Genomic DNA, 57,671 nt, shown 5'->3' on the forward strand with positions numbered 1-57,671 from the left:
GGGTCCGACGCGAACAGCTCGCGCAGCCCGACGCCGTCGAGTTCCTTGCGGTGCTTGGCCAGTGCGGTCCACTCGGGCAGTTCGGTGAGCCGGGGGGTGCCGGCGGGGGAGTCAGACATGGGCGGGGGTCTCCTCGGTTGCCTCGCCGTTCAGGGCGATGGCGTACATCTCGTCCGCGTCGAGGCGCCGCAGCTCCTCGGCGATGAGTTCGGAGGTGGCACGGACCTTCAGGGCGAGGGTCCGGGACGGCTGGCCGGGCAGCGACAGGGTGGCCAGCGGCCCTTCGGGGCGGTCGATGACGATCTCGCCGTTCTCGGTGCCCAGGCGTACGGCCGTGACGACCGGCCCGGCGGTGACCACGCGGTCGACCCGGACGTGCAGCCGGGCCTCCAGCCAGCGGGCCAGCAGTTCGGCGGCCGGGTTCTCGGCCTCGGCCTCCACCGCCGCCGAGATCACCTTCGCCCGGGCCTGGTCCAGCGCCGCCGCCAGCATCGACCGCCAGGGCGTCAGCCGGGTCCAGGCGAGGTCGGTGTCGCCGGGAGCGTAGGAGCGGACCCGGCTCCGAAGAACCTCCAGGGGGTTCGCGACGGCGTACAGGTCCGTGATGCGCCGCTGGGCCAGCGCCCCGAGCGGGTCCTTCGAGGGCACCTCGGGGGCGTCCATCGGCCACCACACGACCACGGGCGCGTCCGGCAGCAGCAGCGGCAGGACGACGGAGTCGGCGTGCTCGGACACCTCGCCGTAGGTCCGCAGGATCACCGTCTCCCCGGTGCCGGCGTCGGCGCCCACCCGGACCTCCGCGTCCAGCCGGGAGGACTGGCGGTCGCGCGGGGTGCGGGCGTGCCGCTTGATGACGACCAGGGTGCGCGAGGGGTGCTCGTGCGAAGCCTCCTCGGCGGCCTTGATCGCGTCGTAGGCGTTCTCCTCGTCGGTGACGATCACCATCGTCAGGACCATGCCCACCGCGGGTGTGCCGATGGCGCGGCGGCCCTGTACCAGCGCCTTGTTGATCTTGCTTGCCGTGGTGTCGGTCAGGTCGATCTTCATGGCCTGCGCCAGCTCCGTCCGTCTCGTGCGAGCATCTCGTCGGCTTCCTCGGGTCCCCAGCTCCCCGAGGCGTACTGCGCGGGCCGGCCGTGCGTGGCCCAGTACTGCTCGATCGGGTCGAGGATCTTCCAGGACTCTTCCACTTCCTGGTGACGGGGGAACAGGTTGGCGTCGCCCAGGAGGACGTCCAGGATCAGCCGTTCGTACGCCTCGGGGCTGGATTCGGTGAAGGACTCGCCGTAGGCGAAGTCCATGGTCACGTCCCGGATCTCCATGGACGTGCCGGGCACCTTCGAGCCGAAGCGGACCGTCATGCCCTCGTCCGGCTGGACGCGGATGACGATGGCGTTGGAGCCGAGCTCCTCGGTCGCGGTGGAGTCGAAGGGGGAGTGCGGGGCCCGCTGGAAGACGACCGCGATCTCCGTCACCCGGCGTCCGAGCCGCTTGCCCGTGCGCAGGTAGAACGGCACACCGGCCCAGCGGCGGTTGTCCACCTGGAGCTTGATCGCGGCGTAGGTGTCGGTGGTGGAGGCGGGGTCGATGCCGTCCTCCTCCAAATAGCCGCGCACCTTGGCGCCGCCCTGCCAGGCCGCCGCGTACTGCCCGCGCACGGTGGCGGTCCCGAGGTCCTGCGGGAGCCGTACCGCCTTGAGGACCTTCAGCTTCTCGGTGAGCAGCGAGGGGGCGTCGAACGCGGCCGGCTCCTCCATCGCGGTGAGCGCCATGAGCTGCAGCAGGTGGTTCTGGATGACGTCCCGGGCGGCGCCGATGCCGTCGTAGTAGCCGGCCCGGCCGCCGATGCCGATGTCCTCGGCCATGGTGATCTGCACGTGGTCCACGAAGGACCGGTTCCAGATCGGCTCGAACATCTGGTTCGCGAAGCGCAGCGCCAGCAGGTTCTGGACGGTCTCCTTGCCCAGGTAGTGGTCGATGCGGAAGACCTGCTCCGGGTCGAACACCTCGTGCACGATGCGGTTGAGCTCCTCGGCCGACCTCAGGTCGTGCCCGAACGGCTTCTCGATGACCGCGCGCCGCCAGGAGCCCTCGGGTGCGTCGGCCAGCTTGTGCTTCTTCAGCTGCTCGACGACCTTGGGGAAGAACTTCGGCGGCACCGAGAGGTAGAACGCGTAGTTGCCGCTGGTGCCCCGGGAGGCGTCCAGCTCCTCCACGGCGGAGCGCAACTGCTCGAACGCCGAGTCGTCGTCGAAGTCGCCCGGAATGAACCGCATGCCCTCGGCGAGCTGCTGCCAGACCTCCTCGCGGAACGGGGTGCGCGCGTGCTCCTTGACCGCGTCGTGCACCACCTGCGCGAAGTCCTGGTCCTCCCAGTCCCGGCGGGCGAAGCCCACCAGGGAGAAGCCCGGTGGCAGCAGGCCGCGGTTGGCCAGGTCGTACACGGCCGGCATCAGCTTCTTGCGGGACAGGTCGCCCGTGACACCGAAGATGACCAGCCCCGAAGGGCCCGCGATCCTGGGCAGGCGGCGGTCCTGGGCGTCGCGCAGGGGGTTGTCGAAGTCCGCGTCGGCGTGCCGGGCCGGCGGGGCGGCCCGCTCCTGGCCGCTCACCCCCGTCGCCTCGGCGCCCGCCGCCTCCTGGGCGGCCGGCGCCTGCTTCTCCTCCTTGGTCCCCTTGGTCTCCTGCTCGGCCGTCCGGTGGATGTCCTCGCTCATTCCGCGTCAACTCCCTCGCTGTTCAAGGACTTGGTGACCGCGTCCAGCAGCTCCTGCCAGGCCACCTCGAACTTGGCCACTCCCTCGTCCTCCAGTTGCCGCACCACCTCGTCGTATGCGATGCCGAGCCGTTCGAGAGCCGCCAGGTCCGCGCGGGCCCGGTCGTAACCGCCGGTGACGGTGTCGCCCCGGACGTCGCCGTGGTCGGCGACGGCGTTCAGCGTGGCCTCCGGCATGGTGTTGACCGTGCCGGGGGCGACGAGTCCGTCCACGTACAGGGTGTCCTCGTACGCGGGGTCCTTCACACCGGTGGAGGCCCAAAGGGGGCGCTGCCGGTTGGCTCCGGCGCGCTCCAGGTCCCGCCAGCGCTCCCCGTCGAAGGTCTGTTCGTACGCCGCGTAGGCGAGCCGGGCGTTGGCCAGGGCCGCCCGGCCCCTCAGGCCGAGGGCCTCGGCGGTGCCCAGCAGCGTCAGCCGCTTGTCGATCTCGGCGTCGACCCGCGAGACGAGGAAGGACGCGACCGAGTGGACGGCCGACAGGTCGATCCCGGCCGCCCGGGCCCGCTCCAGCCCCGCGAGGTAGGCCTCCATGACCTCGCGGTGGCGCTCCAGGGAGAAGATCAGCGTCACGTTGACACTGATACCCGCTCCGATCACTTCTGTGATCGCGGGCAGGCCCGCCTTCGTCGCCGGAATCTTGATCATCACGTTGGGGCGGTCCACCAGCCAGGCCAGTTGCCGGGCCTCGGCGACGGTGGCCGCCGTGTCGTGGGCCAGCCGGGGGTCGACCTCGATGGAGACGCGGCCGTCCCGCCCGCCGGTGGCGTCGTACACCGGCCGCAGGACGTCGGCGGCGGCCCGGACGTCGGTGGTCGTCAGCATCCGGACGGCCTCGTCCACGCCCACGCCCCGCACCGCCAGGTCGGCGAGCTGCTCCTCGTAACCGGCGCCGGAGCCGATGGCGGCCTGGAAGATCGAGGGGTTGGTGGTGACGCCGACGACGTTCCGCCTCGCCACGAGTGCGGCGAGGCCGCCGGACTCGATCCGCCGGCGCGACAGGTCGTCGAGCCAGATCGACACGCCCTCGTCGGACAGGCGCTGCAGTGCTCCCGCGGGTGCGGTCGCTTCGGTCACTGTGATCATCTTCTTTCGTACGGCCGGATCAACCGCGTGCGGCGGCCAGGGATTCCCGCGCGGCGGCGACGACGTTCTCGGGGGTGAAGCCGTACTCGGCGAACAGCGTCCCGGCGTCGGCGGAGGCGCCGAAGTGCTCCAGGGAGACGATGCGCCCGGCGTCGCCCGTGAACCGGTGCCAGGTCAGGCCGATGCCGGCCTCCACGGCCACCCGGGCCTTCACGGACGGCGGCAGGACGCTCTCGCGGTAGGCGCGGGGCTGCTCCTCGAACCACTCCACGGACGGCATCGACACCACGCGGGTGGGCACGCCGGCCGCCTGGAGACGCTCGCGGGCCTGCGCGGCGAGCTGCACCTCGGAGCCGGTGGCGATCAGGATCACCTGGGGCGTGCCGCCCTCCGCCTCGAACCTCACGTAGCCGCCGCGCGCCACGTCCGGGTCGGGCTCGTACGTCGGCACCCCCTGCCGGGTCAGGGCCAGGCCGTGCGGCGCCGGGGCGGTGGTGTGCCGGCGCAGGATCTCGGCCCAGGCGAGGGCGGTCTCGTTGGCGTCGGCCGGGCGGACGACGTTCAGGCCGGGAATCGCGCGCAGCGAGGCGAGGTGCTCGACCGGCTGGTGCGTCGGGCCGTCCTCGCCCAGACCGATGGAGTCGTGCGTCCACACGTACGTCACCGGCAGCTGCATCAGCGCCGACATGCGCACCGCGTTGCGCATGTAGTCGGAGAACACCAGGAAGGTGCCGCCGTAGATGCGGGTGTTGCCGTGCAGGGCGATGCCGTTCATCTCCGCGGCCATGGAGAACTCGCGGATGCCGAAGTGGACGGTGCGCCCGTACGGGTCGGCGCCGGGCAGCGGGTTGCCCTCCGGGAGGAAGGAGCTGGTGCTGTCGATGGTGGTGTTGTTGGAGCCCGCCAGGTCGGCCGAGCCGCCCCACAGCTCGGGCAGCACCCCGCCGAGGGCCTGCAGGACCTTGCCGGACGCGGCCCGGGTGGCGACGGCCCGGCCGGCCTCGAACACCGGCAGGGCGTCCTCCCAGCCCTCGGGCAGCTCGCCCTTGCTGACACGGTCGTACGTGGTGGCCCGCTCCGGGTTGCCGTCGCGCCAGGCGGCGAGCCGCTTGTCCCAGTCCGCGTGCGCCTCGGCGCCCCGGTCCAGGGCCCCGCGAGTGTGGGCCAGCACCTCGTCGGCGACCTCGAAGGACCGCTCCGGGTCGAAGCCGAGCAGGCGCTTGGTGGCGGCGACCTCCTCCTCGCCGAGCGCCGAGCCGTGGGAGGCCTCGGTGTCCCGGGCGTTCGGCGCGGGCCAGGCGATGATCGTGCGCAGCGCGATGATCGAGGGACGTCCGGTCTCCGCCTGCGCCGCCCTCAGCGCCGCGTACAGCGCGGGCACGTCGATGTCGCCGTCCTCCCGCGGCGCGATCCGCTGCACGTGCCAGCCGTAGGCCTCGTACCGCTTCAGCACGTCTTCGGAGAAGGCGGTCGCGGTGTCGCCCTCGATGGAGATGTGGTTGTCGTCGTAGAGGAAGACCAGGTTGCCGAGCCGCTGATGGCCGGCGAGGGAGGAGGCCTCCGCCGAGACGCCCTCCTGGAGGTCGCCGTCGGAGACGATCGCCCAGACGGTGTGGTCGAAGGGCGACTCCCCCTCGGGCGCGTCCGGGTCGAACAGGCCGCGCTCGTAGCGGGCGGCCATCGCCATGCCGACGGCGTTCGCGACGCCCTGGCCGAGCGGGCCGGTGGTGGTCTCCACGCCCGCGGTGTGCCCGTACTCGGGGTGGCCCGGCGTCCGCGAACCCTGGGTGCGGAAGGCCTTCAGGTCCTCCAGCTCCAGCTCGTAGCCCGCCAGGTAGAGCTGCGTGTACAGGGTCAGTGAGGTGTGGCCGGGGGACAGGACGAAGCGGTCACGGCCCGCCCACTCGGGGTCGGCGGGATCGTGACGCATCACCTTCTGAAAGATCGTGTAGGCGGCCGGGGCCAGGCTCATCGCGGTGCCCGGGTGCCCGTTGCCGACCCGCTGCACGGCATCCGCCGCCAGGAGACGGGCGGTGTCGACGGCACGCCGGTCGAGTTCGGTCCATTCGAAGCTGTCCGCTGGGTGCGTGCTCATCTTCAAGAGTTCCTCGGTGGGGGCGGAGATGTGCTCTGACGTGTTCAAAGTTAAAAGTCTGACTTTTTCCAGGGAAGGTCGCGGTGTGTCAGCCTGTGGTGAAAGTGGGACACCGGGCGGCGGCACGCCGTTCGAACAGGGCGGCACGAGGCGGACATGGCGGACAGAACCCACCAAGGCGGCGACGGGATCGCAACGTTCCCCTTCCCGGTCGAACTGAGCGTCGGCGGTGTCGGCGTGCAGGTCGCGTCGATGGGGTCGATGGGGGATGCCTGGGCATCCGGCGTGCCGCTGGAACGCGTGCACCGCATCGACTTCCACGTCGTCCTGCTCTTCGGCGAGGGCCCGGTCCGGCACATGGTCGACTTCACCGAGTACGAGGCCGGCGCCGGGGACCTGCTGTGGATCCGCCCGGGGCAGGTCCACCGCTTCTCGCCGGGCAGCGAGTACCGCGGAACGGTGCTGACCATGCAACCCGGCTTCCTGCCGCGCTCCACCGTCGAGGCCACGGGCCTGTACCGCTACGACCTGCCGCCGCTGCTGCACCCCGACCCGGGGCAACTCGCCGGTCTGCGGGCCGCGCTGGACCAGCTGCGGCGCGAGTACGAGGACACCGCCACGCTGCCGCTCGGCCTGCACACCGCCGTGCTGCGCCACTGCCTGACGGCGTTCCTGCTGCGGCTCGCGCACCTCGCGGCCAGTTCGGCCGAGGCGCTGCGGCAGCGCTCCGACTCCACGTTCACCCTCTTCCGGGACGCCGTGGAGCGGGACTTCGCGTCCAACCACAGCGTCAGCGCCTACGCCGACGCGCTCGGTTACTCCCGGCGCACCCTGGTCCGCGCGGTGAGGGCCGCCACCGGCGAGACCCCCAAGTCGTTCATCGACAAGCGCGTCGTCCTGGAGGCCAAGCGGCTCCTGGCCCACACCGACCTGCCCATCGGCCGGGTCGGCGCGGCGGTCGGCTTCCCCGACGCGGCGAACTTCTCCAAGTTCTTCCACCAGCACACCGACCGGACCCCGGCGGCGTTCCGGGCGGAACTGCGCTGAGAACGGCCGTGAGGGCTGCCGCGCACGTGAGGGCGAAGAGGGGCCCTGCACGCGATAGGGCCCCACGCACGCGTGGGGCCCCTCGCGGGTTGGCTCAGCGGGCGAAGGTGAACCAGTTGACGTTCACGAAGTCCGCGGGCTGGCCGCTGGAGAAGGTCAGATAGACGTCGTGCGTCCCGGTCACGCCGCTGATGTTCGCCGGGATCGTCCGCCACGACTGCCAGCCGCCCGTGTTGCCCACCGCGAAGCTGCCGACCGGCGCGTTGCTCCGGCTGTCCAGCCGCACCTCCACCAGTCCGCTGACCCCGTTCGCCCCGCCGCCGGCCACCCGGGCGCTGAACTGCCGGGCCGCCGTGGAGCCGAAGTTCACGCCCTTGAACTGCACCCAGTCCCCGTTGGCGACCGCGCCGATGTTCCGGCCGCCGCCGGAGTCCGAGGTGGTCTCGGTGATCACGCCGGACTGGCCGTCGAACGACTCGGCCTGGATGGTGCCGTAGGCGTCGCGGTTGCCGGTCGGCGGAGGGGTGGTGCCCCCGCCGGACGACAGCACCTGCACGTAGTCGACGACCATGGCGTGCCCGGGCTGCGTGCCGCCGTCGGGCCCGCCGCCGAACGCGTCGGGGAAGCCGCCGCCCATCGCCACGTTGAGGATGATGAAGTAGCCGTGGTCCGTGGCGTTGCGCCAGGTCGTGGCGTCGACCTGGTTGGCGCGCACCGTGTGGAAGTTGACGCCGTCGAGGTAGAAGCGGATCTCCTCCACGCTCGTCGAGCGGTCCCACTCCATGCGGTAGGTGTGGAACCCGGCCTGACAGGTCGTGCCCTGACACGTGGTCGAACCGCCGATCCCGCTGGTCTCGTTGCAGGGACCGCCCGGTGAGGTGCCGCAGTGCATCGTGGCGAACACCGTGTTCATGCCCTGGGTGTTCTCCATGATGTCCAGCTCGCCGACGGCCGGCCAGTTCCAGTAGTTGCCGCGGTAGGGCGCGCCCAGCATCCAGAACGCCGGCCAGTAGCCCTTGGCGGCGGCTCCGGTGACGTTGGGCACCTGGAGGCGCGACTCCACGCGGAGCTTGCCGCCGGAGGGAGGCTGGAAGTCGGTGCGCCTGGTCTCGATGCGGCCGGAGGTCCAGTTGCCGGAGGCGTCCCTGCGGGGCGTGATGCGCAGGTTGCCGCTGCCGTCGAGGGAGACGTTGTCGGTGCTGCTCGTCATCGTCTCGATCTCGCCGGTGCCCCAGTTGGCGGGGCCGCCCGGGTAGCCCTTGCCGGTGGCGTACTGCCAGTCGGAGGTGTTGACGCCGCTGCCGGCGGGGCCGTTGAAGTCGTCCACGAACACCTGCGTCCAGCCGGACGGGGGAGGCGGGGCGGAGGCGCTCGCGGACGGCGCGCCGACGCCGGCGGCGGCCGCCGCGAGGCCGAGGGTGCCGGCGACGGCGACGAGCGCCCGCCGCAGGCGCCGGGGTCTGGGGGAGGTGCCGGAGGTTTCGCTCATGGGGGCCTCTCGGTACGGGGAGGGAGAGCGCCTGGGGAGGATGGATGAGAGCGCTCTCAAAGTGCCGCCAATGTGCTCCGCCGTGCGCGGGCCGTCAAGAGGTGAAGCCAGGAAAGTGCGCAACCGTTTTCCGGCTGCACGGCGCGAACGGGGGCCGGTGTGGGCGGTGCCTGGAGGCCGCAGTGAGTCACCCGGCCGCGGGGCCCGGCCGGCGGTCGGCCGGAACTCTTGGCGCTCGATTCGTCCGGGCCGAGGACCACTTGTTCACGTACCAGCCCGCCACGTCGTCGACGATCCGGCACACGGCAGCCCCGCCCAGGCGGCGCCCAGCCCCGTGACCTCCGCGAGCAGGGCCAGGAGCGGCAGCCGCAGCCCGTGCTGATGCCAGGGGTGTGCACCGAGCCGTCGAGCCCACCTCCGGGCCCGGCCCGTCCCTGCCGTCACCGGTCTCTCCCCCGTCACGGGTGCCGTCGGTGTCCTGTCTGGTCGGACAGCCGGCGGGCCGGGACGGTTGCCCGGACGGCGAGGCGGGGACGAAGCGGCGCTGTTGAACCGGGCGCGCCGGGGAACCCGTGGTGGACGACGGACATACCGGTCCAGGCAGCAGGAGGTCTCCGTGGCCGTTCGCCATCATCTGATCCGAGTCCCGCCCAGCGCGGTGTGGGAGGTCCTCGCCGACGGCAACCGATACGCGGAGTGGGTGGTGGGCACCTCCGAGTCCCACCCCGTGCGCGGGCAGTGGCCGCACAAGGACGCGGCCATCGAGTACCAGGTCCGGCTCGGGCCGGTGCAACTGGACAACGAGACGGTGGTCCGCTTCTGCGAGGAGGGCAGCCGGCTCGAGCTGGAGGCCAAGGCCGGCGTCCTCGGCACCGCGCGCATCGCCATCGAGTTGCGGCCCTGGGGTGAGAACTGCCTCGTCATCGTGGACGAACACCCCCTGCGCGGCGCGGGCGGCCGACTGCACAACGTCGGCTTCGAAGCCCTGATCCAGCTGCGCCACCGCGCCATGCTGGCCCGGCTGGCCCGCCTGTGCGAGGGCACGGACGAGGCCGAGGACGAGCACGAGGCCCGGCGCCCGCTCGGCCAGGTGACCGCGGCCCACGGGGCGGACGGAGCCGGCCGTGCCTGATGCCGTGGTGATCGGCGCGGGCCCCAACGGCCTGGTGGCGGCCAACGTCCTGGCGGACGCCGGATGGAGCGTCGAGGTCCTGGAGGAACAGCCCGAACCCGGCGGCGCGGTGCGCCACGACCGAGGGGTCCATCCCGACTACGTCAATGACATGTTCAGCTCCTTCTACCCGCTCGCCGCGGCCTCGCCCATCGTGGCGGGGCTGCGCCTGGAGGAGCACGGACTGCGGTGGAGCCATGCGCCCAGCGTGGTCGCGCACCCGCTCTCCGACGGCGGCTGCGCCCTGCTGGACCGCGACCCGGAGGTCACCGCCGCGTCCCTCGAAGCCTTCGCACCGGGCGACGGCGAAGCCTGGCAGCGGCTGCACGACGTGTGGGAGAGCCTGCGCGGCGACATCGTCGACGCCCTGTTCACCCCGTTCCCGCCGGTGCGCGCCGCGACACGGCTGGGGGTGCGGCTGCGCGCGGCGGGGGGGCTGCGCATGGCCCGCTCGCTGGTGCTGCCGGTGCGGCGGCTGGGTGAGGAGGAGTTCCGCGGCGAGGGCGGCCGGCTGCTGCTCGCGGGCAACGCGCTGCACGCCGACCTCGCCCCCGAGTCGGCGGGCAGCGGCGGCTTCGGCTGGCTCATGGCCATGCTGGGACAGACCTACGGCTTCCCCGTCCCGGCCGGCGGCTCGGGCGCGCTGACCGCGGCCCTGGTGCGGCGCCTGGAGAGCCGGGGCGGCCGGGTGCGGTGCGGACAGCGCGTCGAGCGGATCGTCGTGCGCGGCGGCCGGGCCCTCGGGGTGCTGACGGCGGCCGGTGACGCCGTGCGGGCCCGGCGTGCCGTGCTGGCGGACGTGTCGGTGCCCGCGCTGTTCGGCGAACTCGTCGAACCCGAGCACCTGCCCGCGCAACTGCTCGAGGACCTGCGGCGCTTCCAGTGGGACTTCGCCACCTTCAAGGTCGACTGGGCCCTGGACGGCCCGGTGCCCTGGCAGGCCGAGCAGGCGGCCCGGGCCGGGACCGTGCACCTCGCCGACGGCATGGACGAGCTGACCCGGTTCGCCGCGCAAATCGCCATGCGGCAGGTCCCGGACCGCCCGTTCCTGATCTTCGGGCAGATGACCACCTCCGACGCCTCCCGCTCCCCGCACGGCACCGAGTCGGCCTGGGCCTACACCCACATCCCGCACGACATCCGGGCCGACGCCGCCGACGAGGGCATCACCGGCAGCTGGGACGCCAAGGACCGGGAGCTGATGGCCGACCGCATGGAACGCCAGGTGGAGCGCTTCGCGCCGGGTTTCCGCGCGCTGATCCGCAACCGCCGCATCCTCGCGCCCCCGACCCTGCAGTCGCTCGACGCCAACCTGGCCGGCGGCGCCATCAACGGCGGCACGACCGCCATGCACCAGCAGCTCTTCTTCCGTCCCCTGCCGGGCACCGGCCGCCCGGAGACCCCCGTGCCCGGCCTGTACCTCGCCTCCTCCGGGGCCCACCCGGGCGGCGGCGTGCACGGCGCGCCCGGCGCCAACGCGGCCCGGGCAGCGCTGCGCCGCCACCGCGCCCCGGGGATGGCCGGCGTGCAGCGGCTCCTGGCCCGCCGCGACCGCACCGGAACCAGACGCTGATCCGGCCTGCGGCAGCAGGCCGGGAGAGAAGGCACCCATGCACAGCAGCCCACTGGCCGGTCGCACGGTCGTCATCACCGGCGCCGCCCGCGGCGTGGGCGCCGCGCTGGCGCGTGAGACCGCCCGGCGCGGCGCCCGGCTGGCGCTCGTCGGACACGAGAAGGACTCCCTGGAGGCGGTCGCCGCGTCCCTGCCGGGACCGTCGCTGGCCGTCGAGGCGGACGTGACCGACCTCGACGCGCTGCACGCGGCAGCGGACACCGTACGGTCCGCCCTCGGCCGCCCCTCGGCCGTGGTGGCCAACGCCGGGATCGCCGAGGGCGGCGCGTTCCTCGCCTCCGACCCGGCCGCCTGGCGCCGCGTGATCGACGTGAACATCACGGGCAGCTCGCACACGGCCCGCGCCTTCCTGCCGGACCTGATCGAGACGGCCGGCTACCACCTGCAGGTCGCCTCCCTCGCCTCGATCGGCGCCGCACCGCTGATGAGCGCCTACTGCGCCTCCAAGGCGGGCGTCGAGGCCTTCGCGCACGCCCTGCGGGCGGAGGTGGCGCACCGGGGCGTCGCCGTGGGCGTCGCCTACATCAACTGGACCGACACGGACATGATCCGCGACTTCGACCAGTACGACGTGCTGCGGGAACTGCGCGCCCTCATGCCCGCGCCGGCCCGGCGGGTGCACCCGGCGGACGTGGTGGCCGCCCGGCTGGTGCGGGCCGTGGAGCGCCGCCGCACGGCCGTCTACGCGCCGGCCTGGCTGCGGCTGACGCAGCCGGTGCGCTCGGCGCTGCCGCCGGTGGTGCTGCGGGTGGCCCGCCGCGCGCTGCCCCGGCTCGAGGCCCGGGGACCGGCCCGGTACTCCGGGCCCCTCGGGGCCGGGGGCGAGGCCGACCGCCTGGCGGCACACCGCCGTTCCTGAACGCCGGTGGCCCGCCCCTCCCGGACAGGCGGGCCCATGCCGGACACTGGGAACGGGAGAAGGGAGGCCGGTCGTGCTGACCGAGGTCCGCGAGCAACTGGGCCAGGCCCTGTTCCGCCGGGTCGCCGGACCGGGCGGGCCGCAGACGCGTGCCCGCATCCACGACACGCCGGGGCCGCGCTGGTTCGGCCCCGACCGGCCGATCCGCACGGTCCACGGCGACGCCTCCATGTTCATCGGCGGCCTGACCGCGCTGCTCCTGCAGTCCCTGCACCCGCTGGCGATGGCGGCCGTCGCCGGGCACTCCGGCTACCGCGGCGACCCGTGGGGCCGGCTGCAGCGCACCAGCACCTTCCTGGCCGTGACGACCTACGGCACCGCCGAGGACGCGCAGCAGGCGGTCGACCAGGTACGCGCCATCCACGAGCGGATCCGCGGGACGACGGCCGACGGCGAGCCGTACCACGCGGCCGACCCGCACCTGCTCGGCTGGGTGCACGCCGCCGAGGCGTACAGCTTCCTGCGCGCCCACGCGCGCTACGGCGCCCGGCCCCTGGACGCGGCGGGCCAGGACGCCTACGTCGCCGACACCGCGCGGGTCGCCGAGGCGCTGGGGGCCGTCGACCCGCCGCGCGACCGCCGCGAGCTGGCCGAGCGCCTGGCCGCCTACCGGCCCGAGCTGCGGGCCACGCCCGAAGCCCGGGCGGCCGCCCGTTTCCTGCTGTTCCGGCCGCCCCTGCCGCTGGCCGTACGGCCCTTCTACGGCGGGCTGGTCGCCAACGCGGTCACCGCGCTGCCGCCCTGGGCCCGCACCCTGCTGTGGCTGCCCCGGGTCCCGGTCGTCGAGGACCTCGCCGTACGCCCCGCCGGACTCGCCCTGACCCGGACCATCCGCTGGGCGATGACCCCGCCCCGGACGACCTGACCCCACAGCCGCCGCCCGCCTCGGAGCACGCCGGTGCTGCGGTGCGCGGGCGCCTCAGCCGGTGCGCAGTATCCAGCTCCAGCGGTGCACACCGGGCGGGACGAGGTAGGAGGCGAAGGTGTCGGGCCCGCACGAGGCCGTGCCCAGGCCGCGGTGCGCCGCGTCGATGTGCACCACGCACCCGGCACGCGGCACGAGTTCGTCGTGATGCGCCGCCGCGGCGAGGTCCGCCGCGCGGTACCGGGTCACGGACACCTGACGGGGCCGGTCCAGCCGCACCTGGAGCCCCGGCGCGCCCGGCGCGGACAGCCTGAAGCGCCGCACCCCGTGCCGTCCGCCGCTCTCCTGCGGCCGCAGGTACGGCGTGAACAGCTCGTCCACCGGCAGGGCGTGGTGACCCACCGGCGCGCCCCCGGCCCGGTCGGGGTAGGACTCCCAGGGGCCCTGCCCGAACCACTCCAGCAGGCTGGGCCCGGCCACCGTCTCGAACACCGACCCGACCCGGGCCACGTCGTACAGGCTTCCGGGCAGCTCGGCGCGCTCCTCGACGAGCAGCCCGTCCGCCAGCGCCGTGAACACCTGCTCGTGCCGGACGGTCCCGCCCGTGCACACGTGGTCGGCGACCACGGTCACACGGCCGGCGTCCCGCCGTACCGAGACGAGCTCGCGGACGGGAGCGTGCAGCCCCCAGTCCCGCCAGCGGGCCGCCATGCCGCCCAGTTCGTCGTTGTCGGTGGGCGCCCGCCACAGGGACAGCGTGGGTGCGGCCGTCAGCAGCGGATGCACCAGCAGGCCGTGGTCGTCGACCTCGACCGTCCGGCCGGGCGCCGGGGTGTGCCGGACCGGGGCCGCCGCCCGCAGCCGCACCTGCGGCAGGCAGACGACGGTGCCGCGCGGCGCCCACGGCTCGTCGGCCGCCGTCGTGACGCGCAGGGTCAGCCACGCCTCCCCGCCCTCCGCCGGCACCGTGAAGGGCAGCGGCACCGCCGCCGTCTGGCCGGGCCGCAGATCGGGCAGCTCGGCGGGCGCGGTGAGCGTGCCGCCGTCGGCCAGGGACAGCTCCCACTCGGCCGACAGCCGGTCCAGGCCGCGGAAGTGCTGGTGGTTGCCCAGGACGACGCCCTCGTGCCGGTAGCACTCGATGCGCACCGGCGCGGCGATCTCCCGGTGCTCGTACATCACGGGCTTGGGGGTGCGGTCGGGGAAGACGACGCCGTCGGCGATGAAGGCGCCGTCGTGGTCGCTCTCCCCGAAGTCGCCGCCGTACGCCCAGCGGTGACCGGGCGCGGCGACACCCCGGTGGTGGAGCCCGGCGCCCCCGCGCCCGGCCGGTCTGCCGTCGCTCACCCGCTGGAGGATGCCGTGGTCCCGGAACTCCCAGACGAACCCGCCCTGAAGGCCCGGCGTGGCCTCGATGGCGGCCCAGTGGTCCGCGAGCGTGCCGTTGCTGTTGCCCATGGCGTGCGAGTACTCGCACTGGATCAGCGGCTTGGTCTGCGTGCCCGACCTGGCGTGCGCCAGGCACTCCTCCAGCGGGGCGTACATCGGGCACGCGATGTCGGACGCCACGTCCGGGTCGGCCCAGCCGCGCCTGGCGGCGCCCTCGTACTGCACCGGGCGGGTCGGGTCGTGGCGGCGCACCCAGCCGGCGGCGGCGTCGTGGTTGGCCCCGTAGTCGGACTCGTTGCCCAGCGACCAGACGATGACGCACGGGTGGTTCTTGTCGCGCAGCACCATCCGGGACACGCGGTCCACGAACGCGCCCAGGTAGCGCGGGTCGTCGGCGATCTCGTGGGCGTGGTCGTGCGACTCGATGTCTGCCTCGTCGACGACGTACAGGCCCAGTTCGTCGGCCAGGTCGTACAGCGCCGGGTCGTTGGGGTAGTGCGCGGTGCGGATCGCGTTGAACCCGAACCGCTTCAGCAGCACGAGGTCGGCGCGCATGTCCTCGTACGGCACCGTCCGCCCGGTCAGCGGGTGGAAGTCGTGCCGGTTGACGCCCCGGACGAACACGCGCTCGCCGTTGACCAGCAGGTCCCGGCCGCTGATCTCGACGTCGCGGAAGCCGATCCGGTGCCGCGAGGTGTCGGCGACCGTGCCGTCGGCCCGGTGCAGGCGCACGGTCAGGCCGTACAGCTCGGGCGTCTCGGCGGTCCAGGTGCGCACGTCCGGTACGACGGCCCGCAGCCGGGCCTCGCCGAGGAAGGCGGAGACGCGCTCGTCCTCGGCGTTGGCCCGGTCGAACCCGGCGTCCTGCACGAGCGGTCGCCCGTCCAGCTCGCCGCTGACGTACCAGCCCCCGGGCAGCGCCCCGTCCGCGTCCCGCACCCGGCAGTCCACGCGCAGGTCGCCGTCCCGCCGGGCCCGCACGGTCACGTCCGCCAGATGGAGCGGCGCGGTCGCGTACAGCAGCACCGAGCGGGTGATGCCGCCGTGCCACCACTGGTCCTGGTCCTCGATGTGGGAGGCGTCCGACCACTTCACGACGGTCAGGCGCACCGTCGCGCGTTCCCCGGGGCGCACCAGGTCCGTCAGGTCGAACTCGGCGGCCAGGTGGGAGTCCTTGGAGATCCCGGCGGGCCGTCCGTCCACGTGCACCAGCAGCACGCTCTCGGCGGCCCCGACCTGCAGCACGATCCGCCGCCCGGTCCATCCGGCCGGCACGTCGACGTCCCGCTCGTACACCCCGGTCGGGTTGGCGGACGGCACGGACGGCGGGAACTCGCCGAACGGCATGCGGACATTGAGGTACTGGGGGAGGTCGCCGGTGTCCTGCAGGGTCCACACCCCCGGCACGTGCGCCGAGGTCCAGTCCCGGCCGGGCGCGGCGCCGGGAGCGGGCAGCAACTGGAACCGCCAGTCCCCGTCGAGGAGCACGGCCCCGGGACGCCGGTCGACGGCGTGCATCGGCAGCCGTCCCCAGGAGGTCACCTCGGGCGCCTCCCAGGGGCGCAGGGCGATCAGGGGGTCGCTCATCCGCGGACGGCCCCCTTGGCGAGGTCGCCGATGATCTGCCGGGCACCGATCGCGAACACGACCAGCAGGGGGATCAGGGCGAGCAGCGCGCCGGTCATCACCATGCCGTAGTCGGTCGTGCCGTGCGTGCCGTTGAGCTGGGACAGGGCGACCTGGAGGGTGACGTTGTCGGGATTCGTGAGGGCGATCAGCGGCCAGGCGTAGTCGTTCCACTGGCTCATGAAGGTGAAGATGCCGAGGAACGCCAGCCCGGGACGGACCACGGGCAGCGCCACGTGCCAGTACTGGCGCAGGAAGCCCGCCCCGTCCAGCTTGGAGGCGTCGATCAGTTCGTCGGGAACCGCGCTCCTCATGTACTGGCGCATCCAGAAGATGCCGAACGCGTTGGCCGCCGCCGGCACGATCAGCGAGGTCATCGACCCGATCCAGCCCAGCTTGGCCATGATCACGAACTGCGGGATGGCCTGGAGCTGCATCGGCACCATGAAGATGAGCATCAGCAGCGCGAACAGGGCCCGTTTGCCGGGGAAGGCGAACTTGGCGAAGACGAACGCCGCGAGCGAGTCGAGGAACAGCACCAGCACCGTCACGGAGACGGCGACGAGCAGGGAGTTGAACAGCGACCCGAAGAAGTCGACGGTGTCGAACAGGTGGCGGACGTTCTCCGTGAAGTGCGAGCCCGGCAGCAGTTTCGGAGGATAGGAGAAGATCTCCGTCGACGTGTGCGTCGACATGATGACGGCCCAGTAGAAGGGGAACGCCGACAGCAGCAGACCGAGCACGAGCACCGCGTGCAGTGCGACGCCCCGGCCGCGGGAACCCTGGATGGATGCCATGGTGTGCGTGCCTCCCTAGTCTTCGCCCCGGCGCTGCACCAGGCGCCAGTTGATGATCGAGAAGAGGACGACGACGAGGAAGATGCCCCAGGCCACGGCGGCGCCGTAGCCGAAGTCGTTGTTGTCGAACGTCTGTTGGAAGAAGTAGAGGACCATCGTCCGGCCGGCGTGACCGGGGCCGCCGGAGAACGCGGACTCGTTCGCCGTGGTCTGCAGCAGCACCTGCGGCTCGGCGAAGCTCTGCAACCCGGTGACGGTCGAGACGACGAGCACGAACAGCAGGGTGGGCCGCAGCAGCGGCAGCGTGACCCGGAAGAACGTCTGCACCGGTCCGGCACCGTCGATGCGCGCCGCCTCGTACAGGTCGCTCGGGATCGTCTGGAGTCCGGCGAGGAAGATGATCGCGTTGTAGCCGGTCCACTGCCAGGTCATCAGCGTCGCGACGGCGACCTTGATGCCCCACGGCGTGTTCAGCCACGCCACCTGGTCCAGTCCGACCGCCTGCAACAGGGCGTTCATCAGGCCGAAGTTCGTGGAGAACACCGAGCCGAAGACGATCGCGACGGCGACGACCGAGGTGACGTTGGGAAGGAAGTACGCGAACCGGTAGACGTTCTTCAGGCGGACCGCCGAATTGAGCATCACGGCCGTCACCATCGCCAGGAAGATCATGGGGAAGGTGGCCAGCCCCCAGATGATCAGGGTGTTGCCGATGGAGCTCCAGAAGCCCCCGTCGGTGAGCAGGTAGCGGAACTGCGCCAGGCCCGCCCACTCCATCTCGCCCAGGCCGTCCCAGCGGTGGAAGGACAGGTACAGCGAGAAGCCGACGGGTATCAGGCCGAAGCAGAGGAAGAGCAGGTAGAACGGGGAGATCGCGGCGTACAGCCGCCAGTGGCTCAGCACGCCCTTCCTGCGGGGGACCACCGGGGTCCCGGTGCTGACCGCGGGCGTGTCGACGACGGGTGCGGTGGTCATCCGTACGTCACCCCCAGGTGGTCCGCGATGCGCCGGCACGTGCCCATGGCGTCCCTCCAGGCCTGCTCCGGGTCCTTGCCGAGGACGCCGACGTTCTTGATCTCGTCGCGGACGGGCTGCCCGAGCGCGATGTCGTACGGGCTGTTGTAGGCCACCGGGATCCTCTCGGCCGCCGGGCCGTAGACGTCCATGGTGATCTGGCCGCCGAAGAACGGGTCCGGCTCGCGCAGCTTGCGCATCGCGTACGAGGCCGGGGTCGACGGGAAGAGGCCCGCGTCGACGAAGCCCTGGGCCTGGTTGTCCGCGTCGAGCATCCAGGTGATGATCTCGAAGGCCCGCTCGGGCTCCCGGCACGCCTTGGTGATCGCCAGGAACGAGCCGCCGACGTTGGAGGGGCCGCCCGGGCAGTCGGCGACCCGCCACCTGCCCTTGGTCCTCGGCAGACCGAGCTTGATGTCACCGGCCGCCCAGGAGGCGTTGAGCTGGCTGGGCAGCAGCCCCCGCTCGGCGGCCGAGTTCCAGTCCGGGGTGCCGCTGACGATGTCCGACACGAGCCCGCGCCGCTTGGCCTCCACGGCACGGTCCCAGCAGGCGCGGACGTGCTCGCCGTCCCCGATGAAGTGCCGGTCCCTGTCGACGAACCGGGTGGTGCCCTGCCCCAGCGACATCTCGAAGACGCTGCCGACGTCCGTCAGCAGGAACGCCCCGGGCACCCGCCTGCGCAGCCGCTCGCCCGCCGCGAAGAACTGCTCCCAGGTGCCCAGTTCCCGTGAGACGTCGGCCGGTTCGTGCGGCAGCCCGGCCCTGTCGAACACGGCCGGCTGGTAGTAGTGCACCACCGGGCCCACGTCGATGGGGAACCCGATCAGGCTGCCGTCGTCGGCGACGCCCTGCCGCCACTTCCAGTCCAGGTAGCGGCTCCTGAGCTTCTCGGCGCCCAGCGTCCTGAGGTCCACGAACTGGTCGGCGTTGGGCAGGTAGGAGGCCATGTCCTCGCCCTTGAGCCCGGCGATGTCGGGGATGTGGGCGCGGCCGGCCAGGGTGGTGATCAGCTTGGACCGGTAGTAGCCGCCGATCTGCTGGGCCTTGAGGCCGACGTCCTTGCCGTAGCGGGCCCTGGCCTCCTGCACGACGGTGTCGCTCAGACCGCCGCTCCAGTACCACAGGACCATGTTCCGGCCGGTCGAGCCGGTCGGCACGGCGCAGCCGGCCGCCAGGCCGCCCAGCGCCGTGGCGGCCGTACCGGCCAGGCCCGCGCGCAGCAGGCCTCTTCGTGAGAGCCGCACAGCTCCCACCGCCTTTCGGATCTGTTCGTGACTTCGCTTCAGAGGGGCACGTGGGGGAGGCAGTGCTGTCGTGCGGGAGGGGTGACGGGGGCGTGCGCGGGCGCGGGCCCCGGGTCCCGCGGGAGCCGGTCGGCGAGGAAGCCGTAGGCGCGCCGGAGATCCGGGTCGGTCAGCGCGCGCCACCAGCGGTCCACGCCGTACCAGCCGGGGGACGCGAGAGCCCCGCCGTGCTCGCGGACGGACAGCCCGGCCGTGAGCACCGCGAACCGCAGCCGCTCCGCCAGCGGCCAGCCGCCGAGCGAGGCGGCGACGAAGCTCGCGCCGAACACGTCCCCGGCGCCGGTGGCGTCCAGGACGTCGGTGTCCAGGGCCGGGACGTCGGCGTACTCGCCGGTGAGCTGGTCGACGGCGACGGCCCCGGCGCCGCCCCGCGTCACCACGGCGACCGGCACCAGTTCGGCGAGCGCGCCGAGGGCGGCCACCGCGCTGTCGGTGCGGGTGTAGGCCGTCGCCTCGGCCTCGTTGGGAAGGAAGGCGTGGCACAGCGCCAGCTGGTCCAGCAGGGCCGCCGGCCACCGCTGCGTGGGGTCCCAGCCGACGTCGGCGTAGATCCGCGTGCCGCTCGCCGCGGCCCGGGCGAGCCACTCGCGCGGCTCGGCCTCCAGGTGCACCAGGGCGGTCCGCGCCGCGGGCGGGTCCTCCATCAGCACGTCCTGCGAGAACGGCGGGTCCTGGCCGTGGGTGACGAGGGCCCGGTCGTGCCCGTACGCGAGGGAGACGGTGACCGGGGTCGGCCAGCCGTCGGCCGTGCGGGAGAGCGCGAGGTCGACCCCTTCCCGCGCGGCCAGGACCTCGCGGCAGTGCGCGCCGTAGAAGTCGTCGCCGAAGACCGTGGCCAGGGAGGTCCTCAGGCCGAAGCGGGAGGCGGCCACGGCCAGGTTCGCGATGCCGCCCGGGCCGCAGCCCATGCCCCTGGTCCAGATCTCCTCACCCGGTGTCGGCGGCTTGCCCAGCCCGGTGAGGACGAGGTCGTAGAAGAGCAGCCCGGTCAGCAGCACATCGGGCCGGTCGTCGTCCACGGATGCGTCCTCTCGCTCAGGGCTTTGACGGAGTTCGTCAGAACTCTTCATCTCGGTGAGCGGAATCGTGCGCCGATGAAGCGAGATTGGTCAATACCCGAGCAGAAATGAGCATGGCCATGCGCGGAGATGACGAGTAATGTGCACGGCGTGCTGGCTGAACGACGACACCAACTCATCCTGCGGGCCCTGCGCTCCGGCGGCCCCGCGGCCGTGACCGACCTCTCCGGGCAGCTGGGCGTCAGCCCCGCGACCATCAGGCGCGACCTGGTGAAGCTGGAGGAGGACGGCCTGCTCACGCGCGTCCACGGCGGCGCGGTGGTCGAGGAGGGCGACCAGCCCTTCGCGGAGGTCGCCGAGGTGCGCGTCACCGAGAAGGACGCGATAGCCGAACGCGCCGCCGCCATGATCACCGACGGCCAGTCGGTCCTGCTGGACATCGGCACGACCGCCTACCGCCTGGCCCGGCAGCTGCACGGCCGCCGGCTCACCGTGATCACCAGCAACCTGGTCGTCTACGAGGAACTCGCCGACGACGAGGGCATCGAACTGGTCCTGCTCGGCGGCATGGTCCGCCGCGAGTACCGCTCCCTGGTCGGCTTCCTCACCGAGGACAACCTGCGCCAGTTGCACGCCGACTGGCTCTTCCTCGGCACCAGCGGCGTGCGGCCCGGCGGCCAGGTCATGGACACCACGGTGGTCGAGGTCCCGGTCAAGCGCGCCATGATCAGGGCCGCCGGGAAGGTCGTGCTGCTCGCGGACGCGGCGAAGTTCCCCGGGCACGGCATGGCGAAGGTCTGCGGCCCCGAGGAACTGGACACGGTGGTGACGAACGAGCCGGTCGACCCCGTGACGCGGACCTCCCTGGAGGAGGCGGGCGCCGAGGTCGTCGTGGCGGGAAGGGCCCGGACGTGAACGCCCCCGCGGCAGCGGTCCGGGCGCCCGTCACGTGCGGTGCGCCACGGCCCCTCCGGTCCCCGGCCGGCGGGCCCGGGCGGGTCCGCGGCCGAGCAAGTCGAACGAGGCGGGGCGCACCCGGGTCTTCCGACGCGCCGCGCGCAGCCAACCGAGGCGGAGGAACCCGGTGAAACTGACGATTCTGGGCGGCGGAGGCTTCCGCGTGCCACTGGTGTACGGGGCTCTGCTGACGGACCACGCCGAGGGCCGCGTGACCCGCGTGGTCCTGCACGACCTGGACGCCGGACGGCTGTCGGCGGTGACCCGCGTCCTCACCGAACAGGCGGCGGGCGTCCCCGACGCCCCCGGGGTGAGCGCCACCACCGACCTCGACGAGGCGCTGCGCGGCGCCGACTTCGTGTTCTCCGCGATCCGCGTCGGCGGCCTGGAAGGCCGGGCGGACGACGAGCGCGTCGCCCTGGCCGAGGGCGTCCTCGGCCAGGAGACGGTCGGCGCGGGCGGTATCGCCTACGGCCTGCGCACGGTCCCGGTCGCCGAGGACATCGCGCGGCGCGTGGCCCGGCTCGCCCCCGACGCCTGGGTCATCAACTTCACCAACCCGGCCGGACTCGTCACCGAGGCCATGTCCCGCCACCTGGGCGACCGTGTCATCGGCATCTGCGACTCCCCGGTCGGCCTCGGCCGCCGCATCGCGCGCGTGCTGGGCGTGAGGAACCCGGGCGAGGCGTTCATCGACTACGTCGGCCTCAACCACCTCGGCTGGGTGCGCGGCCTGCGCGTGGCCGGCCGGGACGAACTCCCGCGCCTGCTCGAGGATCCGGCGCTGCTCGGCTCCTTCGAGGAAGGCAAGCTCTTCGGCACCGACTGGCTGCGCTCCCTCGGCGCCATCCCCAACGAGTACCTGCACTACTACTACTTCAACCGCGAGACGGTCAGCGCCTACCGGCGGGCGGACAGGACCCGCGGCGCCTTCCTGCGCGACCAGCAGGCCCGCTTCTACGCCGAGGTCGCCGACCCGCAGACCTCCGCGCTGCGGGTCTGGGACGACACCCGCGCCGAGCGCGAGGCGACCTACATGGCCGAGAACCGCGAGAGCGCCGGCGCCGGCGAGCGCGACGAGGACGACCTGTCCGGCGGCTACGAGAAGGTCGCCCTGGCCCTCATGCGGGCCATCGCCCGCGACGAGCGCACCACCCTGATCCTCAACGTCCGCAACCGGCACACCCTGTCGGTGCTCGACACCGAGGCCGTCATCGAGGTGCCCTGCCTGGTCGACGCCAACGGCGCCCACCCCGTCGCCGTCGACCCGCTGCCCGGCCACGCCACCGGGCTGGTCTGCGCGGTCAAGGCCGTCGAGCGCGAGGTCCTGGCCGCGGCCCGCACCGGGTCCCGCGCGACGGCCGTGAAGGCCTTCGCACTGCACCCCCTCGTCGACTCCGTGAACGTGGCCCGCAGGCTGGTCGAGGGCTACACCGAGGTCCATCCCGGGCTGGCGTACCTCAGGTGAAGCCCGCTCAGTAAGCGTTTTCCCCCGCTCGCCCCGCTTCCTGGAGACATCCCATGCACGACGAGAGCCGCCGCATCGAGGAGCGCGTGCAGCGCCTTCACGACCAGCGCATCAAGACCGCCGTCTACGCGGCCACCACCCCCCTGGAGGTGGAGGCGTGGCAGGCGCCGGGGGAACCGGTCCCGTTCGAGGAGGCGGCCGCCGCCTCCTACGCGCCCTTCGCGATGGGCACCCCGTGGGGCCCGCCCTGGGGCACCACCTGGTTCCGCATGCGCGGCCGGGTCCCCGAGGAGTGGGCCGGCCGCCGCGTGGAGGCCGTCATCGACCTCGGCTTCGTCGGCGACTGGCCCGGCAACCAGGCCGAGGCCCTCGTCCACCTCACCGACGGCACCCCCCTGAAGGCCGTCAACCCCCTCAACCAGTACGTGGCGATCGCCGGCCCGGCGCAGGGCGGCGAGACCGTGGACTACCTGGTCGAGGCCGCCTCCAACCCGGACATCCTCGCCGACGACTTCGCGAGGCCCACGCCCCTCGGTGACAAGCGCACCGCCGGCGACCGGCCCCTCTACACCTTCCGCAGGGCAGACATCGCCGTCCTCGACGAGGAGGTCTGGCACCTCGACCTCGACGTGCAGGTGCTGCGCGAGCTGATGGTGGAACTCGGCGCCCACGACCCGCGCCGGCACGAGATCGCCCACGCCCTCGACCGGGCCATGGACCTGCTCGACCTCGACGACGTCTCCGGCTCGGCCGCCGCGGTGCGCGAGGCGCTCAAGCCGGTGCTGTCCAAGCCCGCCCACGCCAGCGCCCACACGGTCTCCGGCGTCGGCCACGCCCACATCGACTCCGCCTGGCTGTGGCCGATCCGCGAGACCAAGCGCAAGACGTCCCGCACCTTCTCCAACGTGACGTCCCTGGCCGAGGAGTACGAGGACTTCGTCTTCGCCTGCTCCCAGGCCCAGCAGTACGAGTGGGTCCGCGACCACTACCCGAAGGTGTGGGCCCGCATCCAGGAGGCGGTGAAGAAGGGACAGTGGGTGCCGGTCGGCGGCATGTGGGTCGAGGCCGACGGCAACCTGCCCGGCGGAGAGGCCGTCGCCCGCCAGTTCGTGCACGGCAAGCGGTTCTTCATCGACCACTTCGGCATCGAGACCAAGGGCGTGTGGCTGCCGGACTCCTTCGGCTACAACGCCGCCTACCCGCAGCTCGCCAAGCTCGCCGGCAACGAGTGGTTCCTCACCCAGAAGATCTCCTGGAACCAGACCAACAGGTTCCCCCACCACACCTTCTGGTGGGAGGGCATCGACGGCACCCGCATCTTCACCCACTTCCCGCCCGTCGACACCTACAACGCCCGCTTCAGCGGCGAGGAGATGGCCCGCGCGGTCCGCAACTACGCCGAGAAGGGCGGCGCCTCCCGCTCCCTGGCCCCCTTCGGCTGGGGTGACGGCGGTGGCGGCCCCACCCGCGAGATCATGGAACGCGCCCGGCGGCTGGCCGACCTGGAGGGCTCCGCCAAGGTCGTCGTCGAACACCCCGACGACTTCTTCGCCAAGGCCCGCGCGGAGTACCCGGACGCGCCCGTGTGGGTCGGCGAGCTCTACCTGGAGCTGCACCGCGCCACCTACACCTCGCAGGCCCGCACCAAGCAGGGCAACCGCCGCTCCGAGCACCTCCTGCGCGAGGCCGAGCTGTGGGCGACCACGGCCGCGCTGCACGCGCCGGACTACGCCTACCCGTACGAGAAGCTGGACCGGCTGTGGAAGACCGTGCTGCTGCACCAGTTCCACGACATCCTGCCCGGCTCCTCCATCGCCTGGGTGCACCGCGAGGCCGAGGCCGAATACGCACGCGTCGCCCAGGAGCTGCGGGCGCTGACCGCCCACGCGGTCACGGCGCTCGGCGAGGGCGGGCCCCGCGTGTTCAACACCAGCCCCTGCGACCGGGCCGAAGTGGTCCGCACCGCCGACGGCACACCCGTGTACGTGGAGGTCCCCGCGTCCGGCTCCGCGCCCCTCATCCCGGCCGAACCCCCGCACCCCGTGACGGTGGACGGGCTGACCCTCGACAACGGACTCGTCCGCGTCCGGGTCGCCGAGGACGGCACCCTGGCGTCGGTGTACGACCTGCGCGCCGGACGCGAGGTGCTGGCCGAGCCGGGCAACCTGCTGCGCCTGCACACCGACCTGCCCAACCACTGGGACGCCTGGGACATCGACAAGCACTACAACAACCGCTACACCGACCTCCTGGACGCCTCGTCCGTCACCGTCGCCGAGCAGCACCCGCTGAGCGGCGCGATCCGCGTCGAGCGGGACTTCGGCAAAGGCTCGAGGATCACCCAGACCATCACGCTCCGAGCGGGCAGCCCCCGCATCGACTTCGAGACCGACATCGACTGGCACGAGACGGAGAAGATCCTCAAGGCCGCCTTCCCCGTCGACATCCGCGCCCCGCACTCCTCCGCCGAGATCCAGTTCGGCCACGTCCAGCGCCCCACCCACACCAACACCACCTGGGAGGCGGCCCGCTTCGAGGTGTCCGGCCACCGCTGGGTGCACATCGGCGAACCCGGGTACGGCGTCGCACTCGTCAACGACTCCACCTACGGCCACGACGTCTCCCGCACCGTCCGCGAGGACGGGGGCACCACGACCACCGTCCGCCTCAGTCTGGTCCGCGCCCCGCGCATCCCCGACCCCGAGGCGGACCAGGGCCGCCACCGCTTCGCCTACGCGCTGCTGCCCGGTGCCCGCATCGAGGACGCCGTCGCCGAGGGCTACGCCCTCAACCTGCCGCTGCTGACGGCCGATGCGGCCGGAGCACCGGAGCCGGTCGTCTCCGTCGAGGGCGAGGGCATCACCGTGGAGGCGGTCAAACTCGCCGACGACACCTCCGGCGACGTCGTCGTCCGGCTCTACGAGTCGCGCGGCGGCCGCGCCGAAGGCGTCCTGCGCACCGGATTCCCGCTGGCGGGGGCGCGGATCACCGATCTGCTCGAACGCCCCCTCGAGGACGCGGAGACCACCGACGGCGGTGTCGCTCTCGTCCTGCGGCCCTTCCAGATCCTCACCCTCCGGCTGCGCCGGGGCTGACCACGGCCGTGCAACCGTGGCGCACCGAAGCCGAGTCGGGGATCATCGTGCACGGGGGCGTCCACGCGGTGGCCGGCGCCTCCGATCACCCGATGCGACATCCCCTACGCGGCCGGCCCCGTCCGATGCGAGGCGCTCGCGGCCAGGTCCTGACGGGGCAGGGCCCCGGGCGCCCCGGTCTCGCCGGCCGGTCCGGCCGGGGCGGGAACCGCCGGGAGCGGTCCGGACACCGCCGGCCGCTGCTGCGGCAGCGACACCGGCCGCAGCGGGCGCGGCCCCGACACCACCGTGTAGTCCTGACCCAGGAACGGCGGCACGATCTCGCCCGGGTCCTCGCCCAGCGCGAGTTGCACAGCGGCCCACGGGGCGTTGACGCCGCACAGGGACAGCTGGTGCAGCCCGCCCGCCGGCCGGGTGTTGACGTCCATCAGGACGGGCCGGTCCCCGAACATCCGGAACTGGATGTTGGACAGGTGGTGCAGCCCGAAGCCCTCGGCGATCCGCCGGGCCGGCTCGAGCCACTGCTCGTGCAGGGTGAAGCCGCGACGCCGGCCGTTCTTGGTCCGGCCCACGGCCAGCCGGACGCGGTTGTCCGGGCCGGTCAGGCAGTCCACCGACACCTCGGGCTGCTCCAGGCGGGGCATCACCAGCCAGTCGACCGGCTCCTCGGCCCGGCGCAGCGCCGCCAGCACCAGGTCGAGCGGCACGTACGGGCTCGGGAATCCGCTGAGCTGGGCCACCGAGAAGGGGCTGCGGGTGATCACGCGGAAGCCCACCCCGCCCGCACCGGACGCCGGCTTGAAGCACGCCCGGTGCCCGGCCGCCTCCAACTCCTCGACCGCAGCGACGAGTTCGTCGGCCGTCCGGGCCCGCCACCACGGTGGCACGGGCACGCCGATCGACCGGACCGCCTCGTACGCGATCACCTTGTCCTCGAAGACGGCCACCGCCTCGCGGGGCGGAGCCAGCAGCGCGGTGCCGGCCGCCGCGAACTCGGCGCGGTGGGCGACGATCGCCGACTGGTGCAGCCGGGGCACGAACACGTCGATGCCGCGCCGCGCGCACTGGTCCAGCGCGTACTCGACGTACCCGGCCGGGGACAGGTCCTCCGGCTCCAGCTCGGCGGTGTCGGCGGCGGCCAGCACGGGGGAGTCCGGGTCGCCGTGCGTGGCGTGGATCTCGACCGCCCGGTCACTGGGATTCCTCCGCAGCTGATCCATGAAGAACACGTTCTCCGCGTACGTGCGGTTGAGCCAGACGCGTACGCGAGAGACCATGCAGGCCGCCTTTCACGGTTCGCGGGCAGGGCTCGGCGGCCCGTGCCCGGGCAGGAAGAGGGAGGGTCACCAAACCGCCCTGTTCAAGGGGGAGTTCACGGCGGTGGTGTCGGGGCGATCATACGGCTTCCGCGAGCCCTCTCGTGCAACGCTCGTGTGAACGATTCCGTCACCCGCCGGGCAGCCGGCCGGCCTTGTCCCCGCCGCCCCTGATGTGATCTCTTGAGCAGGCGTCCGCGCAGGGCACTGCGTCCGCCGCACCCGCGACGGACGGACGTGCTGCGGCGCCCCGAGTGAGCGAGGAACGGTGATCGAGGAACTGCTGCCCCCGGCCGTGGTGACGGTGGAAGCGTACGGCCGGGACGTCCCGGCCGCCGAGCTCTTCCCCGAGGAGGCGGAGGTCCTGACACGCGCGGTCGCCAAACGCCGGCGGGAGTTCGCCGTCGTGCGCTCCTGCGCCCGGCGTGCCATGGAGAAGCTCGGTGTGCCGCCGCAGCCGGTCCTGCCGGGGGAGCGGGGCGCCCCGGGCTGGCCGGCCGGGCTGGTCGGCAGCATGACCCACTGCGACGACTACTGCGCCGCCGCGCTGGTCCGCGCCTCGGACCTGGCCTCCCTGGGCATCGACGCCGAGGTCGACGAGCCCCTCTTCGAGGAGGTGCTGACGACCGTGTCGCTCCCGGCCGAGGTGGACCGGCTGCGGCGGCTCGCCGACCGGCGCCCCGACGTGCACTGGGACCGGCTGCTGTTCAGCGCGAAGGAGTCCGTCTACAAGGCGTGGTTCCCCCTCACCCGTGAGTGGCTCGACTTCACGGAGGCCGACGTCGAGATCGCCGAGGACGGCCGCTTCCGCGCGGCGCTCCTCGTCCCCGGCCCCCGGGTGGGCGGCCGCCGCCTCGACCACTTCGAGGGCCGCTGGACGACGGGGCGGGGCCTGATCGCCACGGCCGTGGCGGTCCCGCACGCCTGAGCGGGACCGCGTCACGGGCCTGCGGCCCTGGAGGGAGGGCCCCCCGGGGCCCGGCGGCTCAGGGCCCCGGCTGCGGGCACCAGCTCTCCAGAAGGCGGAAGAAGGCCTCCTCGTTGCCGGTCAGACCCGCCTCCCTCAGGGCCGCTTCCGCCTCGGCGAGGACCGCGGGCGGGACGACGGGCGGGCCGCCGTCCCGGTCGAAGGCCGCCCGGACGGTGTGCAGCAGACGCAGATAGGCCTGGACGGCGGTGCGTTCACGGTCGGTCAGTACGGCGGTCGGCATCGGTCGGCTCTCCCCGTGTCGGCGTCATCGGTCCCGCGCCCGCGCGGGCGCGACGCCCCGCACAGCGGTGCGCACTCCCAGCTTGCCGCCCACCACTGACAATCCGGTCCCGCCGCCTTCCGGTTCGCCCGCTCGGCGCAGGCGGGGACCGCCCCTCACCACCGGCGAAGGCGGCCGTCAGCCCTGCGGGCCCCGGTACCCCAGGGACGCCTCGATGCGCCCGGCCAGGTGGTCACGCTGCACCGGTCCGCGCGAGGCGGAACCGGCCAGCCACGCCCGGCACTTGCTGGCGAGGAGCAGGCCGAAGCTCTCCGCCTCCCGCTCGTCGTCCAGGTCGAACCGGGTACGCGCGGCGACCTTGAGCACGGTCGCCTGCAGATCGGCGCGGTCGTCGAGCAGCCGGGCGGCGACCGCGGCCCCCTCGACGTGGTGGGAGCAGTGGCCCGCCTTCATGTGCCACAGCTCGTGCCCGAGGATCACCAACTGGTGCTCGGGGGCCGTGCGTTCCTCGATCACCACCAGGTCCTGCTCGGCCATGTCGAGCCACAGCCCGCTCGCGGTACCGGGCGGGAAGGCGGCCGTACGGAAGCGGACGGGGCGGCCGCGGCGTCTGCTCATGCCGTCGCACAGCGCGGCGTACAGCTCGTCCGGACGCGCCGGCGCGGGGAGGGTCAGCTCCGCGACCAGCTCGCCGCACAGGCGGCGCATTTCCCTACCGATGCCCACAGTTCTCCCCACGGTCACGACTCGGGCCGCTTGACGCTCTCCAGGAGCATGTCCAGCCATTCCGCGACCTTGTCGCGGTGCTGGTCGGTGGGCAGCTGCGCGGCACGCCAGGCGATGCCGCGCACGCCGTGGTCCTGCAGCAACCGCTCCAGCGGGTCGTCGACGGCCGCTGCCGCCTGCCGCTCCCGGTCCGCGAGCTTCTGCAGCAACTCCTGCTCGGTGTGCTGGAGCGCGCTCACCAGGGCCTCGGGGTCCTCGGCGGTGAGGAACCCGGCGTGCACCCGGAAGAACCGCTGCAGCGCGTCGCAGTGTTCCATGGTCGGCCGCCGGTCGCCGTTGATGAGGGCGCCGGCCTGCTGGCGGGACATGCCCGCGCCGTCGGCGATCTCCTGCTGGGTGTATCTGCGGCCGTTGGGCTTGAGCCGGGTGCGGCGCAACAGGTCCAGACGCTGCAGGAACCGCGCCTGCACGTCCGGTTCACCGGCCGGCCTGCCGCTGAGCAGGGCCTTCACCACGGACTCCGGGACACCGGAGGCCACGGACAGCCGGCCGGTGTCGAAGACCTCGGCGTGCGGCACTCCGAGCCGGTCGGCGAGCGCGGTGACACGGGAGACGACGGCCGGCAGCACAGCCGTCTGCGTGGCGCCCGGACCTTCGACGAAGCCACCCGTCACCGACAGATCTCCTACGTCTCTCACAGGCTTCTCACACATGGATGCCGTGACCTACCCCGGCGTGAACTGACCGGAGCGTAGCCGGTGCCTCGAACTCACATCCAGGTCTCGCCACAACTGTGGCCAATTTCAGCCGTCAACAGCCGCGAAATGCCACGATAGTTGACACGCCTCGGCCGGGGGCAGCAGGATCGGGGCGCCGCGTCAGGGCCGCACAGGCAAGAGGGGTGACCTCCCGATGGCATATCAGGCAGGAGGGCGGCGGCCGGCACCGCGGCCCGTCGCCGAGACTCCCGAGATCCAGGCCTACCTGGAGGACTACGCCGGGCTGCTGGAGACGGTCGCCTCCCCCTCGCTCGTCGTCGACCACCGCTGGGACGTGGTGCTGGCCAACGGCGCCTTCCGGTCACTCTTCTCCGCCGTCGGGCCGCACCCGACGGCGATGCCGGGCGACAACTTCCTGCGGTTCGTGCTCTTCCACCCCGACGCGCCCGCGGTCCTCGGCGACCACGAGTCCAGCTGGTGCCTGCCGATGCTCGCGCACTTCGCGCGGACCGTGGACGCGTACGGTCCCGACCACGGACTCCAGGCCGTCCGCCGCGACATCGCCCAGGACCCGATCATGGAGGCCGCCTACCGGCACGGCCTGCCGCACTGGATCCGCTCGGTCGGCGAGGACGCCGTCGAGCAGGACGGCGCCGTACGGCCGCTGCTGCACCCGGACCCCCGCCGCGGCGCCGTCGAGTGCCGGATCGTCGCCGAGACCTCCCGGACGCTGGAGGAACTGGGCTGCACCCGGCTCACGTTCGTCCTGCGTGACGCGCGTCGTACGTCGTCCCGCGACCGCCGCCCCCGCCGCACCGCCTCCCACCTCCGCGTCGTCCCGGCCGCCGGCTGACCCCCGAGACCGGGGACTTCGGACTCCCGCCCGACCGGGACGCCGGAGCCTCTCGCATCGCGTCCGCCGGCGTGCCGCCGGGGACCGGCACGGTGCCCTTCCCGGACCTTCCGGTGCCGGCCCCCTTCCCAGGCCCAGTGGTGTGTGACATAGTACTGGCGTGAGCAAGCCGCTGACCTGCGATGTCGTGGTGGTCGGAGCCGGAGTGGTCGGCGCCGCCTGCGCCTTGTACGCCGCCCGGGCCGGCCTGCGTCCCGTCGTCGTGGACCGCGGCCCGGTGGCCGGCGGGACGACCGGCGCGGGGGAGGGCAACCTCCTCGTCTCCGACAAGGAACCCGGACCCGAGCTCGATCTGGCCCTGCTGTCCGCCCGCCTGTGGGCCGAACTGGCCGAGGAGGGGCTGGGCAAGGCCGTCGAGTACGAGCCCAAGGGCGGTGTCGTCGTCGCCCGCGGCGACAGCGCCCTGGCCGGGCTGGGGAAGCTCGCCGCGGGACAGCGGGCGGCCGGGGTCGAGGCGGTCCCGGTGCCGTCCGGCCGGCTCCACGACCTGGAGCCCGACCTGGCCCCCGGCCTCGCCGGAGGCATGCACTACCCGCAGGACGCCCAGGTGATGCCCGCCCTCGCGGCGGCGCACCTCCTGCGCGCCTCCGGAGCCCGGCTGCTCACCGGCCGGGAGGTGACCGAGGTGCTGCGCGGGACCGGCGGTGCGGTGCGCGGTGTGCGGACCGACCGGGGCGACGTGCACGCCCCCGCGGTCGTCAACGCGGCCGGCACCTGGGGCGCCGAGGTGGCCGCCCGGGCCGGCGTCCGGCTGCCCGTCCTGCCCCGGCGCGGCTTCGTCCTGGTCACCGAGCCGTTGCCGCCCCGCATCCGGCACAAGGTGTACGCCGCGGACTACGTCGCCGACGTGGCCAGCGACTCGGCGGCACTGCAGACCTCCCCGGTGGTGGAGGGCACGCCGGCGGGACCGGTCCTCATCGGCGCCAGTCGCGAACGGGTCGGCTTCGACCGGTCGTTGTCGCTCCCGGCCGTCCGGGCGCTCGCGGCCGGGGCGACCGCGCTCTTCCCGTTCCTCGCCGGCGTCCGTGCCCTGCGCGCCTACGCCGGTTTCCGGCCGTATCTGCCCGACCACCTGCCCGCGATCGGACCCGACCCCCGCGTGCCCGGCCTCCTCCACGCCTGCGGGCACGAGGGCGCGGGCATCGGGCTCGCCACGGGCACCGGACGGCTGATCACCCGGGCGCTGACCGGTGAGCCACCCGACCTCGACCTCGGGCCGTTCCGGCCCGACCGCTTCCCGGAGGAGACCGCGTGAACCCACTGGAGCTGGCAGGTGCCCGGCCCGGCCCCGCCTTCACCGTCACCTTCGACGGGCGCCCGGTCGAGGCCCTGCCCGGGCAGACGGTCGCCGCCGTGCTGTGGACGGCCGGCGTCACCTCCTGGCACACCACCCGGGGCCGGGGCCGCCCGCGCGGGGTGTTCTGCGGGATCGGCGTCTGCTTCGACTGTCTGGTGACCGTCAACGGCCGCCCCGGCCGGCGGGCCTGCCTGGTGCCGGTACGGCCGGGCGACACGATCACCACGCAGGACGGTCCGGGCCACGGGGAGGTGCGCGGTGAGGACTGACGCCGCGACGCCCGGCACCGGGGACGGAACCGGCCACGGGTGGATGCGTCGCAGGAGCGGACTCGCCGGGAGCGGACTCGCCGGGATCGGCACCCGGGACGGGGCGGGACGCGGGGCGACGGGACGTGGGACCGGACGCGCCGTGGGCCGCCGCGGGAGACCCGCCGGGCGCACCGGCCGGGCCGGCGGACGCCGACGGCCCGCCGTACGCACCGACGTCTTCGAGTCCTCAGGCCCCACCGTCCACCGGGAGGCCCGTCGTGCGCACTGACCTCGCCGTGATCGGGGCCGGGCCGGCCGGTCTCGCCGCCGCCCTGGCCGCTTCCGCACGCGGTGTGCGCGTCGTCCTGGTCGACGCCGCGCCCGAGCCGGGCGGGCAGTTCTACCGGCAGCCCGCGGCCGGCCTCGGCGCCACCCGGCCCCAGGCCCTGCACCACCGCTGGCGGACGTGGGAGCGGCTGAGGGGCGGCCTCGCCGCCGCCGACGTGGACGTGCTGACGGAGCACCACGTGTGGTGCGTCGAACCCGTCTCCGGCGGCTTCACGGTGCACGCCCTGCTCGGTCCCGGGCAGGAGGAACCGGCCGGGGTGCACGCCCGGGCCGTCCTGCTGGCCACCGGGGGCCACGAGACGGTCCTGCCCTTCCCGGGCTGGACCCTGCCCGGGGTCGTCACCGCCGGGGGAGCGCAGGCCATGCTCAAGGGCGCGCTGGTGGTGCCGGGCAGCCGGGCCGTCGTCGCCGGGACCGGACCGCTGCTGCTGCCCGTGGCGACCGGCCTCGCCGCGGCCGGGGTCGAGGTCGCCGCCCTCGTCGAGTCCACCGGCCCCGGGCGGCTCGCCCGCCACGCCCGGGCCCTGGCCGGCAAGGTCCCCGAGGGGGCCGGCTACGCGGCCCGGCTGCTGCGCCACCGCGTGCCGGTCCTGGCCCGCCACACCGTCGTCCGCGCCCACGGCGGGGACCGGCTGACCGGCGTCACGATCGCCGCCCTCGGCCCCGGCGACCGTGTCCGGCCCGGCACCGAGCGGCGACTGGCCTGCGACACCCTGGCCGTCGGCCACGGCATGGTCCCGCACACCGACCTCGCCGGGGCCCTGGGCTGCCGCCTGGACGGACCCGGCGTGGCCGTCGACGCCGAGCAGCGCACCGACGTGCCCGGCGTGTGGGCGGCCGGGGAGACCACCGGCATCGGCGGGGCCGCCCTGGCCCTCGCCGAGGGCCACATCGCCGGCTGCTCCGCCGCGGCCCGCCTGCGCGGCACCGATCCCGACCCGTCACCGGCCGCCCTCGAGTCCCGTGCCCGGCAGCGGGATTCCGCCGCCGCCCTCGACACCGCATGGGCACCGCCCGCGCACTGGGCCGAGCAACTCACCGGCGACACGGTGATCTGCCGGTGCGAGGAGGTCACCGCCGACGACGTCCGCGGCGCCCTGGACCTCGGGGCGGGCGACGAGCGGACCGTGAAGCTGCTGACCCGGGCCGGGATGGGCTGGTGCCAGGGCCGGATGTGCCACACGGCCCTCGCCGCCCTCGCCGGCTGCCGGCCGACCCCGGCCCGAAGGCCGTTCGCCCGGCCCGTGCCGCTCGGCGTCCTCGCACGGCAACACACCGAGAAGGGACAGTCATGACCGAACACCGCCCCTGGCGGGGTGTCCTCGTCGCCACCGCGCTCCCGCTGAACCCCGACCTGTCCGTGAACCTCGACCGCTACGCCGAGCACTGCGCCTGGCTGGTGGCGAACGGCTGCGACGGCGTCGTGCCCAACGGCTCCCTCGGCGAGTACCAGGTGCTCACCCCCGAGGAGCGGGCCAGGGTCGTCGAGACGGCCGTCGCCGCGGTCGGCGGGGAACGCGTCATGCCCGGCGTCGCCGCCTACGGCTCGGCCGAGTCCCGGCGCTGGGCCGAGCAGGCCGCCGAGGCCGGCTGCCGGTCGGTGATGCTGCTGCCGCCGAACGCCTACCGTGCCGACGAGCGCTCCGTGCTCGCCCACTACGCCGAGGTCGCGAAGGCGGGCCTGCCGGTCGTGGCGTACAACAACCCCGTCGACACCAAGGTCGACCTCGTGCCGGAACTGCTCGCCCGGTTGCACGGCGAGGGGCACATCCGGGCCGTGAAGGAGTTCTCCGGCGACGTCCGCCGGGCCTACCGGATCGCCGAACTCGCCCCGGAACTGGACCTGCTGGCAGGTGCCGACGACGTCCTGCTGGAACTGGCCGTCGCGGGCGCCAAGGGCTGGGTCGCGGGCTACCCGAACGCGCTGCCGCGGGCCTCGGTCGAGCTGTACCGGGCGGCGACGGGCGGCGACCTGGACACCGCGCTGCCGCTGTACCGGCAGCTGCACCCGCTGCTGCGGTGGGACTCCAGGGTGGAGTTCGTCCAGGCCATCAAGGCGTCGATGGACCTCGTCGGCCGCCACGGCGGCCCCTGCCGTCCGCCCCGCGCGGCGCTGCTGCCCGAGCAGGAGGCCGCCGTACGGTCCGCCACCGAGAAGGCCGTCGCGGCCGGATTGGCGTAGGTGTCATGCGCAGCAGACTGGTCCTGCACGCCGTCGACTCGCACACCGAGGGCATGCCGACCCGGGTGATCACCGGCGGCATCGGCACCATCCCGGGTGCCAGCATGAACGAGCGGCGGCTGTGGTTCCGCGAACACCGCGACGACGTCAAGCGGTTGCTGATGAACGAACCGCGCGGCCACTCCGCCATGAGCGGCGCGATCCTCCAGCCGCCGGCCCGCCCCGACTGCGACTGGGGCGTGGTCTACATCGAGGTCTCCGGCTACCTGCCGATGTGCGGGCACGGCACCATCGGCGTGGCCACCGTGCTCGTCGAGACCGGCATGGTCGAGGCCGTCGAACCCGTCACCACCATCCGCCTGGACACCCCGGCGGGCCCCGTGGTGGCCGAGGTGGCCGTCGAGGACGGCGCCGCCAGGGCGGTCACCCTGCGCAACGTCCCCTCCTTCGCCGTCGGCCTCGACCGCAAGGCGGTCCTGCCCGGCGGCCGAACGGTGACCTACGACCTGGCCTTCGGCGGCAACTTCTACGCCATCCTGCCGCTGGAGCAGTTCGGGCTGCCCTTCGACCGGTCCCGCAAGGACGAGATCCTCGCCGCGGGCCTGTCGCTGATGGCCGCCGTCAACGCCGAGGACCCGCCCGTCCACCCCGAGGACCCCTCGATCCGCGGTCTGCACCACGTGTACCTGGCGGCCCCCGGCTCGACCGCCCGCCACTCCCGGCACGCCATGGCCATCCACCCCGGCTGGTTCGACCGCTCGCCCTGCGGCACCGGCACCAGCGCCCGGATGGCGCAGCTGCACGCGCGCGGCGAACTCCCCCTGCACACCGAGTTCGTCAACGAGTCCTTCGTCGGCACCCGCTTCACCGGCAGACTGCTCGGCACGACCGAGGTCGCCGGCCGCCCGGCCGTCCTGCCCAGCTTCACCGGCCGCGCCTGGATCACCGGCACCGCCCAGTACCTGCTCGACCCCGACGACCCGTTCCCCGCGGGATTCGTCCTGTGACCGCGCACGACCCGCACCCGAGAGGAACCACGACCGATGGCCCCGCAGCACACCCCCGCCCTGCCCGTGCTGGGCAGCAGGAAGCCCAGCCACCGGGAGCGGGTCGCGGACGCGCTGCGGGCCGCCCTGATCGCCGGTGAACTGCGCCCCGGTGAGGTCTACTCGGCGCCCGGCCTCGCCGCCCGGTTCGGCGTCTCGGCCACCCCGGTGCGCGAGGCCATGCTCGACCTCGCCAAGGAGGGACTGGTCGACACCGTGCCCAACAAGGGCTTCCGGGTCACCGCCGTCTCCGAGCGGCAGCTCGACGAGTACACGCACGTCCGCCGGCTGATCGAGATCCCCACGACGGCGGGGCTCGCGGCCACGGCCGAGCCGGAGGCCCTGCGGGCGCTGCGCCCGGTGGCCGAGGAGATCGTCACCTCCGCGGCCGACGGTGACCTCATCGCCTACGTCGAGGCCGACCTGCGCTTCCACCTCGGCCTGCTGGCCCTCGCCGGCAACGGCCATCTCGTGGACGTCGTACGGGACCTCAGACGCCGCTCGCGGCTGTACGGGCTGACGGCCCTGGTGGAGCAGGGGCGGCTGCGGGCGTCCGCCGAGGAGCACCTGGAGATCCTGGACGCGCTGCTCGCGCGGGACGAGCAGGCCGTCCGTGCGGTGATGACCCGGCACCTCGGGCATGTCAGGGGCATGTGGGCCGCGCCCTGACCCCGGTCTTGCGCGGTTGCGCAAACGGCTTGCGTTCCTTGCGCTAGTCTTGCGTTCATGACGCGACGACTTGCCGAGGTGGCGAAGAAGGTCGGGGTCAGCGAGGCCACGGTCAGCCGGGTGCTCAACGGCAAGCCCGGAGTGTCCGAACCGACGCGGCAGGCGGTGCTGTCCGCCCTGGACGTCCTGGGCTACGAGCGCCCCACGCAGCTGCGCGGCGAGCGCGCCCGGCTGGTCGGCCTGGTCCTGCCCGAGCTGCAGAACCCGATCTTCCCGGCGTTCGCCGAGGTCATCGGCGGCGCCCTGGCCCAGCTCGGGCTGACCCCGGTGCTGTGCACCCAGACGCGCGGGGGCGTCTCGGAGGCGGACTACGTGACGCTGCTGCTCCAGCAGCAGGTCTCCGGCGTCGTCTTCGCCGGCGGGCTGTACGCCCAGGCCGCCGCCCCGCACGACCACTACCGGCAGCTCGCCGAGCGTCACATCCCGGTCGTGCTGGTCAACGCCGCCATCGAGCACCTGGGCTTCCCCGGCGTGTCCTGCGACGACGCGGTCGCGGTGGAGCAGGCGTGGCGGCACCTTTCCTCCCTCGGGCACGAGCGGATCGGACTGGTGCTGGGGCCCGCCGACCACGTGCCCTCGGCGCGCAAGCTGGCCGCCGTGCGGGCCGTGGGGCACGTGCCCGACGAGTTCGTGGCGCGCGCCATGTTCTCCATCGAGGGCGGGCACGCGGCGGCGGGCCGGCTCATCGACCGGGGCGTCACCGGCTTCATCTGTGCCAGCGACCCGCTCGCCCTGGGTGTCGTGCGGGCCGCCCGCCGCAAGGGACTCGACGTGCCCTCGCGCATCTCCGTGGTGGGCTACGACGACTCCGCACTGATGAACTGCACCGAACCCCCGCTCACCACGGTCCGCCAGCCCATCGAGGCCATGGGCAGGGCCGTGGTGGAACTGCTCAACGCCCAGATCGGCGGCGCTCAGGTGGCGGCCGAGGAGCTCTTGTTCGAGCCCGAGCTGGTGGTGCGCGGATCGACGGCCCAGGCACCGCGCATGTGAGATCCACACTTCTGTCGAACAATTACAGATTCTGCGCGACATCTTGCACTCAGATGTCGCCGGTGCTTGAGTGTGCGGCGCCCCCGCTCCCGTCCTGAGGCGTCCACACGCTCCTGCCCTAAGGGGTCCACCGATGACAAGCACCGGGATCCGCCGCACCGTCGCCGCGATCGGCGTCAGCGCACTCGCGCTCACCGCCTGCGGTGGTGGCGACGGCGACTCCGCCAGTGGCAAGACCCGCATCACGGTCAACTGCATGCCGCCCAAGAGCGCCAAGGTCGACCGCGCCTTCTTCGAGGAGGACGTCGCCGCGTTCGAGAGGCAGAACCCGGACGTCGACGTGGTGCCGCACGACGCGTTCCCCTGCCAGGACCCCAAGACGTTCGACGCGAAACTCGCCGGCGGGCAGATGGAGGACGTCTTCTACACCTACTTCACCGACGCCCGGCACGTCGTCGACATCGGGCAGGCCGCCGACCTCACGCCGTACGTCAAGGAGCTGAAGAGCTACACCACCGTCCAGAAGCAGCTGCGCGACATCTACACCGTCGACGGCAAGGTGTACGGGGTCCCGCGCACCGGCTACTCGATGGGCCTGATCTACAACAGGACCCTCTTCGAGAAGGCCGGCCTCGACCCCGACCGGCCCCCGGCGACCTGGCCCGAGGTCCGCAGCGCCGCGAAGAGGATCGCCGACCTGGGGGAGGGGACCGTCGGATACGCCGACTACAGCGCCCAGAACCAGGGCGGCTGGCACTTCACCGCCGAGCTGTACTCCCAGGGCGGCGAGGTCGTCGACGCCGGCGGCGAGAAGGCGACCGTCGACACCCCCGAGGGCCGGGCCGTCCTGCGGACCCTGCACGACATGCGCTGGACGGACGAGTCGATGGGCAGCAAGCAGCTCCTCGTCATCAACGACGTGCAGCAGATGATGGGTTCGGGCAAGCTCGGCATGTACCTCGCCGCACCCGACAACATCCCCGTCCTCGTCAAGGAGAAGGGCGCCGACTACGAGGACATCGCCATCGCCCCGATGCCCGGCGGCAGGGCGACCCTGGTGGGCGGCGACGGCTACATGTTCAGCAAGAAGGCCACGCCCGCCCAGATCCGCGCCGGACTCAAGTGGCTGGACCACATGTTCCTCACCCCCGGCGACGGCTTCCTCGGTGACTACGCCCGCGCCAAGAAGCACGACGCCCCGGTCGGACTGCCCGAGCCGCGCCTGTTCACCGGCGCCGCGGACGCCAAGGACCAGGAGGTCAAGAAGGCCAACGCCAACGTCCCGGTGGAGAACTACCAGCCGTTCCTGGACGGCAACCAGAGCCTCGACATGAAGATCGAACCGCCTCACGCCCAGCAGATCTACTCCGTCCTCGACGGAGTCGTCTCCGCCGTCCTCACCAAGGAGGACGCGGACATCGACCGGCTGCTGAAGGACGCCTCCGGCAAGATCGACGGCATCCTGGCCCGGGGCTGAGCCCGATGAAGCACCCGGGGCCGATCCCGACGACGACCGCCGAACGCCCCCTCGCCCGCGCGATCGCGGTCCGCCCGGTCCAGGCGCCGCCTCCGGCAGGGGACCGGAGGCGGCGCCGGCTCGCCGACCAGGGCCGCGCCTACGCCTTCCTCCTCGGCGGGCTGTTCTGCTTCGCCCTGTTCTCCTGGTACCCGGCGATCCGCGCGGTCGTGATCGCCTTCCAGAAGTACACGCCCGGCTCCGACCCCGAGTGGGTCGGCATCGCGAACTTCACCCGGGTCGTGCAGGACCCCGAGTTCGCCGCCGCCTGGCGCAACACCCTCACCTTCACCGTGCTCGCCCTGCTCATCGGCTTCGCGATCCCGTTCGTGCTGGCCCTCGTCCTCAACGAACTCAGGCACGCCAAGGCGTTCTTCCGCGTCGTGGTCTACCTGCCCGTGATGATCCCGCCGGTGGTCAGCGCCCTGCTGTGGAAGTGGTTCTACGACCCCGGCGCCGGCCTCGCCAACGAGGCGCTCAGGTTCGCGCACCTGCCCACCTCGAACTGGTCCAACGGCGCCGACACCGCGCTCGTCTCCCTCGTCGTCGTCGCCACCTGGGCCAACATGGGCGGCACCGTCCTGATCTACCTGGCCGCCCTGCAGTCGATCCCCGGCGAGTTGTACGAGGCGGCCGAACTGGACGGGGCGAGCCTGCTGCAACGCGTCCGGCACGTCACCGTCCCGCAGACCAGGTTCGTGATCCTCATGCTGATGCTGCTGCAGATCATCGCGACCATGCAGGTGTTCACCGAGCCGTTCGTCATCACGGGCGGCGGCCCGGAGAACGCCACGGTCACCGTGCTGTACCTGATCTACAAGTACGCCTTCCTGTACAACGACTTCGGCGGGGCCTGCGCGCTCAGCGTGATGCTCCTGCTGCTGCTCGGTCTGTTCTCCGCCGGGTACCTCCGGCTGACCCGGACCGACGGGGAGGCGGCATGAGCGGCACCCGCACCCTGGTCTCCCCGGCCGTCCTGGCCCGGCCGCGCGGCAAGGCCGTGTACTGGACCGTGTTCACCGGCGTCGTCCTGCTGTTCGCGCTGGCCTTCCTCTTCCCCGTCTACTGGATGGTCACCGGCGCGATGAAGTCCGCTGACGAGGTGGCGCGCACCCCGCCCACCCTCGTCCCCGAGGACTGGCGGCTCACCGGCTACACCGACGCCTGGGACCTGATGCAACTGCCCACGCACCTGTGGAACACGGTCGTGCAGGCGACCGGGGCCTGGCTGTTCCAGCTCGTGTTCTGCACCGCCGCCGCCTACGCCCTGTCCAGGCTGAGACCCGCCTTCGGCAACGTGATCCTGGGCGGCATCCTGGCCACCCTGATGGTCCCGGCACAGGCCCTCGTCGTGCCCAAGTACCTGACCGTCGCCGACCTCGGCCTGCTCAACGACCCGCTCGCCATCTGGCTGCCGGCCGTCGCCAACGCCTTCAACCTCTACCTGCTCAAGCGGTTCTTCGACCAGCTCCCGCGGGACGTCCTCGAAGCGGCCGAGATGGACGGCGCCGGGCGGCTGCGCGTGCTGTGGTCGATCGTGCTGCCGATGTCCCGGCCCGTGCTCGGCGTGGTGTCGATCTTCGCCCTGGTCGCCGTGTGGCAGGACTTCCTCTGGCCGCTGATGGTCTTCTCCGACACGGACAAGCAGCCCATCAGCGTCGCCCTCGTCCAGCTGTCGCAGAACATCCAGCTGACCGTGCTCATCGCCGCCATGGTGATCGCCAGCATCCCCATGGTCGCGCTGTTCCTCGTCTTCCAGCGGCACATCATCGCCGGCATCAGCGCGGGCAGCACCAAGGGCTGACGCCGCCGACCCCCCTTCCGACGAAAGGCACCGATCGTGGGACAGCCCACCCCTGCCTCTGCGCCCTCCCCGCACGACGACTGGTGGCGCTCCGCCGTCATCTACCAGGTGTACGTCCGCAGCTTCGCCGACGGCGACGGCGACGGCACCGGCGACCTCGCGGGCGTGCGCGCCAAGCTGCCCCATCTCGCGGGCCTCGGCGTGAACGCCCTGTGGTTCACGCCCTGGTACCTGTCCCCGATGAAGGACGGCGGCTACGACGTGGCCGACTACCGGGTGATCGACCCGGCGTTCGGGACCCTCGCCGAGGCCGAGAAGCTCATCGCCGAAGCCCTGCAGCTGGGCATCCGCACCATCGTCGACATCGTCCCGAACCACGTCTCCGACCAGCACCCCTGGTTCCGTGCCGCCCTCGCCGGCGGCCCCGGGCGGGAGCTGTTCCACTTCCGCCCGGGCCGGGGCGCCGACGGCGAACTGCCGCCCAACGACTGGCGTTCGCAGTTCGGCGGCCCCGCCTGGACCCGGGTCGCCGACGGCTCCTGGTACCTCCATCTGTTCGCCCCCGAGCAGCCCGACCTGAACTGGTCCCACCCGGCGGTCCGGCAGGAGCACGAGGACATCCTGCGGTTCTGGATGGAGCGCGGCGTCGCCGGGGTCCGCATCGACTCCGCCGCCCTGCTGGTCAAGGACCCCCGGCTGCCCGACTTCACCGAGGGCCGCGACCCGCACCCCTACGTCGACCGCGACGAACTCCACGACGTCTACCGCTCCTGGCGGACCGTGGCCGACGAGTACGGCGCCGTGTTCGTCGGCGAGGTCTGGCTGCCGGACACCGAGCGCTTCACCCGCTACCTCCGCCCCGACGAACTGCACACCGCCTTCAACTTCTCGTTCATGACCTGCCCCTGGGACGCGGCACGGCTGCGCCGCTCCATCGACGAGACCCTCGCCGAGCACGCCCCCGTGGGCGCCCCCGCCACCTGGGTGCTGTGCAACCACGACGTGACCCGCACCGTCACTCGCTACGGCCGCCGCGACACCGGATTCGACTTCGCCACCAAGGCCTTCGGCACGCCCTCCGACCTGGCGCTGGGCACCCGCCGGGCGCGCGCCGCCGCCCTGCTGTCACTGGCCCTGCCCGGCGCGGTCTACGTCTACCAGGGCGAGGAACTGGGCCTGCCCGAGGCCGACATCCCCCGGGACCGCATCCAGGACCCGATGCACTTCCGCTCCGGCGGCACCGACCCGGGCCGGGACGGCTGCCGGGTGCCACTGCCCTGGACGGCCGGCGCCCCGCACGCCGGGTTCGGGGGCGAGCCGTGGCTGCCCCAGCCCGACGGCTGGGCCGCGTACGCCGTCGACCGGCAGGCCGGCGACCCCGAGTCGATGCTCAATCTGTACCGGACGGCGATCCGGCTCCGCCCGGCCTTCGGCGACGGCCCGCTCACCTGGCTTCCGGCCCCCGACGGGGTGCTCGCCTTCGCCCGGGCGGACGCCCTGTGCCTGGTGAACCTGGCCGACGCACCGGCCGCCCTGCCGGACCGCGCGCACGTCCTCCTCGCCAGCGGCCCGCTGGACGCCGAGGGGCGGCTGCCCAAGGACACCGCGGTCTGGCTGCGCGCCTGAGACCGCGGCACCGCGCTATCCCCGTACCCCCACCACGAAGGGATCAGCACATGCACAACCAACGAACTGTCAGGAGCATGTCAGCACTGGCGACGGCCGTGGTGCTCGCCGCCGGGACCCTCGTCGCCCTGGCCCCCACCCCGGCGCAGGCGGCAGCGGGCGCCACCCTGCCCTTCACCTCGGTCGAGGCCGAGTCGGCGGCCGGCACCGGCTCCCGGATCGGCCCCGATCACACCCAGGGCACCCTCGCCTCCGAGGCCTCCGGGCGCCAGGCCGTACGCCTGGCCCCCGGGCAGCGCGTCGAGTTCACCGTGCCCCGCGCGGCCAACGCGGTGAACGTCGCCTACAGCGTCCCCGACGGCCAGTCCGGCTCGCTCGACGTGTACGTCAACGGCCGCAGACTCACCCGCACCCTGCCGGTGACGTCGAAGTACTCGTACGTCGACACGCCCTGGATCCCCGGCGCGAAGACCCACCACTTCTACGACAACGCCCGGATGCTGCTCGGGGAGAACGTCCAGGCGGGGGACAAGGTCGCCTTCCAGGCCACGAACGTCCAGGTCACGGTGGACGTGGCGGACTTCGAGCAGGCCGCCGCGGCCGCGTCCCAGCCCGCGGGGTCGGTCTCCGTCATCTCCAGGGGCGCCGACCCGAGCGGCCGGGGCGACTCCACGCAGGCCTTCCGGGACGCCGTCGCGGCGGCCCGGGGCGGGGTGGTGTGGATCCCGCCGGGCGAGTACCGGCTCACCCAGTCCCTGAGCGGCGTGCAGGACGTCACCCTCCGGGGCGCCGGGCACTGGCACTCGGTGGTGCGCACCTCGCGCTTCATCGACCAGTCCGGCTCCGCCGGGAACGTGCACATCGAGGACTTCGCGGTGATCGGCGAGGTCACCGAGCGCGTCGACTCCACCCCGGACAACTTCGTCAACGGCTCGCTCGGGCCGAACAGTTCGGTCTCCGGCATGTGGCTGCAGCACCTGAAGGTCGGGCTGTGGCTGATGGGCAACAACGACAACCTCGTCGTGGAGAACAACCGCTTCCTCGACATGACCGCCGACGGGCTCAACCTCAACGGCAGCGCCCGCAGCGTGCGGGTCCGCCAGAACTTCCTGCGCAACCAGGGCGACGACGCGCTCGCCATGTGGTCGCTGAACGCACCGGACGTCGACAGCAGCTTCGAGAACAACACCATCACCCAGCCCAACCTCGCCAACGGCATCGCGATCTACGGCGGCACCGACATCACCGTGCGCGGCAACCTCGTCTCCGACACCAACGCCCTCGGCAGCGGCATCGCCATCTCCAACCAGAAGTTCCTCGACCCCTTCCACCCGCTCGCCGGCACGATCACGGTCGACGGCAACACCCTCGTGCGCACCGGCGCGATGAACCCCAACTGGAACCACCCCATGGGCGCCCTGCGGGTCGACTCCTACGACAGCGCCATCGAGGCGCAGGTGCGCATCACTGACACGACCATCACCGACAGCCCGTACAGCGCCTTCGAGTTCGTCTCCGGCAGCGGGCGCGGCTTCGCGGCCAAGAACATCACCGTCGACGGGGCGACCGTGCGCGACACGGGCACGGTCGTCGTCCAGGCCGAGACCCAGGGTGCCGCCACGTTCCGCAACGTCACCGCGTCCGGCGTCGGCGCCGCGGGCGTCTACAACTGCCCCTACCCCAACGGCTCGGGCACCTTCACCCTCACCGACGGCGGCGGCAACTCCGGTTGGAGCAGCACCTGGTCGGACTGCTCCAGCTGGCCGCAGCCCGGCCAGGGCAACCCCGAGCCCGACCCGGGCCGCAACCTCGCCAAGGGCCGCCCGGTCACGGCCACCGGCTCCCAGGACGTCTACACGCCCGGCAAGGCGGTCGACGGCGACGCGAACACCTACTGGGAGTCGGCCAACCGGGCCTTCCCGCAGTCCCTGACCGTCGACCTCGGCTCCACGCAGGCGGTCCGGCGCCTGGTGCTCAAGCTGCCGCCGCAGGACGCCTGGCAGGCCCGTACGCAGACACTGTCCGTCCTGGGCAGCAGGGACGGTTCGGCCTGGACGACCGTGGCCGCCGCGAAGGAGCACCGCTTCGACCCGGCCACCGGCAACACCGTCACGGTCGCCCTGCCCGCCGGTACCGGCCTGCGTCACCTGCGGCTGCAGGTGACGGCCAACACCGGCTGGCCGGCGGCCCAGTTCAGCGAAGTGGAGGCATACCTGTCCTGAGCTCCGCGCGGGCCCCGTGCCCCGCCGACCGGACACGCGAGGCGGCGGGGCACGGGACACGGGTGGCCGCCGGAAGGCCTCAGCGCCGCAGCGGGGCGTGGGCCGTTTCCGGCAGCCGCAGGTACACCACCGACGAGCCCAGGCAGATCACCGCCACGTACCACGGGAACAGCCCCGCGTGGCCCAGTTCCTTGAACAGCGTGCCCACGTAGGGAGCCGTCCCGCCGAAGAGGGCCACCGTCAGGGAGTAGGGGAAGCCGATGCCCGCCGCGCGGACGCGGGGCGGGAAGACCTCCGCGTTGACGGCCGCGCTGATCGAGGTGAACCCGGTCAGCAGCACCATGCCCGCGCAACTCACGAGCAGCAGCACGGCGAAGGAGTTGCGCAGGGCGTGCAGCAGCGGCACCGCGAGCAGGGCGAAACCCAGGCCGAAGAACAGGAGCAGGGGACGGCGGCCGAAGCGGTCCGACAGCAGCCCGCCCAGCGGCTGCAGCAGCGCGAAGAACGCCAGCGAGAGCGTGCCCGCGAGCAGCGCGTCCGACTTCTCGATCCCCGCGTTGAGTTCGGCGTACGTCGGCAGGTACGACGTCCACGTGTAGTACGCGATGGTGCCGCCCGCGGTGACGCCGGCGACGAGGAGGGACTCGCGCGGGTGCCGTCGCAGGGCCTCGAACAGCCCCGGGCGCGGTGCCTGCTCCTGCTCGGCACTGCGGGTCTCCTGCGCCCCCCGCCGGATCCAGAAGCCGACCAGGCTCAGCACGGCCCCGAGGACGAAGGGCAATCGCCAGCCCCAGCCGTTCATCCGCTCCTGGCTCAGCGTGTCCACCAGCAGGGTCGCCACGCCGGAGGCGACGAGCTGGCCCACCGTCGTCGACACGTACTGGAAGCTGGAGAACAGCCCGCGCCGGCCCGGGGCCGCCGACTCGACCAGGAACGTCGTCGAGGCCGCGAACTCCCCGCCCACCGACAGGCCCTGCAGCAGCCGGGCGAGGACGAGGACCACCGGCGCGAGCACGCCCACCGACGCGTACGTGGGCGTGAGCCCCACCAGCAGGCTGCTGCCGCCCATCAGCAGGATCGTGACGGTCAGCGCGGCGCGCCGTCCGTGCCGGTCCGCGACCGCACCCATCAGCAGCCCGCCGACGGGCCGCATGAAGAAGCCCACGGCGAAGACCGCGAACGTGGACAGCAACGGCACCAGCGAGTTGTCCGCGCCCTTCGGGAAGACCTGCCCGGCGATGTAGGTGGCCAGAAAGGTGTAGGCGTACCAGTCGTACCACTCCACGGCGTTGCCCACGGAGGCCGCGAGGAGCTGGCGCACGGGCCGTTTCGTCGGCGGGGGAGCCGTCTGCGTCTGCGTCACGCCCCTCACCCTCCCCCGGTGCGGCCCCGGCCCACCCGGCGTACCGGCGACCTTCACACGAGCGTCACCGGCCCCTTCCTCGGCGTTCGGTGTCCCTGAAACACTCCTTGCGCGCAGCCACCGTCACCTGCCGGCCCTCCCGCACCTCAGGATGAGAGGTCTGTCCTACATGTCCGACGTCAACCGGCGCCGTTTCCTCCAGCTCGCGGGGGCCACCACGGCCTTCAGCGCGCTGTCCGCCAGCATCCAGCGCGCCGCCGCCCTGCCGGCGAACCACCGCACCGGCTCCCTCGAGGACGTCGAGCACATCGTCGTCCTCATGCAGGAGAACCGGTCCTTCGACCACTACTTCGGCACCCTGCGAGGCGTCCGCGGCTTCGGCGACCCGCGTCCGGTCACCCTGGACAACGGAAAGCCGGTCTGGCACCAGGAGAAGGACGGCAAGGAGGTCCTGCCGTTCCACCCGGACGCCGACGACCTCGGCATGCAGTTCCTGGAGGGCCTGCCGCACTCCTGGCCCGACGGCCACCAGGCCTACAACGGCGGCAAGTACGACCGGTGGGTGCCCGCCAAGGGCACGACGACCATGGCCTACCTGACCCGCGAGGACATCCCGTTCCACTACGCCCTCGCCGACGCGTTCACCGTGTGCGACGCCTACCACTGCTCGTTCATCGGCTCCACCGACCCCAACCGCTACTACATGTGGTCCGGGTACACCGGCAACGACGGCACCGGCGGCGGCCCGGTCCTGGACAACGCCGAACTCGGGTACGGCTGGACGACCTACCCGGAGCGCCTGGAGCAGGCGGGCGTGTCCTGGAAGATCTACCAGGACATCGGCGACGGCCTCGACGCCCAGGGCTCCTGGGGCTGGATCCAGGACGCCTACCGGGGCAACTACGGCGACAACTCGCTGCTGTACTTCGACAAGTACCGCAACGCCCGGCCCGGCGACCCCTGGTACGACAAGGCCCGCACCGGCACCGACGTCGCACACGGCGACGGCTACTTCGACCGCCTGCGCGCCGACGTCAAGGCCGGAAAGCTGCCCCAGATCTCCTGGATCGCCGCCCCGGAGGCCTTCTCCGAGCACTCCAACTGGCCCTCGAACTACGGCGCCTGGTACATCGCACAGGTCCTGGACGCCCTCACCGCCAACCCGGAGGTCTGGTCGAGGACCGCCCTGTTCATCACCTACGACGAGAACGACGGCTTCTTCGACCACGTGGTCCCGCCGCTGCCGCCGAAGGACGCCTCACGCGGCCTGTCCACCGTCGACGTCTCCCTCGACCTCTTCCCGGGCGACGGCCGCAGGACGGCCGGCCCCTACGGTCTCGGCCCGCGGGTGCCGATGCTGGTCGTCTCGCCGTGGAGCAAGGGCGGTTACGTCTGCTCCGAGACCCTCGACCACACCTCGATCCTGCGGTTCATGGAACGCCGCTTCGGCGTGCGCGAGACGAACATCTCGCCCTGGCGGCGGGCCGTCTGCGGTGACCTCACCGCCGCGTTCGACTTCTCCCGCAGGGACGCCCGCCCCGCCGCGCTGCCCGGCACCGACGCCTACGAGCCGCAGGACCGCGAGCGGCACCCGGACTACCGGCCCACCCCGCCCGCCGACCCGCGCATGCCCCGCCAGGAACGCGGCCTGCGCCGCACCCGGCCGCTGAAGTACGCGCCGCACGTGGACGCCTCCGTCGACACCGCCGCGGGCAGGGTGACGCTGACCTTCGCCACCGGGGCGAAGGCGGGCGGTGCCTTCCACGTCACCTCCGGCAACCGCACCGACGGCCCGTGGATGTACACCACCGAGGCGGGCAAGAGCCTCTCCGACACCTGGAACTCGGCCTTCTCGGCGGGTTCCTACGACCTGACGGTGCACGGGCCGAACGGCTTCGTGCGGGTCTTCAAGGGCTCCAACCGGACGGCCGGCTGCGAGGTCACCGCACGCCACACCGGGGAGGACGTCGAGCTGACCTTCACGAACAAGGGCTCCGGCACGGCCCGGATGAAGGTCGCGAGCGGCTACGGAGGCCGGCCCACGGCCGTCACCGTCCGCCCGGGCGCCACGGTGCGCCGGCGCATCGAGACCGCCGCCCACCGCTGGTACGACCTGACCGTCACCGCCGAGGGCGACACGGCGTTCCTGCGGCGGTTCGCCGGTCACGTCGAGAACGGCAGGCCCGGGGTGAGCGACCCGGCCATCGTCACCGGCTGACGCCCGTGAGGTGCCCCGGATCGTGCGGCCGGGGCAGCCAGCCCGCTTCGGCCGCGGCCGAAGCGGGCTCCAGGGCCAGCACGGCGGCCACCGGATGGTCCTCGCCGCCGGCCTCCGTCGAGGGCGCCGCCCGGCTGAGCAGCACCACGCCCCAGGAGGCCAGTCCCGCGCCGGCGAGCGCCAGCAGCACGCCGGCCGGGCCGCCCTGGAGGCGCTCGCCCAGCAGGGACAGGCCGATCACCGCGGCGGCCAGCGGATTGGCCAGCGTCACCACGGCCAACGGCCCGCCGAGGCCGCCCCGGTAGGCGGTCTGCGACAGCAGCAGCCCGCCGGCCGCGAAGGCCGCCACCAGCAGCGCCACCCCGACGACCTGAACGCTCAGCACCGGGCCGGAACGGTCCGTCGCGGCCACCGTCACGGTCTGGGTGAGGGCCGAGGCGACTCCCGACGCCAGGCCCGACGCGGTCGCGTGCCGCAGCCCGGGCCGGGTCCCCGGCTTGGACAGCATCCCGATGAGGGCGGCGGTGGCACCCGCCACCGCCAGCGCCTCGGGCACGCTCAGTACGTCGTCCGGGGCCGGGCCGGAGGCCGTGACCAGGATCGCGCCGAGACCCAGCAGGGTCAGCGCGGTGCCCCGCCACTCGGCCACGCTCACCCGCCGGCCCGCCAGCCGCGCCCCCAGGGGCACCGCCGCGACCAGGGTGAGCGCGCCCAGCGGCTGCACCACCGTCAGCGGTCCGTACCTCAGCGCCACGACGTGCAGCAGCGCGGCGGCGGCGTTCAGTGCGACCGCGCACCACCAGGCGCCACGGCCGAGCAGCCGCAGCGCGCCCGAGCCGGAGGACCGGGACGCGAGCCGTTCCTGCGCGACGGCCGCGGCCGCGTACGCGACGGCGGAGACCAGGGACAGGGCGACGGCGACGAGGATGGCGTTCACCGGCCCGCCCCCACGAGCGTCTGCTCCTCCTGCGGAGCCGTGGCGGGCTCCCGGGCCGGGGCGGCCCGGTCCTGCGCCCGGACCGCGGTGCCCGTGGTGCGGTGCCGGAACCGGAACGGCAGGGCGCTCCGCACGGACGCGGTCACGGGGCGCACCACCGCGAGCGCCGATCCGAGCAGGGCGGCGGCGACCAGCGCGTCGAGCCAGTAGTGGTTGGCGGTGCCGACGATCACCAGCAGCGTCAGCGCCGGATGCAGCAGCCACAGCCAGCGCCGGTGCGACCGCGTCGCCGCGATCAGGCCGACCGCCACCATCAGGGCCCAGCCGAAGTGCAGCGAGGGCATCGCCGCGAACTGGTTCGACAAGGAGTCCGCCGCGGGATCGCCGTAGACCGAGGGGCCGAACTCGCGTGCGGTGTCCACCAGGCCGGTGGAGGCGAGCATGCGCGGCGGGGCCAGCGGGAACAGCAGGTGCAGCACGAGGGCGGCCGCCGTGAGAGCGGCCAGCACCCGCCGGGCCCGCAGGTAGTGGGCGGGGCGGCGCAGGTACAGCCAGATCAGGAAGGCGGCGGTGGCGGGGAAGTGGACGGCCGCGTAGTAGGTGTTCGCCAGGTGCACCGCACCGTCGCCGTGCAGCAGCAGGGACTGCACCGCCCCCTCGCCGGGCAGGCCGAGCGCGCGCTCGAAGTCCCAGACGCCGTGCGCGTTGCGGAAGGCCTCGCCGGTGTGGCCCGCGGCCAGCTGCCGGCCGACCTTGTAGACGAGGAAGAGCCCTGCGACGAGCAGGAACTCCCTGAGAAGCGGTGGCCGCGCTATCGCGTCGGGCTCCGCCGGCGCAGGCTCGGTGCGGGCATTCATCCCCCGGCCCCTTCGGTGACGGTGGTGCTCTTATCGGTACGCCAGCGTACCGATACGCCAGTGTACCGATACGTCGGCGTACCGGTACACTGGCGTATCGGTAGACGAACGACACACCACCGGCCGGGAATGTCCGGCCGCCCGACGGAAGCGAGGAGCACCGCCCATGACGTCGCAGGCTGCGGACGGGCCCGAGCCGGCCGGTACCTCGCGCCGCTCCAAGATCACGCCGGAGCGTGAACAGGAGTTCTTCGACGCCGTGCTGGAACAGCTCCGCGAGTGCGGTTACGACTCCCTCACCATGGAGGGCATCGCCGCCAGCACCCGGTGCAGCAAATCCACGCTCTACCGCCAGTGGAAGACCAAGCCGCAGTTCGTGGCGGCGGCGCTGCGCTCGTACCGGCGCACGCGCTGCGTCGACACCGGCTCCCTGGCCGACGACCTGCGCGAGGCGGCCCGGATCACGGGCGACCTGTCCGGGCGGGACACCAGGCTGCTGCACGCCCTCACCCACGCGGCCACCCAGGACCCGGAGCTGCAACGGGCCCTGCGCGAGGCGGTCGTGGAACCGGAGGTCGCCGCGCTGAAGGAGATCATCCGGCGCGGGGTCGAACGGGGGGAGGTGCCCGCCGACCATCCGGCGCTGGAGTACATCCCGGCACAGATGCTCGGCGTGCTGCGGCTGCGGCCCGTCCTGGAGGGCCGGCCCGCCGACCCGGACTACCTGGTGCGCTTCGTGGAGGCCGCGGTGCTGCCCGCGCTCGGCCTGACCTGAGACCCGGGCCGCCGTCCGCCGGATGACCGGACGGCGACCCGATCGCGCCGACCCGTGGGGACGGGGGCGGCGCGCACCCCCCGGCCGGGTGGGGTGCCCCTGCGAGCGGCAGGGGCGCCCCACCCGGCCGCCGTGTTCCGGCGGCCGGGCGGGATGTCAGACGTCCTGGCCGTTGCCGCCGCCCGTCGACACCTCGATGCCCTCGGTGATGTCGTCGAGGACCTTCTCCTTCTGGTCGGCGTCGACCCCGAACCGCACGACGACCATCAGTTTCTCGTTCGCGGGGGAGGGGAAGGCCAGCGACTGCACGACGCCGTCGGCGCCCTTGCTCGTGACGGCCTTCCAGCGGACCAGGTAGCCCTTCTGCCCGGCCACGGTCACGGCCCGGGAGACGAGCACGTCGTGCTGGGTGATCCCGCCGTAGGACTTGCCGCCGTAGGACTCCTCGGCGTTCGCCGCGATGTCCGCCTTCGCTATCTCCTCCGCGGTGGTGCCCTTGGTGCCGAGAGCCACGGCCGGTGCCGAGTAGGCGCCGCCCTTCGTGCAGGTCGAGGAGGTGTCGCCGGGGCACTTGTAGGAATCCTCGGACGTCACCTGCGCGCCCGCGTTCCCCTGCTGCCCGTACCAGCCCTCGGGTATCGGCAGGCTGATGCCGCTGACCCGGTCGGTCACCGAGCCGCTCCTGATCTTCGGCGGCTCGGACCGGTCGGGCTGCGGGCTCCTGCCGCCGTCGCCGCCGCCCGAGCCGCCCTCCTCACCCGGGCCGCCGAAGGGCCCGCCCCGGTCGCCGGGGCTGCGGCCCGGCCCCGGCGAGGTGGCCGACGGACCGCCCGAGCCGTCGCCGTCCGTCAGCGCGTACACGCCCACGCCGATGCCGGCGAGGACCAGGACGGCCGCGGCGACAGCCGCCCCCACCCGCAGCCCCCGGCCCTTGCCGGACGGAGGAGCGGCCGGATGGCCGGGATACCCCGGCACCGCCGGGTAGCCGGCGCCGGGCGGATACGCTGCGCCCGGCGGGTACGGGGCTGCGGCCGGGTGACCGGCGGCAGGCGCATACGGAACCCCGGCCGCCTGATCGGCGTAGGGGACAGGCCCGGGGGTGGTCCCGGCTCCGGCGGCGGGGGGCGGATCGGGTTCCCCGGCGTGCGCGGCCGTGCCGGGCCGCCCGGTGCCGGACGGCTGCGCGGAAGGGCCGGCGGGCGTGGCGGCGGGGGCCGTCGGCCGGCCGGAGGCGGCCGGCACCTGGTTCCCGGGCCCGGCCGGCTGTTCCGCGGCCGCATCCACGGCGGCGGTCTCGTCCCGGGAGGGAGCGGCGCCGGGCGCGTGGTCCGGCGGCGGAGCGTCCCGCGTCGCCGGGGACGCAGCCGTCGCGGCCGGGGGTGCCCAGGACGCGGGCTGCTGCTTCGGGCGGATGCGGTCCGTCCAGGCCCTGCCGTCCCACCAACGCTCCGTGGCGGGCCCGTCACTTGTCTGTCCGGGATCGGGGTACCACCCGGAAGGAGTCTCGCGCGTCATGCCCCCACCGTATGAGGCGTCGGTGAAAGAGGCATGAGAGGAGCCGGAAGCAGTCACTCCGGCAGCGGCCGGACCGGCCTCCGCGCAGCCGGCGGCGGCAGGGCAGCCCGACCTGCCCCGGCGTCGGAGACCTCGCCGGGTCAGCACCGGACTCCGGCGGAGCCGGTCGCCGAGACGGCCGAAAAGCGCCGCTCCGACCGGGCGGAGAAAGAACGCGAGGGCGAACGAGGCGTACGGCTTCACGAGTGCCCCGGCCGCACCGGCGCGCCCTCCGGCGTGAGGAACCGCGCCGCGATGATCGTCGCGAAGCAGCCGTGGACGCCGGACCCGTACCACCTACGAGGTCGCCCACGGACCCGGCGAGGAGCGCCCGCCGTCCGTCCCGTGTGTGCCGTTCGCGGTGAATGAACGTCACCTCCCTTGTTTTTGCGCGCTGTTGACCCGAAGGTGGCTGGTGGCGGGCCGGGTGCGTCGTCCGGCTGCACCCGGTGTCACCCGTCACGGCAACAGGTGCCGCGACCACCCTCCGCCGAGGCAAGCGGACGGCTACGCTCGACGTCTGTACGTCGTTCGGGCGACTTGGGGAGGTAGCGGGATGACGGAGGTACGGCCCACGGCCGCCGCCTCGGCTTCCCTGTGGGAGCGCGACGAGGAAGTCGCCGCCATCGCACAGGCCGTCGACAAGCTCTGCACCGACCGTTCCTCGTCCGGCGGCCTGCTGGTCTTCCGCGGCGAGGCCGGACTCGGCAAGACGGCGCTGCTGGCCGAAACCCGCCGCATCGCCGAGGCGCGCGGCTGCACGGTCTGGTCGGCCCGCGGCGGCGAGACCCTCAGGTCGGTCCCCTTCAACGTGGTGCGGCAACTGCTGCAGCCTGCCCTGGTGTCGATGCTGCCGGAGGAGGCCCGCGAGTACCTCGGCGACTGGTACGACATCGCCGGACCCGCCCTCGGCATCGCGTACCCCGGGGCCCGGCAGGCCGACCCGCAGGGCGTGTGCGACGGTCTGGTCGCCGCGGTGCGCCGGCTCGCCCGCCGCGACTGGCCGCTCGTGCTGCTCATCGACGACGCCCACTGGGCCGACCAGGAGACCCTGCACTGGCTCGCCGGGCTCGCGGAGCGCCTCGACGAGACGTCCGTCCTGGTCGTCGTCACCCGCCGACCGGACGACGTGCCCGACGTGAGCGCCCGGCACCTCGAGACCGTCGCCGCGGCGGCCGACGGGCCCGTCGCGACCCTGAGCGCCCTCACCCCGGACGCCACGGCCGGTCTCACCCGCGCCACCCTCGGCCGGCACGCCGACGCCGCGTTCTGCCGCGAGGTGTGGGCCGTCACCGCGGGCAACCCCTACGAGACCGTGGAACTGCTCGCCCGGGTCCAGGACAGCGAACTGGACCCGGTGGAGGCCCACGCCGGGGAGCTGCGCGAGCTGAACCGCTCGGCCCGCGGCGGCGGTCTCGTCGCCCGCCTGGAGGAACTCGGCATCGACGCCACGCGGTTCGCGTGGGCCGCCGCCATCCTCGGCACCGGCATCTCCATCGGCCTGGTCGCCAAGCTCGCCACCCTCAAGCCGGAGGACGCCCGCCGCTGCGCCGAACTGCTGCGCAGCGCCCGCATCCTCACCGAGCCGGACCCGAGCACGGGCCACTCCGCCCACGGCGAGCTGGAGTTCGTCCACCCGCTCATCGCGACGGCCGTCTACAACTCGATCCCCGACGCCCTGCGCACCGCCATGCACGGCATAGCCGCCCGCATCGTCGCCGACGAGGGCCACGGCGCCGCGGCCGCCGCCCGCCACCTGCTGGAGGTCCACCCGGACGACGACGAGGAACTCGTCGGGCAGTTGCGCGAGGCGGCCCGCGAGCACCTGGCGGTCGGCGCGCCCGACGCGGCCCGCCGCTGCCTGGAGCGGGCCCTGAAGGAACCGCCCCGGCCCGAGTCGCACCCGCACGTGCTCTACGAGTTGGCCCAGGCCACCTTCCTCACCGCGCCCGCCCGCACCATCGGCCATCTGCGCAGCGCGCTGGGCATGCCCGGCCTCGACGGCGACGAGCGCGTGGACGCCGTCTTCCGGTTGTCCCAGGCGCTGCTGCACAACGACCAGCTGGAGGAGGCCGTCCGCACGGTGGAGGCGGAGGCCGCCCGGCTGCAGCCCGGGCCCGCGCGGATGCGGCTGCAGGCCGTGCACTTCATGTGGGAGGGCCTGCACGCCGGCGAGGCCACCTCACCGGGGCGCTCCCAGCGGCTCGCCGACCTGGCGAGCACCTGCACCGGCCGGGACAACTCCGAACGCGCCCTGCTCATCCTGCGCGGCTTCGACGCCCTGATGCACGGCGAGAACGCCGAGGAGGTCGCCGAACTGTGCGACCGCGCCCTGGTCAACGGCCGGCTGGCCCCGGGCCTCGGCTGGACCGACACCGAGTGGGGCATCGAACTGCTGCTGATGCTGGCCAACGCGTACGCGTTCACCGACCGTCTCGACCGGGCCGAAGCCCTCTACAACGAGGCGCTGCGGGCCTACGAGACGGCCGGCTGGAGCGGCGGCCACCTGGCGCTCGCCCACGCCTACGTCGGACTCGGCCACCGCAGGCGGGGCCGTCTGCGCGAGGCGGAGGCCTCCCTGCGGGAGTCGCTGCGCCTCGCCGAGCGCGTCGGCCGCGGACTGCCCCTGTACTGGTCCGCGACCTGCAACCTGGTCGACACGCTCCTGGCCCGCGACCACGTCGAGCAGGCCTGGGACGTCGCCGAGCGGTACGGCTTCGCCCCGCCGTACCCCTCCACCATCGTGCTGCCCGACCCGCGCTCGGTGCGCGGCCGGCTGCTGCTGGCCGTCGGGCGCACCAAGGACGGCATCAACGAACTGGAGGCCGCGGAGAAGGCGGCGGCGGCACGCGGCCACCACAACCCCGTGCTCGTCCCCTGGGCCACGGACCTGGCCCGCGCTCTGAACACCGAGGACCCGGCCCGGGCCGCCCGGCTCGCCGTCGACGTCCGCCGGCAGGCCGAGCGCTTCGGCACGGACACCGCCATAGGGGAGGCCCTGCGCTGCGCCGCCGCCCTGGAGACCGGTCAGCGCGCGGTCCGGCTCCACGCCCAGGCCGTCGCCTACCTGGAGGCCTCGCCCTGCCAGTACGAGCACGCGGCGGCCCGCATCGAGTACGGCATCGCCGCCCGCTCCGCGAGCGACCTGCGCCGGGGCCTGGACCTGGCGGTCTCCTGCGGGGCCGACGGACTGGCGGCCCGGGCGCGTGCCGAACTCGACGGCGGACTTCAGTAGCCCGCCGTCGGCCGGGTTCGCACGGGCACGTCAGGACGCCTTGGCGTACACCACCCACACCTGGCCCTCGGCGAAGTTCACCGGGGCGCCGTCCGGAGTGGTGAACGCCGTGCCGTCGGCCGCGTCCGGGCGCTGCCAGCGCGCGTCGAAGGTCCGGCCGTCACGCAGCACCTCCGCCTTGCCCGCGCCCACCGTCTCGGTGTACGGCGTGTTGTTGCCGAGGAAGTCCCGGAAGGCCGACTCGCGCACCTTCACGTGCTGCACGACGACCGTCGCCGGTGCCAGGGCCTCGCCGTCGGCCGTGGCCGCGCGGCTGCCGTCCATGCCGACCAGCCAGCGCTCGCGCGCGTCCGACCAGGTGAAGGTGAAGCGGGCCGCCGGGTAGCGCACCGTCCGCGAGGTGGTCGGCGTGCCGCCGGAGGGCACGGGACCGTAGCGGAAGCCGGTGGTCAGGGCCGCTCGGCCCGGGGCCTCGGCCATCAGCCGCCCGGGCCGGAGGTACAGGTTGTGCGGGGCGGGACGGTCGCCCCCGCGGAAGTAGGCGTCGGCGGCGTCGGACGGGCTCTCGGCCCGCAGCGGGGCCTGATCGATCAGCGGCAGGAGCTTCGTCTGCGCGCCGGAGAAGGCGAGGATCGGGCGGTCGAACTGGCGCAGCAGCTCCAGATCCGACTCGCGCGCGCTGCGCACCGGCCCGACCACCTCCGGCAGCCGGGTGGCGTACACCGCCATCAGGCGGCTCAGCCCGCCCTCGACCTGCTCGGCGTACACCACGTCCGCCGCGTCGACACCGGTGTGCGGACGGGCCGTGCCCGCGTTGTCGATCTTCACGGCCAGTACGGAGGGGCCGGTGGCTCCCGGCGAGGCCGTCCGGTGGTCCCCCCGGTCCCTTCCCCGACCGTCGTCGCCCGGGCCGTTCCCGCCCGTGCAGCCCGCCAGGGCGGCGGTCGCCAGGGCGGCCAGCAGCGCCGCCGTCGTCGCGGTGCGCCGACCGCGCACGCCCCGTCCTCTGCCCACCGTCGTCATCGCGCCTCATGTCATCGATGTGTCTAAATTGTGCGCTTATCTGAACATCGACGCCCATCATCGAGCGATTTCCGCAACTCGGTGTCTCCCCGGCGTCCGCCGAACGGCCCAAGATTCGGCCCCCGGCAGCGGGGGTACCCGGGGCGGGCGGACCGACCGACGCGCAGGCCGACGGAGGGAGCCCGAGGCGATGAAGGCAGTGACCTGGCAGGGCAAGCGGGACGTACGGGTGGAAGAGGTGCCCGATCCGAAGATCGAGGAACCCACGGACGCGATCATCCGCATCACCTCCTCGGGGCTGTGCGGATCCGATCTGCACCTGTACGAGGTGCTCACGCCGTTCATGACCCCGGGGGACATCCTCGGCCACGAGCCCATGGGCATCGTCGAGGAAGTGGGCGCGGGCGTCCCGGACCTGCAGGTCGGGGACCGGGTGGTGGTCCCCTTCCAGATCGCGTGCGGCACCTGCTGGATGTGCCTGACCGGACTGCCCACCCAGTGCGAGACCACCCAGGTCAAGAGCGAGGGCATGGGAGCGGCCCTGTTCGGCTACACCCGCCTGTACGGCGCGGTGCCGGGCGCCCAGGCCGAGTACCTGCGCGTCCCGCAGGCCCAGTTCGGCCCGATCAAGGTGCCCGAGGGGCCGGCCGACGACCGGTTCGTCTACCTGTCCGACGTACTGCCCACCGCCTGGCAGGCGGTCGCCTACGCCGACGTCCCGAAGGGGGGCAGCGTCGCCGTGCTCGGCCTCGGGCCGATCGGCGACATGGCCTGCCGCATCGCCCAGGTGCAGGGCGCCGGGCGCGTGTTCGGCGTCGACCTGGTGCCCGAGCGGCTGAGTCGGATGCGCGCGCGGGGCGTGGAGACGTTCGACCTCAGGTCCTTCGACAGCGAGAAGGAGCTGGTGGCCGCGATCCGGGACGAGACCGACGGCCGCGGTCCCGACGCGGTCATCGACGCGGTCGGCACGGAGGCCCACGGCAGCGCGGTCGCCAAGCTGGTGCAGAACGCCGCCGCCGTGATGCCGCGCAAGCTGAGCGGCCCGATGTCCGAGCGCTTC

45 protein-coding genes and 2 pseudogenes (1 of these 47 running past the window's edge) are annotated in these 57,671 nt (G+C 73.3%); 26 read left to right on the forward strand and 21 right to left on the reverse strand.

The annotated features are described in order from the left end of the window. Positions 1-111: 111 nt before the first annotated feature. The 4 genes from opcA to tkt are packed head-to-tail and all read right to left on the reverse strand — an operon-like array spanning position 112 to position 5,954. The gene (gene opcA / locus Q5694_RS22205; RefSeq protein WP_333934969.1) at positions 112-1,047 is read right to left on the reverse strand and encodes a glucose-6-phosphate dehydrogenase assembly protein OpcA; all 936 of its coding nucleotides are present in this window, start codon (positions 1,045-1,047) and stop codon (positions 112-114) included. Then, on the reverse strand, positions 1,044-2,717 hold the full coding sequence (zwf, locus tag Q5694_RS22210; protein ID WP_333934970.1) for a glucose-6-phosphate dehydrogenase: 1,674 nt from the start codon (positions 2,715-2,717) through the stop codon (positions 1,044-1,046). The genes opcA and zwf overlap by 4 nt, the downstream gene beginning before the upstream one ends. Next, positions 2,714-3,859 carry a transaldolase gene (tal, locus tag Q5694_RS22215; RefSeq protein WP_333934971.1) on the reverse strand — a complete coding sequence of 382 codons (1,146 nt, stop codon included), beginning with the start codon at positions 3,857-3,859 and terminating at the stop codon, positions 2,714-2,716. The genes zwf and tal overlap by 4 nt, the downstream gene beginning before the upstream one ends. Positions 3,860-3,878: 19 nt before the next feature. Beyond that, complete coding sequence (tkt, locus tag Q5694_RS22220) at positions 3,879-5,954, reverse strand: transketolase (protein WP_333934972.1); 2,076 nt, start codon at positions 5,952-5,954, stop codon at positions 3,879-3,881. A gap of 156 nt (positions 5,955-6,110) precedes the next feature. On the opposite strand from tkt, the gene Q5694_RS22225 reads away from it, so the two are divergent. After that, a complete protein-coding gene (locus tag Q5694_RS22225) occupies positions 6,111-7,001 on the forward strand; it encodes a helix-turn-helix domain-containing protein (protein ID WP_333934973.1) in 891 nt (296 codons plus the stop codon). Between the two features lie 94 nt (positions 7,002-7,095). On the opposite strand, the gene Q5694_RS22230 is transcribed toward Q5694_RS22225, so the two are convergent. Next, positions 7,096-8,490: a glycoside hydrolase family 16 protein gene (locus Q5694_RS22230; protein ID WP_333934974.1), complete on the reverse strand. Its 1,395-nt coding sequence runs from the start codon at positions 8,488-8,490 to the stop codon at positions 7,096-7,098. A 616-nt stretch (positions 8,491-9,106) separates the two neighbouring features. Here Q5694_RS22230 and Q5694_RS22235 point away from each other — a divergent pair. The 4 genes from Q5694_RS22235 to Q5694_RS22250 all read left to right on the forward strand — a co-directional run bounded on the left by Q5694_RS22235 (position 9,107) and on the right by Q5694_RS22250 (position 13,078). Then, entirely contained in the window at positions 9,107-9,622 is a 516-nt protein-coding gene (locus Q5694_RS22235; RefSeq protein WP_333934975.1) for an SRPBCC family protein, read from the forward strand. Then, on the forward strand, positions 9,615-11,234 hold the full coding sequence (locus tag Q5694_RS22240; protein WP_333934976.1) for a phytoene desaturase family protein: 1,620 nt from the start codon (positions 9,615-9,617) through the stop codon (positions 11,232-11,234). The genes Q5694_RS22235 and Q5694_RS22240 overlap by 8 nt, the downstream gene beginning before the upstream one ends. Positions 11,235-11,271: 37 nt before the next feature. Next, a complete protein-coding gene (locus Q5694_RS22245) occupies positions 11,272-12,153 on the forward strand; it encodes an SDR family oxidoreductase (RefSeq protein ID WP_333934977.1) in 882 nt (293 codons plus the stop codon). A gap of 73 nt (positions 12,154-12,226) precedes the next feature. Beyond that, positions 12,227-13,078, forward strand: a complete 852-nt coding sequence (locus Q5694_RS22250) for an oxygenase MpaB family protein (RefSeq protein ID WP_333934978.1) — start codon at positions 12,227-12,229, stop codon at positions 13,076-13,078. A 54-nt stretch (positions 13,079-13,132) separates the two neighbouring features. On the opposite strand, the gene Q5694_RS22255 is transcribed toward Q5694_RS22250, so the two are convergent. The 5 genes from Q5694_RS22255 to Q5694_RS22275 are packed head-to-tail and all read right to left on the reverse strand — an operon-like array spanning position 13,133 to position 20,230. Continuing rightward, positions 13,133-16,054, reverse strand: coding sequence for a glycoside hydrolase family 2 TIM barrel-domain containing protein (locus Q5694_RS22255; RefSeq protein WP_333934979.1), 2,922 nt, complete (start codon positions 16,052-16,054; stop codon positions 13,133-13,135). Next, positions 16,051-16,890: a carbohydrate ABC transporter permease gene (locus Q5694_RS22260; protein WP_333934980.1), complete on the reverse strand. Its 840-nt coding sequence runs from the start codon at positions 16,888-16,890 to the stop codon at positions 16,051-16,053. Before Q5694_RS22260 ends, Q5694_RS22255 begins: the two co-directional genes overlap by 4 nt. Before the next feature lie 15 nt (positions 16,891-16,905). Continuing rightward, entirely contained in the window at positions 16,906-17,865 is a 960-nt protein-coding gene (locus Q5694_RS22265) for a carbohydrate ABC transporter permease (RefSeq protein ID WP_333934981.1), read from the reverse strand. After that, positions 17,862-19,151 carry an extracellular solute-binding protein gene (locus Q5694_RS22270; protein ID WP_333934982.1) on the reverse strand — a complete coding sequence of 430 codons (1,290 nt, stop codon included), beginning with the start codon at positions 19,149-19,151 and terminating at the stop codon, positions 17,862-17,864. The genes Q5694_RS22265 and Q5694_RS22270 overlap by 4 nt, the downstream gene beginning before the upstream one ends. A 38-nt stretch (positions 19,152-19,189) precedes the next feature. Next, positions 19,190-20,230 carry a carbohydrate kinase family protein gene (locus Q5694_RS22275; RefSeq protein WP_333934983.1) on the reverse strand — a complete coding sequence of 347 codons (1,041 nt, stop codon included), beginning with the start codon at positions 20,228-20,230 and terminating at the stop codon, positions 19,190-19,192. Positions 20,231-20,380: 150 nt separating this feature from the next. On the opposite strand from Q5694_RS22275, the gene Q5694_RS22280 reads away from it, so the two are divergent. The 3 genes from Q5694_RS22280 to Q5694_RS22290 all read left to right on the forward strand — a co-directional run bounded on the left by Q5694_RS22280 (position 20,381) and on the right by Q5694_RS22290 (position 25,750). Next, a complete protein-coding gene (locus tag Q5694_RS22280) occupies positions 20,381-21,145 on the forward strand; it encodes a DeoR/GlpR family DNA-binding transcription regulator (RefSeq protein ID WP_333934984.1) in 765 nt (254 codons plus the stop codon). Positions 21,146-21,314: 169 nt separating this feature from the next. Further along, on the forward strand, positions 21,315-22,655 hold the full coding sequence (locus tag Q5694_RS22285; protein WP_333934985.1) for a 6-phospho-beta-glucosidase: 1,341 nt from the start codon (positions 21,315-21,317) through the stop codon (positions 22,653-22,655). Between the two features lie 53 nt (positions 22,656-22,708). Continuing rightward, complete coding sequence (locus Q5694_RS22290; RefSeq protein ID WP_333934986.1) at positions 22,709-25,750, forward strand: alpha-mannosidase; 3,042 nt, start codon at positions 22,709-22,711, stop codon at positions 25,748-25,750. 104 nt (positions 25,751-25,854) lie between these two features. Here the strand turns inward: Q5694_RS22290 and Q5694_RS22295 are convergent, their stop codons facing one another. After that, positions 25,855-27,027, reverse strand: coding sequence for an ATP-grasp domain-containing protein (locus Q5694_RS22295; RefSeq protein ID WP_333934987.1), 1,173 nt, complete (start codon positions 27,025-27,027; stop codon positions 25,855-25,857). A 307-nt stretch (positions 27,028-27,334) separates the two neighbouring features. On the opposite strand from Q5694_RS22295, the gene Q5694_RS22300 reads away from it, so the two are divergent. After that, positions 27,335-27,994, forward strand: coding sequence for a 4'-phosphopantetheinyl transferase family protein (locus Q5694_RS22300; protein ID WP_333934988.1), 660 nt, complete (start codon positions 27,335-27,337; stop codon positions 27,992-27,994). 58 nt (positions 27,995-28,052) lie between these two features. On the opposite strand, the gene Q5694_RS22305 is transcribed toward Q5694_RS22300, so the two are convergent. From Q5694_RS22305 to Q5694_RS22315, 3 genes are all read right to left on the reverse strand, one after another. Beyond that, positions 28,053-28,277: a hypothetical protein gene (locus Q5694_RS22305; protein ID WP_333934990.1), complete on the reverse strand. Its 225-nt coding sequence runs from the start codon at positions 28,275-28,277 to the stop codon at positions 28,053-28,055. A 177-nt stretch (positions 28,278-28,454) separates the two neighbouring features. Then, positions 28,455-28,985 (reverse strand): toxin-antitoxin system, toxin component, encoded by a 531-nt coding sequence (locus Q5694_RS22310; protein WP_333935154.1) that lies wholly within the window; start codon positions 28,983-28,985, stop codon positions 28,455-28,457. Positions 28,986-29,017: 32 nt separating this feature from the next. Next, positions 29,018-29,677, reverse strand: coding sequence for a helix-turn-helix domain-containing protein (locus tag Q5694_RS22315; RefSeq protein WP_333934991.1), 660 nt, complete (start codon positions 29,675-29,677; stop codon positions 29,018-29,020). A gap of 238 nt (positions 29,678-29,915) precedes the next feature. Here Q5694_RS22315 and Q5694_RS22320 point away from each other — a divergent pair, with 238 nt between their 5' ends. The 13 genes from Q5694_RS22320 (at position 29,916) to Q5694_RS22380 (ending at position 44,649) form a co-directional block, all read left to right on the forward strand. Beyond that, on the forward strand, positions 29,916-30,575 hold the full coding sequence (locus tag Q5694_RS22320) for an MmyB family transcriptional regulator (RefSeq protein ID WP_333934992.1): 660 nt from the start codon (positions 29,916-29,918) through the stop codon (positions 30,573-30,575). A gap of 160 nt (positions 30,576-30,735) precedes the next feature. Next, positions 30,736-31,890 carry an NAD(P)/FAD-dependent oxidoreductase gene (locus tag Q5694_RS22325; RefSeq protein ID WP_333934993.1) on the forward strand — a complete coding sequence of 385 codons (1,155 nt, stop codon included), beginning with the start codon at positions 30,736-30,738 and terminating at the stop codon, positions 31,888-31,890. Next, positions 31,887-32,201: a (2Fe-2S)-binding protein gene (locus Q5694_RS22330; protein WP_333934994.1), complete on the forward strand. Its 315-nt coding sequence runs from the start codon at positions 31,887-31,889 to the stop codon at positions 32,199-32,201. The genes Q5694_RS22325 and Q5694_RS22330 overlap by 4 nt, the downstream gene beginning before the upstream one ends. 260 nt (positions 32,202-32,461) lie before the next feature. Continuing rightward, on the forward strand, positions 32,462-33,826 hold the full coding sequence (locus Q5694_RS22335; protein WP_333934995.1) for an FAD/NAD(P)-dependent oxidoreductase: 1,365 nt from the start codon (positions 32,462-32,464) through the stop codon (positions 33,824-33,826). Continuing rightward, complete coding sequence (locus tag Q5694_RS22340) at positions 33,823-34,713, forward strand: dihydrodipicolinate synthase family protein (RefSeq protein ID WP_333934996.1); 891 nt, start codon at positions 33,823-33,825, stop codon at positions 34,711-34,713. Before Q5694_RS22335 ends, Q5694_RS22340 begins: the two co-directional genes overlap by 4 nt. Positions 34,714-34,718: 5 nt before the next feature. Then, positions 34,719-35,720 carry a proline racemase family protein gene (locus tag Q5694_RS22345; RefSeq protein ID WP_333934997.1) on the forward strand — a complete coding sequence of 334 codons (1,002 nt, stop codon included), beginning with the start codon at positions 34,719-34,721 and terminating at the stop codon, positions 35,718-35,720. Between the two features lie 36 nt (positions 35,721-35,756). Beyond that, positions 35,757-36,428: a GntR family transcriptional regulator gene (locus Q5694_RS22350; protein ID WP_333934998.1), complete on the forward strand. Its 672-nt coding sequence runs from the start codon at positions 35,757-35,759 to the stop codon at positions 36,426-36,428. Positions 36,429-36,485: 57 nt separating this feature from the next. Then, positions 36,486-37,481: a LacI family DNA-binding transcriptional regulator gene (locus Q5694_RS22355; RefSeq protein WP_333935000.1), complete on the forward strand. Its 996-nt coding sequence runs from the start codon at positions 36,486-36,488 to the stop codon at positions 37,479-37,481. Between the two features lie 133 nt (positions 37,482-37,614). After that, positions 37,615-38,958, forward strand: a complete 1,344-nt coding sequence (locus tag Q5694_RS22360; protein ID WP_333935001.1) for an ABC transporter substrate-binding protein — start codon at positions 37,615-37,617, stop codon at positions 38,956-38,958. Positions 38,959-38,963: 5 nt separating this feature from the next. Then, positions 38,964-39,941, forward strand: coding sequence for a carbohydrate ABC transporter permease (locus tag Q5694_RS22365; protein WP_333935002.1), 978 nt, complete (start codon positions 38,964-38,966; stop codon positions 39,939-39,941). Further along, positions 39,938-40,801 carry a carbohydrate ABC transporter permease gene (locus tag Q5694_RS22370; RefSeq protein ID WP_333935003.1) on the forward strand — a complete coding sequence of 288 codons (864 nt, stop codon included), beginning with the start codon at positions 39,938-39,940 and terminating at the stop codon, positions 40,799-40,801. Before Q5694_RS22365 ends, Q5694_RS22370 begins: the two co-directional genes overlap by 4 nt. Before the next feature lie 36 nt (positions 40,802-40,837). Further along, entirely contained in the window at positions 40,838-42,427 is a 1,590-nt protein-coding gene (locus Q5694_RS22375; protein WP_333935004.1) for a glycoside hydrolase family 13 protein, read from the forward strand. Positions 42,428-42,504: 77 nt separating this feature from the next. Further along, positions 42,505-44,649: a discoidin domain-containing protein gene (locus tag Q5694_RS22380; RefSeq protein WP_443040919.1), complete on the forward strand. Its 2,145-nt coding sequence runs from the start codon at positions 42,505-42,507 to the stop codon at positions 44,647-44,649. A 79-nt stretch (positions 44,650-44,728) separates the two neighbouring features. On the opposite strand, the gene Q5694_RS22385 is transcribed toward Q5694_RS22380, so the two are convergent. Then, entirely contained in the window at positions 44,729-46,012 is a 1,284-nt protein-coding gene (locus tag Q5694_RS22385; protein WP_333935006.1) for an MFS transporter, read from the reverse strand. Between the two features lie 169 nt (positions 46,013-46,181). On the opposite strand from Q5694_RS22385, the gene Q5694_RS22390 reads away from it, so the two are divergent. Next, positions 46,182-48,230, forward strand: a complete 2,049-nt coding sequence (locus tag Q5694_RS22390) for a phosphocholine-specific phospholipase C (protein ID WP_333935007.1) — start codon at positions 46,182-46,184, stop codon at positions 48,228-48,230. Here the strand turns inward: Q5694_RS22390 and Q5694_RS22395 are convergent. Together Q5694_RS22395 and Q5694_RS22400 are read right to left on the reverse strand one after the other, a co-directional pair. Beyond that, positions 48,220-49,167, reverse strand: a complete 948-nt coding sequence (locus Q5694_RS22395) for a hypothetical protein (RefSeq protein WP_333935008.1) — start codon at positions 49,165-49,167, stop codon at positions 48,220-48,222. The two genes, Q5694_RS22390 and Q5694_RS22395, sit on opposite strands and share 11 nt — an antisense overlap. After that, complete coding sequence (locus tag Q5694_RS22400) at positions 49,164-50,024, reverse strand: phosphatase PAP2 family protein (protein ID WP_333935009.1); 861 nt, start codon at positions 50,022-50,024, stop codon at positions 49,164-49,166. Before Q5694_RS22400 ends, Q5694_RS22395 begins: the two co-directional genes overlap by 4 nt. A gap of 166 nt (positions 50,025-50,190) precedes the next feature. On the opposite strand from Q5694_RS22400, the gene Q5694_RS22405 reads away from it, so the two are divergent. Next, on the forward strand, positions 50,191-50,799 hold the full coding sequence (locus tag Q5694_RS22405; RefSeq protein WP_333935010.1) for a TetR/AcrR family transcriptional regulator: 609 nt from the start codon (positions 50,191-50,193) through the stop codon (positions 50,797-50,799). A gap of 156 nt (positions 50,800-50,955) precedes the next feature. Here the strand turns inward: Q5694_RS22405 and Q5694_RS22410 are convergent, their stop codons facing one another. From Q5694_RS22410 to Q5694_RS22420, 3 genes and pseudogenes are all read right to left on the reverse strand, one after another. Then, positions 50,956-52,041, reverse strand: a complete 1,086-nt coding sequence (locus tag Q5694_RS22410) for a hypothetical protein (RefSeq protein ID WP_443040923.1) — start codon at positions 52,039-52,041, stop codon at positions 50,956-50,958. Positions 52,042-52,230: 189 nt separating this feature from the next. Then, positions 52,231-52,314: pseudogene (locus Q5694_RS22415) on the reverse strand (DUF2510 domain-containing protein); the annotation flags it as partial. Positions 52,315-52,455: 141 nt separating this feature from the next. Further along, positions 52,456-52,729: pseudogene (locus Q5694_RS22420) on the reverse strand (MFS transporter); the annotation flags it as partial. 180 nt (positions 52,730-52,909) lie between these two features. Here Q5694_RS22420 and Q5694_RS22425 point away from each other — a divergent pair. Continuing rightward, positions 52,910-55,588 carry an ATP-binding protein gene (locus Q5694_RS22425; RefSeq protein WP_333935011.1) on the forward strand — a complete coding sequence of 893 codons (2,679 nt, stop codon included), beginning with the start codon at positions 52,910-52,912 and terminating at the stop codon, positions 55,586-55,588. Between the two features lie 30 nt (positions 55,589-55,618). Here Q5694_RS22425 and Q5694_RS22430 read toward each other — a convergent pair whose 3' ends face one another. Further along, the gene (locus tag Q5694_RS22430) at positions 55,619-56,611 is read right to left on the reverse strand and encodes a DUF3048 domain-containing protein (RefSeq protein WP_333935012.1); all 993 of its coding nucleotides are present in this window, start codon (positions 56,609-56,611) and stop codon (positions 55,619-55,621) included. Between the two features lie 190 nt (positions 56,612-56,801). Between Q5694_RS22430 and Q5694_RS22435 the strand changes: the two genes are divergently transcribed. Beyond that, positions 56,802-57,671 carry the 5' portion of a zinc-dependent alcohol dehydrogenase gene (locus Q5694_RS22435; protein WP_333935013.1) on the forward strand. 321 nt of this gene lie beyond the right edge of the window, so only the first 870 of its 1,191 coding nucleotides appear in the window; it begins with the start codon at positions 56,802-56,804; the stop codon falls past the right edge of the window.

Origin of the sequence: Streptomyces sp. AHA2, assembly GCF_036857595.1 — a bacterium.
GTDB lineage: Bacteria > Actinomycetota > Actinomycetes > Streptomycetales > Streptomycetaceae > Streptomyces.

Bases quoted from the DNA above. Each gene is read 5' to 3' on its own strand.
- Q5694_RS22310 (WP_333935154.1), bottom strand. From the start codon at position 28,985: ATGCGCCGCCTGTGCGGCGAGCTGGTCGCGGAGCTGACCCTCCCCGCG.
- Q5694_RS22265 (WP_333934981.1), bottom strand. From the start codon at position 17,865: ATGACCACCGCACCCGTCGTCGACACGCCCGCGGTCAGCACCGGGACC.
- tkt (WP_333934972.1), bottom strand. From the start codon at position 5,954: ATGAGCACGCACCCAGCGGACAGCTTCGAATGGACCGAACTCGACCGG.
- Q5694_RS22365 (WP_333935002.1), top strand. From the start codon at position 38,964: ATGAAGCACCCGGGGCCGATCCCGACGACGACCGCCGAACGCCCCCTC.
- Q5694_RS22355 (WP_333935000.1), top strand. From the start codon at position 36,486: ATGACGCGACGACTTGCCGAGGTGGCGAAGAAGGTCGGGGTCAGCGAG.
- Q5694_RS22230 (WP_333934974.1), bottom strand. From the start codon at position 8,490: ATGAGCGAAACCTCCGGCACCTCCCCCAGACCCCGGCGCCTGCGGCGG.
- Q5694_RS22320 (WP_333934992.1), top strand. From the start codon at position 29,916: ATGGCATATCAGGCAGGAGGGCGGCGGCCGGCACCGCGGCCCGTCGCC.
- Q5694_RS22340 (WP_333934996.1), top strand. From the start codon at position 33,823: ATGACCGAACACCGCCCCTGGCGGGGTGTCCTCGTCGCCACCGCGCTC.
- Q5694_RS22405 (WP_333935010.1), top strand. From the start codon at position 50,191: ATGACGTCGCAGGCTGCGGACGGGCCCGAGCCGGCCGGTACCTCGCGC.
- Q5694_RS22390 (WP_333935007.1), top strand. From the start codon at position 46,182: ATGTCCGACGTCAACCGGCGCCGTTTCCTCCAGCTCGCGGGGGCCACC.
- zwf (WP_333934970.1), bottom strand. From the start codon at position 2,717: ATGAGCGAGGACATCCACCGGACGGCCGAGCAGGAGACCAAGGGGACC.
- Q5694_RS22260 (WP_333934980.1), bottom strand. From the start codon at position 16,890: ATGGCATCCATCCAGGGTTCCCGCGGCCGGGGCGTCGCACTGCACGCG.
- Q5694_RS22290 (WP_333934986.1), top strand. From the start codon at position 22,709: ATGCACGACGAGAGCCGCCGCATCGAGGAGCGCGTGCAGCGCCTTCAC.
- Q5694_RS22430 (WP_333935012.1), bottom strand. From the start codon at position 56,611: ATGACGACGGTGGGCAGAGGACGGGGCGTGCGCGGTCGGCGCACCGCG.
- Q5694_RS22345 (WP_333934997.1), top strand. From the start codon at position 34,719: ATGCGCAGCAGACTGGTCCTGCACGCCGTCGACTCGCACACCGAGGGC.
- Q5694_RS22350 (WP_333934998.1), top strand. From the start codon at position 35,757: ATGGCCCCGCAGCACACCCCCGCCCTGCCCGTGCTGGGCAGCAGGAAG.
- Q5694_RS22245 (WP_333934977.1), top strand. From the start codon at position 11,272: ATGCACAGCAGCCCACTGGCCGGTCGCACGGTCGTCATCACCGGCGCC.
- tal (WP_333934971.1), bottom strand. From the start codon at position 3,859: ATGATCACAGTGACCGAAGCGACCGCACCCGCGGGAGCACTGCAGCGC.
- Q5694_RS22425 (WP_333935011.1), top strand. From the start codon at position 52,910: ATGACGGAGGTACGGCCCACGGCCGCCGCCTCGGCTTCCCTGTGGGAG.
- Q5694_RS22225 (WP_333934973.1), top strand. From the start codon at position 6,111: ATGGCGGACAGAACCCACCAAGGCGGCGACGGGATCGCAACGTTCCCC.
- Q5694_RS22255 (WP_333934979.1), bottom strand. From the start codon at position 16,054: ATGAGCGACCCCCTGATCGCCCTGCGCCCCTGGGAGGCGCCCGAGGTG.
- Q5694_RS22295 (WP_333934987.1), bottom strand. From the start codon at position 27,027: ATGGTCTCTCGCGTACGCGTCTGGCTCAACCGCACGTACGCGGAGAAC.
- Q5694_RS22305 (WP_333934990.1), bottom strand. From the start codon at position 28,277: ATGCCGACCGCCGTACTGACCGACCGTGAACGCACCGCCGTCCAGGCC.
- Q5694_RS22400 (WP_333935009.1), bottom strand. From the start codon at position 50,024: ATGAATGCCCGCACCGAGCCTGCGCCGGCGGAGCCCGACGCGATAGCG.
- Q5694_RS22370 (WP_333935003.1), top strand. From the start codon at position 39,938: ATGAGCGGCACCCGCACCCTGGTCTCCCCGGCCGTCCTGGCCCGGCCG.
- opcA (WP_333934969.1), bottom strand. From the start codon at position 1,047: ATGAAGATCGACCTGACCGACACCACGGCAAGCAAGATCAACAAGGCG.
- Q5694_RS22360 (WP_333935001.1), top strand. From the start codon at position 37,615: ATGACAAGCACCGGGATCCGCCGCACCGTCGCCGCGATCGGCGTCAGC.
- Q5694_RS22380 (WP_443040919.1), top strand. From the start codon at position 42,505: ATGTCAGCACTGGCGACGGCCGTGGTGCTCGCCGCCGGGACCCTCGTC.